This window comes from Pseudorhodobacter aquimaris, assembly GCF_001202025.1.
GTDB lineage: Bacteria > Pseudomonadota > Alphaproteobacteria > Rhodobacterales > Rhodobacteraceae > Pseudorhodobacter > Pseudorhodobacter aquimaris.
Genome location: NZ_LGHS01000076.1, coordinates 114004 through 171674, shown reverse-complemented (window position 1 = coordinate 171674; position 57671 = coordinate 114004). Strand labels below are relative to the sequence as shown.

Annotated in this window: 48 protein-coding genes, 1 tRNA gene, 1 pseudogene and 1 riboswitch (1 of these 51 running past the window's edge); of the genes and pseudogenes, 31 read left to right on the top strand and 19 right to left on the bottom strand. The window is 59.0% G+C overall.

Features of this window, described 5'->3' with window-relative positions; translation table 11 throughout:
* Positions 1 to 326: 326 nt before the first annotated feature.
* Positions 327 to 2699 carry an ATP-dependent helicase gene (locus AKU94_RS17655; RefSeq protein WP_050528561.1) on the bottom strand — a complete coding sequence of 791 codons (2373 nt, stop codon included), beginning with the start codon at positions 2697 to 2699 and terminating at the stop codon, positions 327 to 329.
* 216 nt (positions 2700 to 2915) lie between these two features.
* On the opposite strand from AKU94_RS17655, the gene AKU94_RS17650 reads away from it, so the two are divergent.
* Positions 2916 to 6377 carry a pyruvate carboxylase gene (locus tag AKU94_RS17650; RefSeq protein WP_050528560.1) on the top strand — a complete coding sequence of 1154 codons (3462 nt, stop codon included), beginning with the start codon at positions 2916 to 2918 and terminating at the stop codon, positions 6375 to 6377.
* Between the two features lie 47 nt (positions 6378 to 6424).
* Here the strand turns inward: AKU94_RS17650 and AKU94_RS17645 are convergent, their stop codons facing one another.
* Positions 6425 to 6655 (bottom strand): EF-hand domain-containing protein, encoded by a 231-nt coding sequence (locus AKU94_RS17645; protein WP_050528559.1) that lies wholly within the window; start codon positions 6653 to 6655, stop codon positions 6425 to 6427.
* Between the two features lie 87 nt (positions 6656 to 6742).
* Positions 6743 to 7264 carry an alkylphosphonate utilization protein gene (locus AKU94_RS17640; RefSeq protein WP_050528558.1) on the bottom strand — a complete coding sequence of 174 codons (522 nt, stop codon included), beginning with the start codon at positions 7262 to 7264 and terminating at the stop codon, positions 6743 to 6745.
* Positions 7265 to 7481: 217 nt separating this feature from the next.
* Between AKU94_RS17640 and AKU94_RS17635 the strand changes: the two genes are divergently transcribed.
* Positions 7482 to 7556: transfer RNA gene (locus AKU94_RS17635), tRNA-Gly, on the top strand.
* A gap of 1706 nt (positions 7557 to 9262) precedes the next feature.
* Here the strand turns inward: AKU94_RS17635 and AKU94_RS20960 are convergent.
* A complete protein-coding gene (locus AKU94_RS20960; protein WP_408633712.1) occupies positions 9263 to 9484 on the bottom strand; it encodes a DarT ssDNA thymidine ADP-ribosyltransferase family protein in 222 nt (73 codons plus the stop codon).
* A gap of 644 nt (positions 9485 to 10128) precedes the next feature.
* Here AKU94_RS20960 and AKU94_RS17625 point away from each other — a divergent pair.
* From AKU94_RS17625 to AKU94_RS17595, 7 genes are all read left to right on the top strand, one after another.
* Positions 10129 to 11088, top strand: a complete 960-nt coding sequence (locus tag AKU94_RS17625; protein ID WP_050528556.1) for a DNA cytosine methyltransferase — start codon at positions 10129 to 10131, stop codon at positions 11086 to 11088.
* Positions 11089 to 11100: 12 nt separating this feature from the next.
* Positions 11101 to 11988, top strand: coding sequence for a NaeI family type II restriction endonuclease (locus AKU94_RS17620; RefSeq protein WP_050528555.1), 888 nt, complete (start codon positions 11101 to 11103; stop codon positions 11986 to 11988).
* Positions 11989 to 12097: 109 nt separating this feature from the next.
* A riboswitch (cobalamin riboswitch) is annotated at positions 12098 to 12297 on the top strand.
* Between the two features lie 102 nt (positions 12298 to 12399).
* Positions 12400 to 12621 (top strand): glutaredoxin-like protein NrdH, encoded by a 222-nt coding sequence (gene nrdH / locus AKU94_RS17615; protein ID WP_050528554.1) that lies wholly within the window; start codon positions 12400 to 12402, stop codon positions 12619 to 12621.
* 4 nt (positions 12622 to 12625) lie between these two features.
* The gene (nrdI, locus tag AKU94_RS17610) at positions 12626 to 13039 is read left to right on the top strand and encodes a class Ib ribonucleoside-diphosphate reductase assembly flavoprotein NrdI (RefSeq protein ID WP_050528736.1); all 414 of its coding nucleotides are present in this window, start codon (positions 12626 to 12628) and stop codon (positions 13037 to 13039) included.
* A complete protein-coding gene (gene nrdE, locus AKU94_RS17605; RefSeq protein ID WP_050528553.1) occupies positions 13024 to 15147 on the top strand; it encodes a class 1b ribonucleoside-diphosphate reductase subunit alpha in 2124 nt (707 codons plus the stop codon). Before nrdI ends, nrdE begins: the two co-directional genes overlap by 16 nt.
* Before the next feature lie 18 nt (positions 15148 to 15165).
* Positions 15166 to 16131 (top strand): class 1b ribonucleoside-diphosphate reductase subunit beta, encoded by a 966-nt coding sequence (gene nrdF / locus AKU94_RS17600; RefSeq protein WP_050528552.1) that lies wholly within the window; start codon positions 15166 to 15168, stop codon positions 16129 to 16131.
* Between the two features lie 74 nt (positions 16132 to 16205).
* Positions 16206 to 16550 carry an MmcQ/YjbR family DNA-binding protein gene (locus tag AKU94_RS17595; protein ID WP_050528551.1) on the top strand — a complete coding sequence of 115 codons (345 nt, stop codon included), beginning with the start codon at positions 16206 to 16208 and terminating at the stop codon, positions 16548 to 16550.
* Here the strand turns inward: AKU94_RS17595 and rpoH are convergent.
* Positions 16547 to 17443 carry an RNA polymerase sigma factor RpoH gene (gene rpoH, locus AKU94_RS17590; protein ID WP_050528550.1) on the bottom strand — a complete coding sequence of 299 codons (897 nt, stop codon included), beginning with the start codon at positions 17441 to 17443 and terminating at the stop codon, positions 16547 to 16549. The genes AKU94_RS17595 and rpoH overlap by 4 nt on opposite strands.
* Before the next feature lie 157 nt (positions 17444 to 17600).
* Positions 17601 to 18644 (bottom strand): RluA family pseudouridine synthase, encoded by a 1044-nt coding sequence (locus tag AKU94_RS17585; protein WP_050528549.1) that lies wholly within the window; start codon positions 18642 to 18644, stop codon positions 17601 to 17603.
* Here AKU94_RS17585 and AKU94_RS17580 point away from each other — a divergent pair.
* The 6 genes from AKU94_RS17580 (at position 18643) to AKU94_RS17555 (ending at position 24696) form a co-directional block, all read left to right on the top strand.
* Positions 18643 to 18963, top strand: coding sequence for a DUF6476 family protein (locus tag AKU94_RS17580; RefSeq protein WP_050528548.1), 321 nt, complete (start codon positions 18643 to 18645; stop codon positions 18961 to 18963). The genes AKU94_RS17585 and AKU94_RS17580 overlap by 2 nt on opposite strands.
* 51 nt (positions 18964 to 19014) lie before the next feature.
* Positions 19015 to 20760 carry a response regulator gene (locus AKU94_RS17575; protein WP_050528547.1) on the top strand — a complete coding sequence of 582 codons (1746 nt, stop codon included), beginning with the start codon at positions 19015 to 19017 and terminating at the stop codon, positions 20758 to 20760.
* A 118-nt stretch (positions 20761 to 20878) separates the two neighbouring features.
* On the top strand, positions 20879 to 21943 hold the full coding sequence (locus AKU94_RS17570; protein ID WP_050528546.1) for an ABC transporter ATP-binding protein: 1065 nt from the start codon (positions 20879 to 20881) through the stop codon (positions 21941 to 21943).
* Position 21944: 1 nt separating this feature from the next.
* Positions 21945 to 22853, top strand: a complete 909-nt coding sequence (locus tag AKU94_RS17565) for an ABC transporter permease (protein ID WP_050528545.1) — start codon at positions 21945 to 21947, stop codon at positions 22851 to 22853.
* Positions 22846 to 23652 carry an ABC transporter permease gene (locus AKU94_RS17560; RefSeq protein ID WP_050528544.1) on the top strand — a complete coding sequence of 269 codons (807 nt, stop codon included), beginning with the start codon at positions 22846 to 22848 and terminating at the stop codon, positions 23650 to 23652. The genes AKU94_RS17565 and AKU94_RS17560 overlap by 8 nt, the downstream gene beginning before the upstream one ends.
* Before the next feature lie 18 nt (positions 23653 to 23670).
* The gene (locus tag AKU94_RS17555) at positions 23671 to 24696 is read left to right on the top strand and encodes an extracellular solute-binding protein (protein WP_050528543.1); all 1026 of its coding nucleotides are present in this window, start codon (positions 23671 to 23673) and stop codon (positions 24694 to 24696) included.
* 84 nt (positions 24697 to 24780) lie between these two features.
* Here AKU94_RS17555 and AKU94_RS17550 read toward each other — a convergent pair whose 3' ends face one another.
* The gene (locus AKU94_RS17550) at positions 24781 to 25104 is read right to left on the bottom strand and encodes a 2Fe-2S iron-sulfur cluster-binding protein (RefSeq protein WP_050528542.1); all 324 of its coding nucleotides are present in this window, start codon (positions 25102 to 25104) and stop codon (positions 24781 to 24783) included.
* 184 nt (positions 25105 to 25288) lie between these two features.
* Here AKU94_RS17550 and AKU94_RS17545 point away from each other — a divergent pair, with 184 nt between their 5' ends.
* Positions 25289 to 25816 carry a peptidoglycan-binding domain-containing protein gene (locus AKU94_RS17545; RefSeq protein ID WP_050528541.1) on the top strand — a complete coding sequence of 176 codons (528 nt, stop codon included), beginning with the start codon at positions 25289 to 25291 and terminating at the stop codon, positions 25814 to 25816.
* A 125-nt stretch (positions 25817 to 25941) separates the two neighbouring features.
* Here AKU94_RS17545 and AKU94_RS17540 read toward each other — a convergent pair whose 3' ends face one another.
* The 5 genes from AKU94_RS17540 to rpiA all read right to left on the bottom strand — a co-directional run bounded on the left by AKU94_RS17540 (position 25942) and on the right by rpiA (position 31954).
* Positions 25942 to 27363, bottom strand: a complete 1422-nt coding sequence (locus AKU94_RS17540; protein ID WP_198144947.1) for a Do family serine endopeptidase — start codon at positions 27361 to 27363, stop codon at positions 25942 to 25944.
* Positions 27364 to 27652: 289 nt separating this feature from the next.
* Entirely contained in the window at positions 27653 to 28534 is an 882-nt protein-coding gene (hflC, locus tag AKU94_RS17535; protein ID WP_050528539.1) for a protease modulator HflC, read from the bottom strand.
* Positions 28534 to 29700 carry an FtsH protease activity modulator HflK gene (gene hflK, locus AKU94_RS17530; protein WP_050528538.1) on the bottom strand — a complete coding sequence of 389 codons (1167 nt, stop codon included), beginning with the start codon at positions 29698 to 29700 and terminating at the stop codon, positions 28534 to 28536. Before hflK ends, hflC begins: the two co-directional genes overlap by 1 nt.
* Positions 29701 to 29760: 60 nt before the next feature.
* Positions 29761 to 31119, bottom strand: a complete 1359-nt coding sequence (gene gor, locus AKU94_RS17525; protein ID WP_050528537.1) for a glutathione-disulfide reductase — start codon at positions 31117 to 31119, stop codon at positions 29761 to 29763.
* A gap of 46 nt (positions 31120 to 31165) precedes the next feature.
* On the bottom strand, positions 31166 to 31954 hold the full coding sequence (gene rpiA / locus AKU94_RS17520) for a ribose-5-phosphate isomerase RpiA (RefSeq protein ID WP_050528536.1): 789 nt from the start codon (positions 31952 to 31954) through the stop codon (positions 31166 to 31168).
* Between the two features lie 228 nt (positions 31955 to 32182).
* Between rpiA and AKU94_RS17515 the strand changes: the two genes are divergently transcribed.
* Positions 32183 to 33562 (top strand): L-serine ammonia-lyase, encoded by a 1380-nt coding sequence (locus AKU94_RS17515; protein WP_050528535.1) that lies wholly within the window; start codon positions 32183 to 32185, stop codon positions 33560 to 33562.
* Here the strand turns inward: AKU94_RS17515 and AKU94_RS17510 are convergent.
* Both AKU94_RS17510 and AKU94_RS17505 read right to left on the bottom strand, forming a co-directional pair.
* On the bottom strand, positions 33543 to 34202 hold the full coding sequence (locus AKU94_RS17510; RefSeq protein WP_157056600.1) for a hypothetical protein: 660 nt from the start codon (positions 34200 to 34202) through the stop codon (positions 33543 to 33545). The genes AKU94_RS17515 and AKU94_RS17510 overlap by 20 nt on opposite strands.
* Complete coding sequence (locus AKU94_RS17505; protein ID WP_232295805.1) at positions 34190 to 34867, bottom strand: thiamine diphosphokinase; 678 nt, start codon at positions 34865 to 34867, stop codon at positions 34190 to 34192. The genes AKU94_RS17510 and AKU94_RS17505 overlap by 13 nt, the downstream gene beginning before the upstream one ends.
* Before the next feature lie 138 nt (positions 34868 to 35005).
* Between AKU94_RS17505 and AKU94_RS17500 the strand changes: the two genes are divergently transcribed.
* Positions 35006 to 36964, top strand: coding sequence for a hypothetical protein (locus AKU94_RS17500; protein ID WP_050528533.1), 1959 nt, complete (start codon positions 35006 to 35008; stop codon positions 36962 to 36964).
* A 127-nt stretch (positions 36965 to 37091) separates the two neighbouring features.
* Here the strand turns inward: AKU94_RS17500 and AKU94_RS17495 are convergent, their stop codons facing one another.
* Genes AKU94_RS17495 through AKU94_RS17485 form a run of 3 tightly spaced genes read right to left on the bottom strand, consistent with a single transcriptional unit; the run spans position 37092 to position 39141 of the window.
* Complete coding sequence (locus tag AKU94_RS17495; protein WP_050528734.1) at positions 37092 to 37889, bottom strand: iron chelate uptake ABC transporter family permease subunit; 798 nt, start codon at positions 37887 to 37889, stop codon at positions 37092 to 37094.
* Complete coding sequence (locus tag AKU94_RS17490) at positions 37889 to 38632, bottom strand: ATP-binding cassette domain-containing protein (protein ID WP_050528532.1); 744 nt, start codon at positions 38630 to 38632, stop codon at positions 37889 to 37891. The genes AKU94_RS17495 and AKU94_RS17490 overlap by 1 nt, the downstream gene beginning before the upstream one ends.
* Complete coding sequence (locus tag AKU94_RS17485; protein WP_050528531.1) at positions 38629 to 39141, bottom strand: transcriptional repressor; 513 nt, start codon at positions 39139 to 39141, stop codon at positions 38629 to 38631. Before AKU94_RS17485 ends, AKU94_RS17490 begins: the two co-directional genes overlap by 4 nt.
* A gap of 55 nt (positions 39142 to 39196) precedes the next feature.
* Between AKU94_RS17485 and AKU94_RS17480 the strand changes: the two genes are divergently transcribed.
* Together AKU94_RS17480 and AKU94_RS17475 are read left to right on the top strand one after the other, a co-directional pair.
* Positions 39197 to 40162 carry a zinc ABC transporter substrate-binding protein gene (locus AKU94_RS17480; protein ID WP_050528530.1) on the top strand — a complete coding sequence of 322 codons (966 nt, stop codon included), beginning with the start codon at positions 39197 to 39199 and terminating at the stop codon, positions 40160 to 40162.
* A 264-nt stretch (positions 40163 to 40426) separates the two neighbouring features.
* Positions 40427 to 41494: a glycerophosphodiester phosphodiesterase family protein gene (locus AKU94_RS17475; RefSeq protein WP_050528529.1), complete on the top strand. Its 1068-nt coding sequence runs from the start codon at positions 40427 to 40429 to the stop codon at positions 41492 to 41494.
* A gap of 837 nt (positions 41495 to 42331) precedes the next feature.
* On the opposite strand, the gene AKU94_RS17465 is transcribed toward AKU94_RS17475, so the two are convergent.
* Positions 42332 to 43990, bottom strand: a complete 1659-nt coding sequence (locus tag AKU94_RS17465) for an NAD+ synthase (RefSeq protein WP_050528733.1) — start codon at positions 43988 to 43990, stop codon at positions 42332 to 42334.
* 186 nt (positions 43991 to 44176) lie between these two features.
* Between AKU94_RS17465 and AKU94_RS17460 the strand changes: the two genes are divergently transcribed.
* The 9 genes and pseudogenes from AKU94_RS17460 (at position 44177) to AKU94_RS17420 (ending at position 55586) form a co-directional block, all read left to right on the top strand.
* Complete coding sequence (locus AKU94_RS17460) at positions 44177 to 45592, top strand: MORN repeat-containing protein (RefSeq protein WP_232295804.1); 1416 nt, start codon at positions 44177 to 44179, stop codon at positions 45590 to 45592.
* Between the two features lie 236 nt (positions 45593 to 45828).
* Positions 45829 to 47405 (top strand): annotated as a pseudogene (locus tag AKU94_RS17455) (2-isopropylmalate synthase).
* Positions 47406 to 47663: 258 nt separating this feature from the next.
* Positions 47664 to 48701, top strand: a complete 1038-nt coding sequence (locus AKU94_RS17450) for a rod shape-determining protein (RefSeq protein WP_050528526.1) — start codon at positions 47664 to 47666, stop codon at positions 48699 to 48701.
* 43 nt (positions 48702 to 48744) lie between these two features.
* Positions 48745 to 49656 (top strand): rod shape-determining protein MreC, encoded by a 912-nt coding sequence (mreC, locus tag AKU94_RS17445; protein ID WP_050528732.1) that lies wholly within the window; start codon positions 48745 to 48747, stop codon positions 49654 to 49656.
* A 1-nt stretch (position 49657) separates the two neighbouring features.
* On the top strand, positions 49658 to 50197 hold the full coding sequence (locus AKU94_RS17440; protein ID WP_050528525.1) for a hypothetical protein: 540 nt from the start codon (positions 49658 to 49660) through the stop codon (positions 50195 to 50197).
* A complete protein-coding gene (gene mrdA, locus AKU94_RS17435; protein ID WP_050528524.1) occupies positions 50194 to 52134 on the top strand; it encodes a penicillin-binding protein 2 in 1941 nt (646 codons plus the stop codon). The genes AKU94_RS17440 and mrdA overlap by 4 nt, the downstream gene beginning before the upstream one ends.
* Entirely contained in the window at positions 52131 to 53270 is a 1140-nt protein-coding gene (gene rodA, locus AKU94_RS17430; RefSeq protein ID WP_050528523.1) for a rod shape-determining protein RodA, read from the top strand. The genes mrdA and rodA overlap by 4 nt, the downstream gene beginning before the upstream one ends.
* A gap of 18 nt (positions 53271 to 53288) precedes the next feature.
* A complete protein-coding gene (locus AKU94_RS17425; RefSeq protein ID WP_050528522.1) occupies positions 53289 to 54221 on the top strand; it encodes a 2-hydroxyacid dehydrogenase in 933 nt (310 codons plus the stop codon).
* 129 nt (positions 54222 to 54350) lie between these two features.
* On the top strand, positions 54351 to 55586 hold the full coding sequence (locus AKU94_RS17420; RefSeq protein WP_050528521.1) for an NAD(P)/FAD-dependent oxidoreductase: 1236 nt from the start codon (positions 54351 to 54353) through the stop codon (positions 55584 to 55586).
* Positions 55587 to 55686: 100 nt separating this feature from the next.
* Here AKU94_RS17420 and AKU94_RS17415 read toward each other — a convergent pair whose 3' ends face one another.
* A complete protein-coding gene (locus AKU94_RS17415; protein WP_050528520.1) occupies positions 55687 to 56673 on the bottom strand; it encodes a 2-hydroxyacid dehydrogenase in 987 nt (328 codons plus the stop codon).
* Between the two features lie 200 nt (positions 56674 to 56873).
* Between AKU94_RS17415 and AKU94_RS17410 the strand changes: the two genes are divergently transcribed.
* A complete protein-coding gene (locus AKU94_RS17410; protein WP_232295817.1) occupies positions 56874 to 57332 on the top strand; it encodes an SH3 domain-containing protein in 459 nt (152 codons plus the stop codon).
* Between the two features lie 41 nt (positions 57333 to 57373).
* Positions 57374 to 57671, top strand: partial view of a cation diffusion facilitator family transporter gene (locus AKU94_RS17405; protein ID WP_050528518.1) — the 5' portion only. The gene runs 584 nt beyond the window's last position; only the first 298 of its 882 coding nucleotides appear in the window; it begins with the start codon at positions 57374 to 57376; the stop codon falls past the right edge of the window.

The window sequence follows — 57671 nt, the reverse complement described above, 5'->3', positions numbered from 1 at the left end:
TTCAGGGTGTAGGTCCATGCGACCTCCCCGATGCAGATGCCCGGCCTCTCCTCCTCCCTGGCCGGACGTAAGCGTGGCGGTCCCTATCCTCCTCCCGGGGGCCGCTACGAAACCTTTGGGTCGCGCGTTGCATGACCCTACTGCCATTGTCCGTCCCTTCCTCCTCCCTCGAGGGTACGGACAAGATGGAACGGCGGCGCGCTCCTCCTCCCTGCGCGCCGCCTGTTTCCCTCCCCTCCCAGACTTTATCTTGGACACCATTTTTACGCCGATGAACCATGTTCACAGGCGCAAAATGCAGTTCGGATTTTGAAAAACCTTATGCCTTAAAACGGCAGGTCATGCGCCTGATCAGCAGCCACGACGAATCCCGCGACGACATGCTTGTTTCCGGCCTTGTCAAAGGCCACGCTCAGCTTGTCACCCTCGATCGCCTTAATGGTGCCATAGCCGAATTTCTGGTGGAACACGCGGTCACCTTGGGTAAAGGACGATACCGCCGCAAGGTCAATCACGCTGCCTTTCGCCTCTCGGGGCTGGCTGGTGCCGCGTTGCGCAGAGCGTTCCTGCATCCGCCGCCACCCCGGAGAGTTATAGACATCGGCACTGGCCGCACGTTCCTCGATCTTGGGCGCAGGGGCCGCGGCACCGTACCCCCCGCCATAAAGGCCGGGCGGGGTGAGGATGTCGACATGATCCGCCGGAAGCTCATCAATGAACCGGCTGGGAAGCTGGCTTTGCCATTGCCCGTAAACTCTGCGATTGGCGGCAAAAGAAATGGTGCAAAGCGCCTCGGCCCGGGTGATGCCGACATAGGCCAGACGGCGCTCTTCTTCCAAGCCTTTGGCACCGCTTTCGTCCATGCTGCGCTGTGAGGGGAACAGACCATCCTCCCACCCCGGCAAGAACACCACCGGAAATTCCAGACCTTTGGCGGCGTGGAGCGTCATGATGCTGACCTTGGCACCCTGCTCTTCGGTCTCATTTTCCATGATCAGGCTGACGTGTTCCAAAAACCCTTGCAGGTTCTCAAAGTTATCCAGCGCCTTGACCAGCTCTTTGAGGTTCTCCAACCGGCCCGGCGCCTCGGGGGATTTGTCGTTTTGCCACATGGCGGTATAGCCGGATTCCTCCAGCATCGCCTCGGCCAGCTCGATATGGTCGTAATTGGGCACCAGCGTGGCGTCATGCCAACGCGCCATCCCATCAGTAAAGGCGCGCAGCTGCCCTGCCCCTTTGCCGGAAATCCCGCCCTCGGCCAACAAGGCCCGTGCGCCCTCCAAAAGCGTCAACCCGCCTTCGCGCGCGCGCCGTTGGATGTTTTGGCGCGCCTTATCGCCCAGCCCGCGTTTGGGGGTATTGATTACCCGCTCAAAGGCCAGATCATCCTCGGGGGAAACAGCCAGGCGGAAATAGGCCATCGCGTCGCGAATCTCCAACCGCTCATAGAATCGCGGACCGCCGATCACGCGGTACGGCAGGCCAATGGTCAGGAAACGATCCTCAAACGCGCGCATCTGATGCGAGGCGCGGACCAGAATAGCCATATTATCAAGGCTCTGCGCCTCCATTGCCCGGGTGCCACGTTGCAGGCTTTCGACCTCATCCCCGATCCAGCGGGCTTCTTCCTCACCGTCCCAATGACCGATCAGCCGCAGCTTCTCGCCCTCTTCGCGGTCGGTCCATAGGGTCTTGCCCAAGCGCCCCGAGTTGGCCGCAATCACCGCCGAGGCCGCCGCAAGAATATGCGGGGTGGAGCGGTAGTTTTGTTCCAGCCGGACCACCTCGGCGCCGGGGAAATCGGTTTCAAACCGCAGGATATTGCCGACCTCGGCCCCGCGCCAGCCATAGATCGACTGATCGTCATCGCCCACACAGCAGATATTTTTATGCGCTTGCGCCAACAGCCGCAGCCAGAGGTATTGGGCGACGTTGGTATCCTGATATTCGTCCACGAGGATATATTTGAACCAGCGCTGATACTGCGCCAGAATATCGGGATGCGCCTGAAACAGGGTAACGGTGTGCAAGAGCAAGTCACCGAAGTCTGTGGCGTTCAGGCTGCGCAAACGGTCCTGATATTGTTCATAAAGCTCGGTCCCGCGGCCGTTATAGGCCGATGCCTCGGAAGACGGCACCTTTTGCGGCGTCCAGGCCCGGTTTTTCCAGCTGTCGATCACGCCGGCCAACATGCGGGCAGGCCAGCGTTTTTCGTCAATATTGCTGGCGGCGATAAGCTGTTTCAAAAGCCTGAGCTGGTCATCACTATCCAGAATCGTGAAATTTGATTTCAGCCCGACCAATTCGGCATGACGGCGCAGGATTTTGACCGAGATGGAATGGAACGTCCCCATCCACTTCATGCCATCCGCCGATTGCCCCATCAGCCGCCCCACGCGCAGCTTCATCTCGCGCGCGGCCTTATTGGTAAAGGTCACGGCCAAAATCTCATGCGGGTTGGCACGGGCGGTATTGAGCAGATGCACAATCCGCGTGGTCAGCGCCTTGGTTTTGCCCGTTCCCGCCCCCGCAAGCATCAATACAGGGCCGTCCAGCGCCTCTACCGCGGCGCGCTGCGCGGGGTTGAGGTCGTCCAGATAGGGTGCCGGCCGCGCGGCCATTGCACGCTGCGACAAGGGCACCTGCGGGGCGGGTGCGGCGGCAGCCTCAAAGGCATCATTTTCATCAAATCCGTTCATTCGGCCAGCTTAGCCAGTTTGCGCGGCCACGAAAAGCCCTGTTCGCACAATGTTCTGCAAGACACACAGGCCTGACGCATACGTTTGAAAGCATATGGCGCTCATTCATTATGCCAATTATTGCAGAAATGTTTCAAAAAAAGGCAAATAGTCTATTGCGCTGCGGTGCGGCGTGCATAAACTGCGGCCAAATTCACCAACATATTGGATCCCGCCATGGCTGAGTTTCGCAAAATCCTGATCGCAAACCGAGGGGAAATTGCCATCCGCATCATGCGGGCCGCCAATGAGATGGGCAAGAAAACCGTGGCGGTTTACGCCGAGGAAGACAAGCTTGGCCTCCACCGTTTCAAGGCGGATGAGGCCTACCGCATCGGTGAGGGACTGTCGCCAGTCGGCGCCTATCTCAGCATCCCCGAGATCATTCGTGTGGCCAAGATGTCGGGCGCCGATGCGATCCATCCCGGCTACGGGCTGCTCTCGGAAAATCCTGATTTCGTTGATGCCTGTGACAAGGCGGGTATCACCTTTATCGGGCCGAAAGCCGCAACGATGCGGGCCTTGGGCGACAAGGCATCTGCCCGCCGTGTCGCGATTGAGGCCGACGTACCGGTGATCCCCGCAACCGAAGTTCTGGGCGATGATTTTGACGCGATCAAGGCCGAGGCGGCCACGGTCGGCTATCCCTTGATGCTCAAGGCGTCATGGGGCGGCGGCGGTCGCGGCATGCGCCCGATCCTGTCCGAGGATGAGCTGATCGACAAGATCAAGGAAGGCCGCCGTGAAGCCGAGGCCGCCTTTGGCAATGGCGAAGGCTATCTCGAAAAGATGATCCAGCGCGCCCGCCATGTCGAGGTACAGATCCTTGGCGACAAACACGGGCAGATTTACCATTTGTACGAACGTGATTGCTCCGTACAGCGCCGCAACCAAAAGGTGGTGGAACGTGCGCCGGCCCCCTATCTGACCGATGCCCAACGTGCCGAGGTTTGCGAGCTGGGCCGCAAGATTTGCGCCCATGTCGGCTATGAATGTGCGGGCACCGTCGAATTCCTGATGGATATGGATGACGGGAAATTCTATTTCATCGAGGTAAACCCCCGCGTTCAGGTCGAACATACCGTGACCGAAGAGGTCACCGGTATCGACATCGTGCAGGCCCAGATCCGCATCGCCGAAGGCAAGACCCTCGCCGAGGCGACGGGCGCGGCAAGCCAGGGCGATATCACGCTCTCGGGGCACGCGCTGCAATGCCGTGTCACGACCGAGGACCCGCAAAACAACTTCATCCCCGATTACGGGCGCATCACGGCCTACCGTTCGGCCACCGGCATGGGGATCCGTCTGGATGGTGGCACCGCCTATGCCGGCGGGGTGATTACGCGGTATTACGACAGCCTTTTGGTCAAGGTGACCGCTTGGGCCCAAACCCCCGAAGCCGCGATCAAACGGATGGACCGCGCCCTGCGCGAGTTTCGGATCAGGGGGGTCTCCACCAATATCGCCTTTGTCGAGAACCTGCTGAAACATCCGACATTTCTGGATAATACCTATACGACCAAATTCATCGACACCACGCCGGAACTGATGGATTTCAAGAAACGCCGGGACCGGGCCACGAAAATCCTGACCTATATCGCGGATATCACCGTCAACGGGCATCCCGAAACCGCGGGACGCCCCATCCCGATGACCGAGATCCGCGAGCCCAAGCCGCCCGCCCTGCGCAACGCCCCGCCAATGGGCACCCGCAACCTGCTGGAACAAAAAGGCCCCCAAGCGGTCGCCGACTGGATGCGCGCGCAGACCAAGCTTTTGATTACCGACACCACAATGCGCGACGGGCACCAGTCGCTTTTGGCCACCCGGATGCGGTCCATCGATATGATCCGCGTGGCGCCAACCTATGCGGCCAATCTGGGTGGGCTGTTCAGTGTGGAATGTTGGGGGGGTGCGACTTTTGACGTGGCCTATCGTTTCTTGCAGGAATGCCCATGGCAACGGCTGCGCGATATTCGTGCGGCGATGCCCAATGTGATGACGCAAATGCTGCTGCGTGCCTCTAACGGGGTTGGATATACCAATTACCCCGACAATGTGGTGCAGGGATTTGTGACCCAGGCAGCCGAAACCGGCGTCGATGTGTTCCGCGTGTTTGACAGCCTGAACTGGGTCGAAAACATGCGTGTGGCGATGGATGCGGTGGTTGCGGCCGATAAGGTCTGTGAGGGCACGATCTGCTATACCGGCGATATGCTGAACCCGGATCGGGCCAAATATGACCTGAAATATTATGTCACCATGGGGCAGGAGCTGAAGGCCGCCGGCGCGCATGTGCTGGGGTTGAAGGATATGGCGGGCCTGTTGAAACCTGCCGCCGCCCGTGTGTTGATCAAGGCGCTGAAAGAAGAGGTCGGCCTGCCGATCCATTTCCACACCCATGATACCGCAGGCATTGCCTGTGCGACCATCCTTGCCGCCGCCGATGCGGGCGTCGATGCGGTGGATTGCGCGATGGATGCGCTCTCGGGGAACACCAGTCAGGCCACTTTGGGCACGATCGTCGAGGCGCTGGCCCATACCGACCGCGACACCGGCCTTGATATCGGGGCGATCCGCGAGATTTCGAACTATTGGGAAGGGGTGCGCGCGCATTACGCGGCCTTCGAATCCGGTCTGCAAGCGCCTGCGTCGGAGGTTTACCTGCACGAGATGCCCGGCGGCCAGTTCACCAACCTCAAGGCCCAAGCGCGGTCATTGGGGCTGGAGGAGCGCTGGCATGAGGTGGCGCAGACCTATGCCGATGTGAACCAGATGTTCGGCGATATCGTCAAGGTTACGCCCTCATCCAAGGTCGTGGGCGATATGGCCCTGATGATGGTTGCCCAAGGACTTAACCGCGCGCAGGTTGAGGATCCGGCGGTCGAGGTGGTGTTCCCTGACTCGGTCGTCGATATGCTGCGCGGCAATCTGGGCCAGCCGCATGGTGGCTGGCCGGAAGCGATCGTGCAAAAGGTGCTGAAAGGAGAGGCCCCATCGACCGAGCGCCCCGGCGCGAACCTGCCGCCCGTCGACATGGATGCGACCCGCGCCAAGCTGGCCGCCGAACTGGCCGCAGGGGCCGAGGAACCCGATGAGGAAACCGTCGATGACGAGGATCTGAACGGCTATCTGATGTACCCCAAGGTGTTCATGGATTACCGCACCCGCCACCGCCTGTACGGGCCGGTGCGCAGCCTGCCCACCCGCACCTTCTTTTACGGGATGGACGCAGGCGAGGAAATCTCGGCCGAGATCGCCGAGGGTAAAACGCTTGAAATCCGCCTGCAAGCGGTCAGCGAAACCGGCGACGACGGCGAGGTAAAGGTGTTCTTTGAATTGAACGGCCAGCCGCGTGTGATCCGCGTGCCGAACCGCGCAATCAAGGCCAAGACCGCCGCCAAACCCAAAGCCGAAGAGGGCAACGCAAACCACATCGGCGCACCGATGCCCGGCTCTATTGCCAGCCTCGGGGTCAGTGTCGGGCAAAAGGTGAATGCGGGCGATCTGTTGCTGACGATCGAGGCGATGAAGATGGAAACGGGCCTGCATGCCGAGCGCGCCGCAACCGTCAAGGCCATCCATATCGCCCCCGGCGCACAAATCGACGCCAAAGACCTGTTGATAGAGCTGGAGTGATCCAGCCCTATCAAGGGAACTGCAGGGGCAACCGCTGCCCCTGCCTTTTATTCGGAAATGGTTCCGGCCGAAACGGCCTTGGCCAGTTCACCCATATCAACCGTGCCATCGGTGTTGCGATCAGCCGAAGCAAATTGCGTCGCGGTCATCGCCGGATAGGCTGCTGACAGTTCTGACATAGAAAAGGCGCCGTCGCCGTCAAGGTCCTCGACAACGGTTTGCGCATGCGCCACCGCAAAAACCGAAACGGCAGCCAAGGCCAGAATGAAACTCTTCATCGGAAATCTCCATCGAACTGCCCAGGGATCACGGAACAGCAAATTACAAGCGTAGGATATAGTTTCCTGCCCCCAAGATGAAAACACTTATTTCTTCTTCACGAACTCCGTCAGAATGACGATACGCTGGCCATCAACGCGCCCCTCGATATGGGCGGCATTGTCAGCCACAAGCGAAATTCCCCGCACGGCTGTGCCTCGCTTGGCGGTGAAACCACCGCCCTTGACCGGCAGATCCTTGATCAAGACCACCGTATCCCCGGTTGCCAGCAAGGTGCCGTTGCTGTCGCGGTGCTCTACGGCCTCGGGCGCGTCAACCACCGCCTGCACCTCCGGCAACAAGATCATACCGTCCAAAAGCTCGGCGGCCCAATCCTCTTCCAGCGCGCGCAAACGGCGCCAGACCGCATATTGCACCGCAGGCACGCCTGACCATGCGGCCCCTTCAAGGCAACGCCAGTGCCCGGGCGTATCCGGACGCTCCCCGCGACACACAGCGCAAAGCACCACGGGCCCGACAGGGTCCACCTCGACCCCCTCAAGGCGGGTCTCATCGCCACAAAACTCGCAAACGCCACCGCTGCGCGCCAACAATTCATCAAGTGTCATCAGACAGATCCTTTACTGGTTCCCTTTGGCATAGGCAGCGCCGCAGATAATTGCAATCCCGCCCCCCTAACGCCCTGTAAAACAAGTCAAAGCATCACTGCCCGCCCCGCCGCTCAGAAGAAATTTGGAAAAAAATGCAAAAAAGTTACCGGCGATGCGTTTTCCCTCTTGCAGCCGCCGCGCCTGCTTTGTAAACCCTGCCTCACCGAAAGGGAGTGCGGGCGTAGCTCAGGGGTAGAGCATAACCTTGCCAAGGTTAGGGTCGGGCGTTCGAATCGCCTCGCCCGCTCCAATTTCGGTGGTCTTTAACAAGACCTACAAAAAGCCGCCCTTGGGCGGCTTTTTTGTTGCGTCTACGGGTATCACATAGGCATCACGCGGAACCAAGCGACCGCAACGAAAAGTCCGACCGTTGCTTCGCGGCCAGTTCAACGCCAGAATACGAACTAAACGCGAACTTAGAAGGGGGTTACAAATGTCGCATACATTTACGCTAGGCGACCTGAAACACCACTTGGCTGCTTGCAGTTCTATCGCGTGAAGACACGCGGCGACAATTGGCAAGTTTGGATGTGGACCGGATAGACATGGGATGAAGCGGGTGAAGCCGACGCAAAAGACCCGCCGCCTTGGTGTCACAGGATGTCAGAAGCGCCCCATCCCGACGACGTGCCTTCGCAATTAATAAAACCGGCACTTAGCAGCAACCGGGGCAGTCGGTCCAAGTTGGCCCTTGGATTTCAGAAACAGGCTTCGGGACTGCCCACAATCAAGCGGTCAGCGTCGGGGTTAAGGCCCGCAGAAGCAACCGCTTGGCGCAGGGTTTGTCCTTGCCTGACCCGAACCACCCGACGGACCGGGCGGCAAATCGTCCAGCCCGCAGGTCACAAGCTGCCCATAGGGGCCGTAAACGATCCTGTAGCCCATAGGTGGCTTTTCGCCAGCGCTTGACGCGGCAAGCCAAGCCGACCGTTTTTTCAATTGGGTTTCGGCAATTGTGGGCATGGTCATTCCCCCAGCGAAAGCGGCATGATGCACTTTTGCAAGTTTCGTTGCAGCTGTCGCGTCGTATTTCTTCCAATCGCCCATTAGGGCTTTGCACCCCGCGTCCGTTGCAAGGGATTGCATGGTTTGTTGCGCGTGAGGGGTGTTAACAAAGACCATTTAGTCAGTTCCTTTTGATTTTGATTTCGGTGCCGTCGGCAAGGTGAACAAAGTTACGTTGTTTCTGCCTCGGCTTTAGCGGCGCGGGGTTGTTGGCTACGGTGGCCAAAATAGCGGGGATGTCTTGCGGCTGTGGGGCGTCGTCGGCGAACAAGCACAACAATTCCGATTGAAGTTCGCTTTGTTGCCTTGCCGTCATATTCGGCAATGGTGAAGCCGGTAAGAAAGCCCGAAGTTACGGCGCATTCATTAACCGCGCCATACACCGAACCGGGCACACTTTCGGCAAGTATCGACAACGCCGGGGAAAGCAGTTCGACAATGTCCTTGTCAATGTCGGCATACGCCGCAGCGCCAAGCGTAGCGCCCCGCTTCGACTTTTCATAAACTGCACGATCATTTTTCGAAGCGTTCGCATGTTCATGTTTAGCTTGTCGAACAACAGCCCAAGCAGTTCACCAAACTCATTAATGATCGACGAGAACGAAATCTGCTTTGCCAATTTGCGGTGCAGCGCGGGGGCCGATGAAAAGTCGGATGCCCCCATGAACCCCTTCGCCAAGGGTGCTGGTAATCACATAAACCGACATGCTTGATCATGAACTTTCATAATGGGTGGCCAACCACGCCACGCCACACCGAAAATATTTAACACGGATCAGGCAGGGCAATTCACCAGTGGCGACCGGAGTGATCCACTAACCGACGCAAAGTTCAGAGGCCAATGCCGGCATCGGCAGGTCGCTGGCCTCTTAGAACGGCGAATGCCTGCAGCCGACGCATGAAATATTAACCCCTGACGAGGCTGACGCCAGCAAACCAGAACCAATGCGATTAGCAGCCCGAAATGAAATTCTGATCCATCTTAACAAGCCCGCCAACTGGTCGAAAAGCTAGGATCGTCCCTGACATCGGGATGCCATGACAATGGAGAGTGCGATCTGTGATTGTGGACACACCGACAGTTGTGCCCTTCGCCCCCATTTGTCTCGCCTCAGCGTCAGACCACAAACAACCATCCGCCATGATAGACTGAAGGCGATCAACGTGAAAAATATGGTAGGGTCGTAGCTTATCAGGCGGCTATGTCATCACACCCCCTCATGCAAAATATTTCATCTTTGCGCCCGGTTGTAAGACGCTCGAACTCTTCCACCGAGCAGATGACCGACTGTGCTTGTCAAGGGGATCGGGGGCTTGCAGTGCTGTATCAAGAAGCATTCCCAACTGGTTCTTGGCATCTTCATCCGACATGCTCATCATGTATTCTTGTTGAGCAATTATGATCACTTTATTTACTACCTTCCCGCCAATTCGTTGCCAAATTTGCCAAACCTTCAGGAAAATTACCCCAATTCACACCCGTTTAAGGCACATTTTTGCCAAGCCTCTTTACTCACCAATAACAATTTGAAACACTTACGAGACACCAATCAAATCGAAGGATTGCCAAGGTTAGGGTCGGACACAAGTATCACCTCGCCCGCTCTAATTTCAGGACGACCAAGATGCAGCATTCAAAAAGTCACCCACTGGCGGCCTTTTTGCGTTCAGCGCCACGGCGTTTTCCTCGTCTAATCATACTTGCCCACATGCGGCGGAACCGGTAAGAACGAATTGAGAACAACTATCTGACATCAGTTCGACTGTTGACCTTGTCAACCACAACAGCTTGTATGTGCGAAAAGAGGGCGAGCAATATGCTGACATCTGTAGAACTCTGCGCTGGAGCTGGCGGCCAGGCCCTTGGGCTGGAGCAAGCCGGGTTCGCCCACACCGCGCTGGTCGAGATCGACAAACATTGCTGTGCCACCCTGCGCCATAACCGTCCTGAATGGAATGTGCTGGAAGAAGATATGCGTATCTTCAAGGAACGGGCGGCGGATTTCAGGGGGATGGATCTTTTGGCCGGCGGTCTGCCTTGCCCGCCGTTTTCCGTAGCGGGCAAACAGCTTGGCGAATTGGACGAGCGTAACCTCTTTAACGATGCCATTGATATTATCGATGCCGCCCGCCCCCGCGCCGTGATGATCGAGAACGTGCGCGGCTTTTTGGGCGCGGTTTTCCATGACTACCGCGAACGCCTGAAAACGCAGCTTGATAAGCTGGGCTACAAGACGGACTGGCGGCTGTTGAATGCCTCGGATTACGGGGTGCCACAACTGCGGCCCCGCGTTGTGATCGTCGCGATTCCCAAAGAGCGCGCCGAATTCTTTGACTGGCCGGAACCCAATCCGCATAACCCGCCCACCGTTGGCGAAACCCTGCGTGATTTGATGGCGGCGGGCGGCTGGCGCGGGGCTGATGACTGGGCTGCAAAGGCGGATGAGATTGCGCCGACCATCGTTGGCGGCTCCAAAAAGCACGGCGGCCCCGATCTTGGCCCGACCCGCGCGCGCGCCGCATGGGCCACCTTGGGCGTCGAGGGGCGCACCGTCGCCCCTGAGGCCCCCGATCCCTTTCACAGCGGCATGCCGCGGCTGACCGTGCCCATGGTCGCCCGCATTCAGGGCTTTCCCGATGACTGGCATTTCACCGGCTCCAAGACCAGCGCCTACCGGCAGGTCGGCAACGCCTTTCCGCCGCCGGTCGCACAGGCGGTATCAACGCAAATCAGCAAAACACTGCGCAAGCGCGTTCTGCGCGCCGTTAATGGCTGAGCTGCTGCGGTTTTGAAAACGACTATTCCCCCAAGCATCATCACCCCAAGCCATCCCGATCATGGCCTGCTGACGGCCATTGCCGATGAGATATCGGACCGCGCCGGTGGCGAAACGGCCTTGGCTGCGGAATTTCCGGCGATGCTGCGCCAATGCATCGATGATGTGATCATGACGCCCAAAACCGGGCGGCGATCTTATGACGAGCTGGAAAAGACCGAAAAGACCTATATCGGCACGCGGGTAGAGATAGAGCTGCGCGCCATGCTGCGCCTGCCCAAGGGCAAGCTGGATACGGTGATTCTGGGGTATGATGTCGATATCAAGAACACCATGGGCAGCAATTGGATGATCCCGACCGAGGCCCAAGGCCACCCCTGTATTCTGGTCGCCGCGGATGAGGCGCGGGCGTTGTGCTATCTGGGGCTGATCGTGACGCGCCCCGACTATCTGACGCTTGGCCAGAACAAGGACGCCAAGAAAAGCATCTCAGCCCCCGGCTTTGCCAATATCCTCTGGCTGCTGCAGGACCATCCCTATCCGCCGAATTTCTGGCGCACCGTCGCGCCCGAGGTGGTCGAGCGCATCTTTGCCGGGCAATCGGGCAACCAGCGTATGGCCAACCTGTTCCGCGAGGTGCAAGGCACCCCCATCACCCGCGATGTGGTTGAGGCCGTCGCCAAACAACAGGATTTCATGCGCCGCATCCGCTCCGACAATGGTCGGGGCACGCGGGACCATCTGGCGCGCGAGGGGATCTTGCTGTTGTCAGGCCATTATGACGCACCACTGATTTCAGCATTGAACCTACCCTTATGCTCAGCCAGTGAATTCATCTCTTATAGGCCCGTCTTACAGGCAGAAATAGACTTGGCTGCCCGTCATGGAATTGCCCTGTAAACGGTGCCGCACAGCGGGCGACACTGCGATCCGCAGCGCATTTCGGCAACAGTCCTAATTTTGACACCATTTAGCACCACAATATATTGACAAAGAGCCCCCTCTCATCCACCACTGCTGGTGTCATGGTCCTCGGGGCGACTCGGGGTGAAAAAGGGAAGCTAGTGTCGTCAGATAACCTAATCCAGCGCTGCCCCCGCAACTGTAAGTGGTTCGCAAGGCTAATATGTCACTGAGGGGCGATCCTTGGGAAGGCAGCCGCGCGATGAACCACGAAGCCAGGAAACCTGCCCTGACATCATAGGCGAAACCGCGCGGCGGGCGCGAATACGTGTATTGGAAGCGGGCGTAAAACCTGCTTTAATCACGTGTCTCATCCTCGCGCTAAAAACACTGATAAGGATCACAGGCATGACCATCACCGTTTACTCCAAACCCGCTTGCGTGCAATGCACCGCCACCACCCGCGCTTTGGATGCGAAGGGGATCACCTACACTGTGGTAGACCTGACCGAAGACGCAGACGCGATGGACCGCGTTACCTCGTTGGGATACCGCCAAGCCCCCGTTGTGATCGCCGGTGATGCGCATTGGGCGGGCTTTCGCCCTGATATGATTGGCCAATTGGCCTGATGATGTGACCCGGCTTGTCTATTACTCGTCGACCTCTGGAAATACGGCGCGTTTCATTGCACAATTGGGTCTAGCTGCTGCGCGAATCCCTATTCGCCCGAACGATCCTATGCCGGATCTTGTTACACCCTATGTGTTGATCTGCCCGACCTTCGCCGATGGCGCGGGGCGTGGGGCAGTGCCAAAACAAGTGATCCGCTTTTTGAATGATCCATCTCGCCGCGCGGGCTTGCGTGGCGTTATTGGCGCCGGAAATCGTAACTTCGGCACAACCTATGCTTGTGCTGCCGACGTGATCTCCGCAAAATGTAATATCCCCGTGCTCTACCGGTTTGAGCTGGCGGGAACCGAAACCGATATCACCCGTGTTCGAACGGGCCTTGCCGAATTCTGGGGGACTGAATGCTCGACGTCGTAAAGCCTGCGCTGGACTACCACGCATTGAATGCCATGCTGAACCTCTATGATAATGAGGGGAAAATTCGCTTTGATGCTGACCGCAAGGCCGCACGCGAGTATTTCTTGCAGCATGTCAATCAAAATACCGTTTTCTTTCATAGCCTTGACGAAAAACTCGGCTATCTGGTCGAGGAAGGCTATTATGAGGCCGAAGTTCTGGATCAATATTCCAAGAACTTCCAGCGCAAGATCTGGGAGGCTGCATTTGGTGCCAAGTTCCGCTTTCCGACCTTCCTTGGGGCGTTCAAATATTACACAAGCTATACGCTGAAGACCCGTGACGGGCAGCGCTATTTGGAGCGTTATGAGGATCGTGTGGTCATGGTCGCGCTTGCACTGGCCCGCGGTGATGAAACCCAGGCCATGCGCTTTATGGAAGAGATCATCGCAGGCCGTTTCCAGCCCGCCACGCCAACATTTCTGAACGCGGGCAAAGCGTCGCGCGGAGAGCTGATTTCCTGTTTCCTGCTGCGCCTCGAAGACAATATGGAAAGTATTGGACGCGGCATCAACTCGGCGCTGCAACTGTCGAAACGTGGCGGCGGCGTGGCCTTGATGCTGACCAACCTGCGTGAGGCGGGCGCGCCGATCAAAGGGATCGAGAATCAATCCTCGGGCGTTATTCCGGTAATGAAACTACTGGAAGACAGCTTTAGCTATGCCAACCAATTGGGCGCGCGTCAGGGGGCGGGGGCGGTTTACCTCAATGCCCACCACCCCGATATTTATCAGTTCCTTGATACCAAGCGCGAAAATGCCGATGAAAAGATCCGCATCAAGACACTCTCGCTTGGCGTGGTGATCCCCGATATCACCTTTGAACTGGCCAAAAAGAATGAGGATATGTACCTCTTTTCGCCGCATGACGTGGCCAAAGTTTACGGCGTTCCCTTCTCGGAAATCTCGGTCACCGAGAAATACGCCGAGATGGTGGACGACAAGCGGATCCGCAAGAAAAAGATCAACGCGCGTGAGTTTTTCCAGACAATCGCCGAGATCCAGTTCGAATCCGGCTATCCTTATGTGATGTTTGAGGACACGGTGAACCGCGCCAACCCGATTGCGGGGCGGATCAGCATGTCGAACCTGTGTTCGGAAATTTTGCAGGTCAACCGCGCGTCCGAATTCAACGATGACCTCAGCTATGCCAAAATGGGCACCGATATTTCGTGCAACCTTGGCAGCCTGAACATTGCGCGCACAATGGACGGTCCCGATTTCGGCGCCACGATCGAGGCCGCAGTACGCGCCCTGACAGCCGTATCCGAAATGTCTGCGATCGATTCCGTGCCTTCGGTGCGGCATGGGAATGACGAGGCCCACGCCATCGGCCTTGGCCAGATGAACCTGCACGGCTTCCTTGCGCGCGAACATATCCACTACGGCAGCCCGGAAGGCATTGAATTCACCTCCGTGTACTTTGCCGCCGTGGCCTTTCATGCAATCCGTGCCTCCAACCTTCTGGCGCAGGAACGCGGCAAGACCTTTGTGGGGTTTGAGGATTCCACCTATGCGGATGGGTCGTTCTTTGACAAATATACCACCCGCGACTGGCTGCCCACTTCCCAAGATGTGACCCGTGTGTTCACCAACATCACCCTGCCGAACCGCGCCGATTGGCAGGCGCTCAAGGCTGACGTCATGGCCCACGGGCTTTACAATCGTAACCTGCAAGCGGTGCCGCCGACCGGTTCGATCAGCTATATCAACAACTCCACCTCCTCGATCCATCCGATTGTCTCCAAGATCGAGGTGCGCAAGGAAGGCAAGATCGGCCGCGTCTATTACCCGGCGGCCTACATGAACAACGAGAACCTCGAATATTACCGCGATGCCTATGAAATCGGGCCGGATGCGATCATCGACACCTATGCCGCCGCGACCGAACATGTGGATCAAGGCCTGTCGCTGACGCTGTTCTTCCCCGCCGAGGCCACGACGCGCGATATCAACCGCGCCCAGATCTATGCCTGGAAAAAGGGCATTAAAACCATTTATTACATTCGCTTGCGCCAAACCGTCCTTGAGGGGACAGAGGTTGAAGGCTGCGTCTCTTGCTCGCTGTAAGGAAAGTCTGTGAAAGATATGAACACCACCACCGCCGTGCCGCGCGCCATTAACTGGAACAGGCTGGAAGACGACAAGGACCTTGAGGTCTGGAACCGGCTTACCGTCAACTTCTGGCTGCCCGAAAAGGTACCGCTGTCCAATGACGTGCAGTCCTGGGCCACCCTGCGCCCCGAAGAGCGCGAGCTGACGATCCGGGTTTTCACCGGCTTGACGCTGCTCGATACGGTGCAAAACACCCTCGGCGCGCCGTCCTTGCTACCTGATGCCCAGACCCCGCATGAAGAAGCGGTGTTGACCAATATCGCCTTTATGGAGGCGGTTCACGCGCGCAGCTATTCCTCGATTTTCAGCACTCTTTGTACCACCAAAGAGGTGGATGAGGCCTTTCGCTGGTCCGAGGACAACCCGCACCTGCAGGCCAAAGCACGGCTGATTTGTGAAAAATACGCCGCCGGTGCCGACCCGATGAAGCGCAAGATCGCGTCTGTGTTTCTGGAAAGCTTCCTGTTCTATTCCGGTTTCTATTTGCCGATGTATTGGTCCAGCCGTGGCAAGCTGACCAATACCGCCGACCTGATCCGGCTGATCATCCGCGATGAGGCGGTGCACGGCTATTACATCGGCTATAAATTCCAGCGCGCGCTGGAACGCGAAACCCCTGCGCGCCGCGAAGAGCTGAAGGATTACGCCTTTGCCCTGATGTTCGACCTTTATGAGATCGAGGCGAAATACACCGCCGAACTTTATGACGGCATCGGGCTAACCGAAGATGTAAAGGCGTTCTTGCATTACAACGCCAATAAGGCGCTGCAAAATCTCGGCTATGAGGCACTGTTCCCGCCTGCCGCCTGTGAGGTAAACCCCGCGATCATGGCGGCCCTGTCGCCTGACAGCGAGAACCACGACTTCTTTTCGGGCTCCGGCTCCTCTTATGTCATCGGCAAGGCGGTTGCGACCGAGGACGAAGACTGGAATTTCTAAGTGCAGGCAAACAGGCTATCTTATGCCCCCTACCGTGTGTAAAGTCGCGGTAGGGGCTTTTTATTGGGGAACAGATGCAGCGCGACCAGATCAATGCCTTTTGCTGCGCCCTTCCGGCCACGACCCATGTCGTGCAATGGGCCGCGGCGGACGTGTGGAAGATCGGCGGCAAGGTCTTTGCCATCGTCAGCAATGACGGGGTATCGTTCAAGACCTCGGACCTGCTGTTCGAAGTGCTTGGCCAAGAAGAGGGCATTCGCCCTGCCCCCTATCTGGCCTCACGCGGGTTCAAATGGTTGCAGCACTATGGCCCGCCCGGCGGATTATCCGACGCCGAGCTGGGCCAAGCAATTGAGGCGTCCTATGCAATGATCCGCGACGCCTTGCCGCGCAAGAAACGCACCGAATTGCGGATCTAGGCGGGGATCGCCATCCCCTTTTGGCGCGCAAGCTCCCGCATCTTGTCTTGCAGCTTTTCAAACGCCCGCACCTCAATCTGCCGGATACGTTCACGCGAAACGCTATAGGTCTCCGAAAGCTCTTCCAATGTGACAGGCACCTCGTTCAAACGGCGCTGCACCAGAATGTCCTTTTCGCGATCATTCAGGACGGACATCGCCTCGATCATCATCTCGCGGCGGGTGTCCATCTCGTCCTTTTCAGCATAATCATTGGCCTGATCGCTGTCTTCATCCTCAAGCCAGTCCTGCCATTGCGTCGACCCTTCACCATCAGATCCGACCGTGACATTCAGTGAGGCATCCCCCCCCGACATACGCCGGTTCATTGAGATGACCTCTGCCTCAGTCACGTTCAATTCTGTGGCAATCCGGGCGACGTTTTCGGGGCGCAAATCACCCTCTTCCAGCGCGCCGAGTTTCGCCTTGGCCTTACGCAGGTTGAAAAACAGCTTTTTCTGGGCCGAGGTCGTGCCCAGTTTCACCAAGGACCATGACCGCAGGATATATTCCTGAATGCTGGCACGGATCCACCACATGGCATAGGTCGCCAAGCGGAAACCTTTTTCGGGGTCAAAGCGTTTAACCGCCTGCATCAGGCCTACATTCGCCTCCGAGATCACCTCGGCCTGCGGCAAGCCATAACCGCGATACCCCATTGCGATTTTCGCCGCCAAACGCAAATGAGAGGTCACCATCTTATGCGCCGCCGTGCTGTCTTGGTGGTCCACCCAGCGTTTGGCAAGCATGTATTCCTCTTCAGGCTCCAACAGGGGAAACTTGCGGATTTCCTGCATATAGCGGTTCAGGCCCTGTTCCGGACTTGGGGCTGGCAGATTTGCATAGGTACTCATTCAATGTCCTCCGTCCCGCATTTGGTCTGTGCCGTGCCCGGGCTTGGCAAAATTAAGCAACGCACAAGGGCGGTTGCGCCCTGTTACCTGCGTTAAACTCAAGATGTGTCAGGTTCCGTCGCTTTTCCAGAGATGTGTCCGTCAGATCACGTATATGTCAGATAACATGACCAAGCGCGGTTAACAAATTCTTCATATCTTCGGGCAGTTCCGAGGAAAACTCCAGCATCTCACCGGTCACGGGATGCGCAAAGCCCAAGGTCGCGGCATGTAGTGCCTGACGGCCAAAGCCCTCGACCGCCGCAACAGCCGACGCGCCAAGCGCCTTTTCACTCACCTTGCGTTTGCCGCCATAGGTCGGATCCCCGATCAACCCGTGACCTGCATAGGCCATATGAACGCGGATCTGATGGGTGCGGCCGGTTTCCAGCCAACACTCCACAAGAGCGGCCACAGGTGGCGTACCAAAGGTTTCAAGCGTGCGCGACCGGGTCACGGCATGGCGCCCCACCCCGTCGAAATAAACCGCCTGTTTTTGGCGGTCGGTGCGGTGGCGCGCCAGATTGGTTGCGATACGCAGGATATTCCCCGGCTCGAAACTGGCCCCCTTGATCCCCCGCAGGCGCGGATCGGCGGCATCAGGCGCCCCGTTCACCACCGCCAGATAGCGGCGGTTGACGCTATGCGCCTCAAACTGTGCGGCCAGGCCGTGATGCGCGCGATCCGATTTGGCGACGACCAACAGGCCGCTGGTTTCCTTGTCGATCCGGTGGACGATACCGGGACGTTTTTCACCGCCCACACCCGAAAGGTTGCCGCCAAAATGATGCAAGAGCGCATTCACCAACGTGCCGGTCCATGACCCCGGTGCCGGATGCACCACCATGCCCGCCGGTTTATCGACCACGATCAGATCGGCATCCTCCCAGACCACGTTCAGGGGGATATCCTCGGCCAATGTATCCACATCCACCGCCGCCTCCAGCGTCAGCGCATAGACCTGCCCCTCCTCGACCCGCGCCTTGGGGTTGGTGACGGGCGCGCCCTCCAGCGCCACCAACCCCTGCCCGATCATCTTTACCAATCGCGACCGCGACAGCGACGCTTCTTCTGGCACATCACGCGCAAGCGCCTTATCAAGACGGTCAGGCGGGGCCTCCCCGATGGTGACATGCAAAACAGGCAAGGATGAATTGGCCATGGAACAGGCTCCGGCACCGGAAGGGCTTCCGCCCAGCCTCAGGTTTCTAAAAGGATTGGTGATCGCACTGATGATCACCATGATTGTCGCGGTCATAACCGTGACGGCGGTGATTGTCACCCGCATGCCGCAAAGCTTTACATCACAACCTGCCAGCTTGCCTCAATTGCCGGACGCCATCACCCTGCCCGAGGGGGTCAACGCGCAGGCCGCAACCTTTGGCGAGGGCTGGATTGCCGTTGTCACCGATGACAACCGCATTTTGATCTACTCACCTCAAGGTAGTTTGCAACAAGAGATCGCTTTACTTATGCGCTAGTTGCGGGCTTTACTGACCGCACCCCCCTCCTGTCCAACGCCCCAAGCGCCGATGATTGCCCAAAGGAACGAACCCCTGCAAAACGCGTCGCAAGCCTATAGCACAACAGATGAGATCAAGCGCCAGCTTGACCATTTGTGGCGTGAGCGATGGGTCAGGATGGCGCTGCCGGTCATGGCGCTGTTGTTGACGATCATCTATTTGCCGGCCTGGTTTTCCATTCTGGCGATTGTTATCAACCTTGGCGCAGAGTTCCTGTCAATGTCCTTTATGCGCGGACTGGATCCTGCGCGCCAACCCAGACGCTATGCCTTTGTCATAGGCTGTATGTTCTTGGTACATTTCAGCTTTTGCCTGCCAAGCGCCCTGATCTGGCAACAAAATGTCCATAATGCCAAGGCTTTTTCCGTGGGGCTGGTCATGGCCACGCTGATGCAGCTTATCTCGGCGCGCACTGTGCATCTGCCTTTTGGCTACACCGGTTTGTGGGCTGTTGTGCTGTCAACCGTCTTTGGCAATACCTATTACTGGCTCCAGCTGCGGGATTTCTATGGGCTGGGCCTAACCTCGCTGGCGATTTTTTGTGGCGGCGCTTATACCTTATTTGCGATGCATACCAGCCACCGCCTACACCGGGATTCCGCGCTGGACCGTCAGGCAGCACTAGACAGCAATAGCGCCAAAAGCCGTTTTCTGGCACAGGTCAGCCATGAGTTGCGCACCCCGCTGAATGCGATCTTGGGCATGGGCCATGCAGAGCTGCGCCGCAACCGTGACGCTCTTGGCAAGACCCGGCTCTCGGTGCTAATCGCCTCGGCCGAGGGGCTTTCGACACTGCTTGACGACATTCTGGATATGTCCGCGATCGAGGCGGGCAGCCTGCCCATCCGCCCCGAAACCGTTTGCCCAAGTCAAGAGATCACCTCGACCCTTGCTCTCTATCAACCTGCCATTTCCGAGGCGGGTCTGACGCTGGGTCAGAGCATCGATAAAAGCTTGGATAAGTTCTGGCAGCTGGACCCGCAGCGACTGCGCCAATGTCTGTCTAACCTTTTGTCCAATGCGCTCAAAAGCACCAAACAGGGCGGTATCCAGATCTTCGCCGTAACCGAAACAGATGCAGACGGCATGGCCGTGTTGCGCATCGATATATACGACAGCGGCCCGGGCATACCGCCACACCTGCACGATAAGGTGTTCGAGCCCTTTTGCACAAACCACCCGTCCCCGGCGGGGGTCTCGGGCAGCGGGCTTGGCCTGTCCATCACCCGCACGCTGGCACGGCAAATGGGTGGTGATCTGGTGATCGTGCCCAATAGAGCGGAACAGCGCGGCGCCCATCTTGCCCTCACACTCAGGATGACCCACGCAGAGGTACAACCCGCCGCCCCCGCCCCGCTTCCGGCCACCACCGCCGGTCTGACCGTTCTGGTGGTTGACGACGTCACCACCAACCGGCTGGTTGCCGCCACCTATCTGCGCATGCTGGGGGCCAAAATGCTGGAGGCGGCAAGCGGCGCCGAGGCCTTGGAAATTTTGGAACGAAGCAACCCCGACCTTGTGCTTTTGGACATGAATATGCCGGATATGAGCGGATTGGAAACGCTGGCCAAGATCAGGACCCTGCCCGGTGACATTGCCTCTTTGCCCGTCATCGCCATGACCGCCGACGCGATGGCAGAGCATCGTGCATATTATCTTGCCAGCGGGCTTGACGGCTATTTGGCCAAACCCATCACCCCCACGCGGATCGAGGCAGAAGTTGCCGCAGTTTTGGGCAAAACCATCCCTGTGTAAGCAACAGGCGCCGCCGCCTGCAAAACGCCACCCCTGTGATGTTCCCGCTAACAATCTTTCTTGCCATATCCGAAACCTGCGGCTTAGGGTGGTGGGATAATTCAAGCCGGAGCAGCCAATGACCACAATCCCAACCGCCGTTGAGGCCAAGAGTATCGTCAAGGCCTTTGGGCAGGGTGCCGTGGCGATCAAGGCATTGGACAACGTTTCAATAGAGATAAAGCAGGGTGAGTTCTTTACCCTGCTGGGGCCTTCGGGATGTGGCAAGACCACGCTTTTACGGCTGATTGCGGGGTTTGATACGCCCACCTCGGGCAAGATCCTGCTGAATGGTGACGACATCACCCATCTGCCGCCGAACAAACGCCCCGTGAACACGGTGTTTCAAAGCTATGCGCTGTTTCCACATCTGACAGTTGCCGAAAACATCGGCTTCGGGTTGCAAATGCAGGGCCGTCCCAAGGCCGAGGTGACCGAGAGCGTGGCCCGCATGCTGGCCCTCGTTCAGTTGGAACCGATGGCCAACCGCAAGACCAGCCAGCTTTCGGGCGGTCAGCAACAGCGCGTGGCACTGGCCCGTGCCTTGGCCCCCACCCCCAAGGTCTTGTTGCTGGATGAACCCCTGTCGGCGCTGGATTTGAAACTGCGCAAGGAAATGCAGATCGAGTTGAAACGGCTGCAACAGGAAACCGGCATCACCTTTGTCTTTGTCACCCATGACCAGGAAGAGGCCCTGACCATGTCCGACCGCATCGCCGTGATGAGCGCGGGCCATGTCCAGCAGATCGGCACCCCGCGCGATATCTACACCCGTCCCGCCAACCGTTTTGTGGCCAGCTTTATCGGGGAAACCAATTTCCTGAGCGGGCAAAGTGACGGCACCAGCGTCACCCTCGCCAATGGCGCCAGACTGCCGATGAGCGCCCCGCAGGGGCGGGTTAACCTTACCATCCGGCCAGAACAGCTGCGGGTGGTCCCGCTTGGAACAGAAGGGGCGATGCCCGCGCATGTGGCCTCTACCGTCTATTTCGGGACCGACACCCATCTGCATCTGCATCTTGAAGGGGGCATAGATATCGTCGCCCGTCAGCAAAGCCCGGCACAGGGCGGTGAGGCCATGAAAGAGGGCACCCCTGTCGGTGTCCTCTTTGCCGAAGGCGCCCTTCTCGCTCTGGAGGATTGATATGTCAGCCGAAACCGACGCCGAAACCCGCAAGACCCGCAACGCATGGCTTTTGTCCACGCCTGCGCTGGTGCTGTTGCTTTTTGCCGCCTCGGGGCCCTTGTTGATCGTGCTGACCTATTCCTTCCTTGCACCGGGGGAATATGGCAATGTGGTCTGGGATTTCGACCTGCGCGGCTGGATTTCGATCCTCTATACCAAGGATATATTTGACGGCACCTACCATCTGGCCGATGCGCATCTGTCGATCTTTTGGCGATCTGTCAAACTGTCCTTGATGACCACCGCCGTCACCTTTGCCATCGGCTTTCCGACGGCATGGTTCATCGCGACACGCCCGCCCGCACAGCGCGCCTTCTGGCTGTTTCTGATCACCATTCCGTTCTGGACCAACCTCTTGATCCGCACAGTGGCGATCAATGAGGTGATCCGCAACGAGGGGCTGCTGAACACCTTCCTGATCTGGCTGGGCGTGATCGCAGAGCCGATCCGCATCATCTATACCGATACCGCCGTGCTGATCGGCATGGCCTATGTCTATCTGCCCTTGATGGTCTTGCCGCTTTACGCCGCCATTGACCGCTTTGACATGCGACTGTTGGAGGCGGGGTATGATCTTTATGCCAGCCGGGGCCAAGTGCTGCGCCGGGTGATCTTGCCGATTGTAAAGCCGGGGATTGTTGCGGGTTCTATTCTTGTGTTCGTGCCCTCGCTCGGGGCCTATGTTACGCCGCGCGTCTTGGGCGGCGGCAAGAATATGATGATCGGCAACTTCATCGAGCTGCAATTCGGACAGGGGCGCAACTGGCCCTTGGGGGCTGCGCTTTCGATGACATTGCTTTGTGTGGTGATGGTGGCGCTGCTGATATATGTGCGCGCGGCAAATAAGGGGGATAATCAAAATGGCTAATCGCGCCTTTGAGGTTGCCCGCCTGCCCGGCTTTCGCACCATCGCACTGACGGCTTTTGTGCTGCTCTATCTGCCGATCATTACACTGGTGATTTACAGCTTCAACGCAGGCCAGTCGGTTGCCGTCTGGGAGGGTTTCTCGCTCGACTGGTACGCCAAGGCTTGGGAAAATGAGGCGGTGAAGGGGGCGACCTACCGATCCCTGATTATCGCCGCGACGGCCTCGGCAATTGCGACCACGGTGGCGACCATGGCCGCCCTTGGCACCACGCGCCGCAAGGCATTCAAGGGTCAGACGGCGATATATGTGATGATCAACCAGCCGCTGATGGTCCCCGAGATCGTCACCGCCGTGGCGCTTTTGATCTTCTTTGCCTCGATCAAGGTTGCGACCGGCTATACCGGGCTTTGGTATCTGATCATCGCCCATGCCGCCTTTTGCGTTCCCTTTGCCTATCTGCCGATCCGCGCGCGGCTGGAGGGGATGGACCTGACGTTGGAGACCGCCGCCGGTGATCTTTATGCAAGCCATTGGCAGACCTTTCGCTATGTCACCCTGCCCTTGATGCTGCCGGGGATCATCGCGGGGGCGATGCTGGCCTTTGTCATCAGCCTTGATGATGTGGTGATCACCGAGTTCGTCAAATCCGGCGGGCAAGACACCTTGCCCACCTATATGCTGGGCCAGATGCGCCGCGCCATCACGCCAGAGGTCAATGCGATCTCGACGGTGCTGCTGGCGCTGACGGTGGCGCTGCTGACCGCGTTTTTCCTGCTGACACGCAAAAATGACAAGTAACAACCAACGGAGAGAGCCATGAAAACAATAATAACGGCAACCGCAGTTTTACTGGCAAGCACATCGCTTGCCGCGGCCGAGGGCGAGTTGCAGCTTTATAATTGGGGGAATTATACCTCACCCGAGTTGATCAAGAAATTCGAGGCCGATACCGGCATCAAGGTCACCGTGACCGATTACGACAGCAACACCGCCGCCCTCGCCAAGGTAGAGGCGGGCGGATCAGGCTTTGACCTTGTGGTGCCCTCGGCCAATTATATCCCGATCTGGGTCAGCAAGGGCCTTATCCAAGAACTGGATGACAGCAAGCTGCCGAACAAAGGCAATATTGCCCCCGAATGGGTGAATGTCCCTTGGGATGAAGGGCGTAAATATTCGGTTCCGTGGCAATGGGGATCGGTTGGCGTTGCGGTCAATACCTCGGTCTATGACGGGGATATCAACACATCCGACATCTTCTTGCGCGTTCCTGATGAGCTGAAGGGCAAGATCAACGTCGTGCCGGAAATGACCGATGTGCTGAATATGGCGATCTTCAACGTCGGCGGTGAGGCCTGTACCGAAGATGTCGAGGTGCTGAAGAAGGTGCGCGATCTGGTGCTGGCGGCCAAAGAGGACTGGCTGTCGATGGATTACGGCGCGACCGAGAAGCTGTCGAATAACGACTGGGCGGCCTCGGTAAACTGGAACGGATCCAGCATGCGGGCGCGGGTTGCGAACCCGGATGTGGCCTTCGGCTATCCCAGAGAGGGCTATCCGTTATTCATGGATTCAGTGGCGCTGTTGTCGGATGCCAAGAATGTGGACAATGCCTATACGTTCATCAACTATATCATGGAGCCGGAACATGCGGCCATGATTTCCGCCTTTGCACGCTATGCCAATGGGATTGCAGGATCAGAGGCATTTATGCCCGAAGATATGAAAACCGCGCCAGAAGTGGTTGCCCCTGCGGAACACGCCAAAGCGGGACGGTTTTTGCCAACCTGCGGGGCGAAATCGCAAGAATATCTGACTGCGATCTGGACCGAATTGCAAAAGTAAGATGAACGGTTTGGCAGGGACATCGAGCCCCTGCCAAACCGTGGGCGACAGTCGAAACCGGCAGCGTGAAACTTTTGACCGGTATCAGATCTGTTTCTCGGGCATCTGGACGCGTAGGCCGTCCAATGCATCCGTTACCTTGATCTGGCATGTCAGACGTGAGAGCGCTGGATCAGCCTCAAAAGCGAAATCGAGCATATCTTCTTCCATACCGTCCCTGGGGGGAAGTTTATCCACCCAGGCAGGATCGACGTAGACATGGCATGTGGAACAGGCACAAGCGCCACCACAATCCGCCTCAATCCCGGGAATGCCGTTGTCGCGCGCACCTTCCATAACGGTCAGGCCGGTTTTGACCTCAACCACATGTTCCTTGCCGCCGAATTCCACATAGGTAATCTTTGCCATGCTTGTCCCTTATCCCATACTATGGCCCGCTTGAGGCCCTATTGTGCAGTTTTACGGCAATACGTAAGGATTTGCCAGACGGTCATAGGGCACAAAATGCCGCGCAACCCGAACAGAGCTGCGCTTCACATTGCGGCAATTTTGTCTATGCTTGTGGCTAGGGTCAACAATCAAAAGCACCACCATGCATCGCACCGCTACTTTCACGTTACTGGCGATTGTCATGTTGGGCTGTCAGCCCCTGCCGACCGCGGTCGAGGCCGTTAACCTGACAAATGAGCTGGTTACCAAGACCGCGGCAACGCCCCCGAGCAAGGGTGCCGGTATATGCTGGGCCGATGATGTGACCCCTGCCATCATCGAAACCGTGACCGAGCAGGTTCAAATCCGTCCCGAGGTACTGGATGCGCAGGGCAATGTGACCCAAACAGCGGTTTTTGAAACAAAAACTGCACAGCATATCATACAGGACCGGCGCGAGATTTGGTTTCGCACGCCTTGCACTGACGAGATGACGGTGGACTTCTTGTCCAGTTTACAACGTGCCTTCAAGGCGCGCGGTTATTACACGGGCGGCCTTACCGGGCGGCTTGATGCGCAAACCCGACGCGCGATCCGCCTCTATCAAGAGCCCTTGGGCCTTGGCTCGGACAAGCTGTCGCTTGCCGCAGCTCGTCGGCTTGGCATCACAGTCGGCGAGTTCGAACGCTAAATCCGCCAGGACCAGTTTGGTTTGACTGAACCGGCGAAAGGCGGCTCAATTGGCAATTAAGCCAAAGCGAAAAAGGCCCGGATTTCACCCCGGGCCTTTCGTAGCAGAAACCAAATATACCTTGGCTATTTTTCAATATTGATCGCGACAAAGCGAGGATCACCGGCGCGACGCACCAATAGCAGCAAGGATTTACGCCCCGCATCACGCGCCTCGGCCACGCGGTCCTGCAGATCTTGAACCCGCACAACCTTTTGCTGCCCAGCCTCGGTGATCACGTCGCCTACGCGCAACCCCTTGGTATAGGCTTCGGATGTTTCATCCACCGCAACCACGGCCAAACCCGAAGCATCCGCAGACAGACCCAATTCGCCCGCGACATCCGGCGTCAACGGTTTCACACTAAGTCCCATGACATCGGCGCTGCTCGGCTCGGCATCCGGCCCGCTTGTCGCAGGTTCCGCTTCGGCTGTTTCGCGGCGTCCCAAGGTGACGGATAACGTTTGGGTTTTACCATCGCGCAGGACGACCACGCGCACGGCCTCGCCCACAGGGGCATCGGCAACACGACGCACCAGCTCCCGTGTATCGGCCACATTGGCCCCGTCAAAAGAGGTGATGATATCACCTGCAAGCACCCCTGCCTCACGCGCCGGGCCTTCGGGCACATCGGTGATCAGCGCGCCTTTGGCCTCTTTCAGGCCCATCGCCTCAGCCACATCCGGCGTTACATCCTGAATGCGTACCCCAAGCCAGCCGCGACGTGTCTCGCCAAACTCTTTGAGCTGTTTGACGACTTTATCGACGACATTGGACGCCATCGAAAACCCGATTCCGATAGAGCCGCCAGTCGGGGACAAAATGGCGGTATTCACGCCCACGACCTGCCCGTCCATATTGAACAAAGGCCCGCCCGAGTTGCCGCGGTTGATTGCAGCATCAGTTTGCAAATAATCATCATAGGTGCCCGAAAGCGCACGACCGCGGGCCGATATGATCCCTGCCGAAACCGAAAATCCCTGTCCCAAGGGGTTGCCCATCGCCATCACCCAGTCACCAACACGCGCCAGATCGGAATTACCGAACGGGACAAAAGGCAGCGGGGTGTCGCTTTCCACTTTCAACAGGGCGATATCGGTTTTCGGATCGGTCCCGATCAATGTGGCCTCAAGCCGCTGGCCCGAGAAAAACTCGATCTCGATCTCATCGGCTTTATCAATCACATGGTTATTGGTGACGATATAGCCGTCCTCGGAAATCACGAACCCCGAGCCGAGTGCCTCAGACCTGCGCGGGGCATTGCGGCCATTGCCGTTGCGGTCCAGAAAATCCTGAAAGAAGTCCTGAAAGGGCGATCCGGGCGGCACTTGCGGGATACCATCGGCGCGCGCCGCAACTGTGGTCGAGGTTGTGATGTTGACGACCGACGGGCTGACGCTTTGCGCAAGATCGGCAAAACTCTCTGGCGCGCCGCGCGCCTCCACCCATGTCACCTGTGATAGAACCAATGCGGCGCCCAAAACCAACGCGGTCAAGCCGCGCACCATCGCCGATCGCTGCGGCGCTTCTGCAGACCGGACGGTTGAAATGCTTCTCGATTGCACTCGATGCTCCTTTTTCACGGTTATCAGTTCTGCGCCCTGCCACGTTAAGCTGCACGGCGGCCATTGCAAGGGTATCATCTACTTAGTCGCGGTGCGGCGCAATTCAAACTGAATCCCAAAGCCGTCAACAGGACGTGAACACCCAATGCCAAAAAAGCAAAGGCGCGACCTTCGGCAAGGGGCATCCTTATACCCCCGACCAAACGCCGCGCCCTTTTGTCGTCCAGAAACCTTACTCAGCGGTTTCGGGACCCGCATCACTGCGCAGATAGTCGAAGAACTGGCTATCCGGCTGCATCACGATCGAGGAGTTTTCCCCCTTCAACGCCCGCTGGTAGCTGGTCAGAGAGCGGGTGAAGGCAAAGAATTCGGGATCACGGCCGAAGGCATCGGCATAGATCGCGTTACGGGCGGCGTCAGCCTCACCACGGATCACCTCGGATTCCTTGCGGGCCTGCGATGTCAGCTCCACCACGGTCCGGTCGGCCGAGGCACGAACGCGTTGTGCGGCCTCATTACCACGGGCGATCTCATCGGCGGCCTCACGTTCACGTTCGGCACGCATCCGTGCAAAGGTGGCGGCAAGGTTCTGTTCGGGCAAGTCGGTGCGGGTCAAACGCACGTCAACCACATCCACCCCAAGGCTAAGCGCCTGACGGCGGGCCTGATCACGGATCAGGTTCATCAGGCTGGTCCGGTCCTCGGACAGCACGCGCTGCGATGGCACGGAGCCCAGAACCTCACGGATGGCGGCGTTCAGGATACGCTCGATACGGACCTGTGCGGCGCGGACGCCCTCGGTGCCCACCGATTCCCGGAAGTTCACCAGATCGACGATACGCCAGCGCGCGAAAGCATCAACCACAAGGCGGCGGTCATCCAGAGGCGTCACCTCCAACGGTTGGGTCAACAGGCCCAGAATCCGGCCATCGTAACGCACGACGTTCTGAATAAGCGGCACTTTGAACCCAAGTCCCGGCTCTTCCTTGACGGCTTTGACCTGACCAAATTGCAGGACCAATGCTTTTTCCCGTTCATCCACGATAAAGACCGAGGACAGGACACCCGCGACGACAAGCACCAAGGCGGGTAGGATCATTGCAGATTTATTCATCAGTTGCTCCCTCCGCCGGTCGTATTGCTGGCAGGCGTCAGATTGTTAAGCGGCAGATATGGCACAACGCCCTGTGCTGCGCCCTCTCCCGAAACACCGTCGAGGATGACCTTGTTCATACCGCCAAGCACACCTTCCATGGTTTCCAGATACATCCGGCGGCGGGTAACTTCCGGCGCTTTGACATATTCGGAATAGACCGAAAGGAAGCGGCTTGCCTCACCTTCCGCGTCATTGACCACCCTGGCACGGTAACCTTCGGCCTCTTCGGTCAACTGGGCAGAGGCACCACGTGCCGCCGCAGTGACGCGGTTGGCATAGGCATCGGCCTCTTTTTCCAGACGGTCACGTTGTTGCTGTGCGGCCTGCACCTCACGGAAGCTGTCGATAACTTCGCGCGGCGGGTCGGCCTTGTCAAAGTTCACTCGCACCACGTTGATGCCTGCCTCATAGCTGTCCAGCGTGCTTTGCACGGCGGTCCGAAGATCCGAGGCAATAACTCCGCGGTCCCGGTTCAGGACCGGAGCCAGTTCCGACCGGGCGATAATATCGCGCATCGCGGATTCAGAAACCGCGCGCAAAGTGTCGGCAGGATCGGCCAGATTGAACAGGTAGTTCGCCGGATTGGAAACATTCCAGACGATCTGGAATTCGATATCGACGATATTCTGGTCGCGCGTCAGCATCAAGCCGCCATCAAGCACACCTGTCCGGCCCGTGCCGATGTCGGTCTGACGTTCACCCGTCACCTGCACAATTTCAGCCGTCACAAAGGGCCAAGGCGCAAAATTCAGGCCCGGATTGCCGATGGATGAAAATTCGCCCAGAAACAGCTCTACCGAGCGTTCCTCGGGCTTTACGGTATAGAAAGACGCGAAGGCCCAAAGGCCAAGCGCCACGATCCCGCCAAGCGCCAGCCCCTGTTTGGAAAACAAAGGCCCTGCCCCGCCGCCGCTGCCGCCGGAACCGCCGCCCCGATTGCCGCCACGACCCCCCATCAGGACGCGAAGCTGTTCCTGCCCTTTTTTCATGATCTCGTCAATTTCGGGAATTTGCGGCCCGTCATTGCCGGGGCGTCGCCCGCCATTGGGACGTCCGCCCTCGTCCTTGCCATCATCGCCCCGGTTGCCGCCACCGCCGCCCCAAGGTCCTCCGCTTCCTGCCATTATCTTTCCCTATCTTCTTACATTCCGTTTAAACTGGTGTTTATTACCAGAAATTCAAGCCTAGCCGGTCCGAACCGGGCTGCGCATCGTAACCAGCTCCTCGGACATTGTCGGGTGAACCGCGATTGTCGCGTCAAATTGCTCTTTGGTGACACCCATTGTCATCGCAATGCCCACGAGCTGGATCATTTCACCGGCGCCGGGTGCGACGATATGACAGCCCAGAACCTTGCGGCTTTCCTGTGACACGATCAATTTCATCAACACGCGGTCCTGCTCACCGGCAAAAGCCGATTGCATAGGCCGGAAAGCGGTTGCATAAACTTCGATCGGTTCTTGCGCGCGGGCGGCCTCTTCGGTCATGCCGATGGTGCCCATTTCGGGCTGGGTAAACACAGCCGAAGCAAAAAGACTGTGGTCGACGCAGCGCCGCTGGCCGCCAAAAACCGTATCGGCAAAGGCGTGACCCTCGCGGATGGCGACCGGCGTCAGGTTAATGCGGTCGGTCACATCGCCCACGGCAAAAATGGAAGGCACCGCTGTCTGGCTATAGTCATCAACCTCGATCTGCCCACCACGGCCCAGCTTGACGCCAAGATCCTCAAGACCCAACCCTTTGGAATTGGGGATACGGCCCGTCGCATAAAGCACCGCATCGAAAACGTTTTCCGACCCATCGGTTGCCACCGCGCGGATACCGTCATCGGCTTTTTCCAGCCGCATCACAGTGGTGCCGCAATGGATATCCACACCGTTTTCGCGCATGGCCTCGGCCACATGGCCGCGGGCCTCCTCATCAAATCCGCGCAGGATTTGCGCCCCGCGGTAATACTGCGCAACCTCACAGCCCAAACCATTGAGGATACAAGCAAATTCGGACGCGATATAGCCGCCGCCGACGATCAAAACGCGTTTGGGCAAGACCTTGACGTTGAAAATCTCGTCAGAGGTGATCGCCATCTCACGGCCCGGGAAATCTGGCACGAAAGGCGTACCCCCCGTGGCCACAAGAATGTGTTTGGCGCTGACGGTTTTGCCGTCGGCCAGTTTGACGGTATGCGCATCAACCAGCACAGCGCGGCTGTCAAAGACCGTCACCCCTGCGTTGGTCAATCCGGAACGATATGCCGTCTCCAGCCGCGTCAGCTCTGTCTCCAACTTGGTGCGAAAATCGGACCACTCAAACCGGCCAATGCTTGCCTCCCAACCGTAGGCCCGCGCCTCATCCACCATCCCCGGATAGCTGGAGGCATAGACCATCAGCTTTTTGGGCACACAGCCGCGAATGACGCAGGTGCCGCCCATGCGGAATTCCTCGGCCAGCGCCACTTTGGCACCATGGGTTCCGGCAGCGATCCGCGCGGCACGCACCCCGCCAGAGCCACCGCCAATGACGAAAAGATCGTAGTCAAAACTCATGTTTCATGGCTCCTTGAAAATAGAAAAAAGGGGTTGGGGTTTCTGATCAATCCTCGGGGTTGGCAAAGACGTTGTCGCTTGGCTCGAACTCTACCCGCTCACCCTTGATTTCGCCCGAATTGATGTCGCGCACGACCACACGGCCATCGCCGTGACCGATAATCACCATGTCACAGATATCAATAAACAGCCCGTTTTCTACCACGCCGGGGATCTGGTTCAGCGCCATCGACAGTTGCCGCGGCTCGTTAATCCGTTTCAGATGCAGGTCGATGATGTAATTTGCCTCATCCGTCAACAAAGGCGCGCCGTCCTTCATCCGCAAGGCACATTCGCATGACAGCACATTCATGCTGCCCAACAATTCCTCGATCAGGGCCTGTGTGGATTTCCAGCCAAAGGGGATCACCTCCACCGGCAAGGGGAAGGCGCCCAGCTGACGCACCTCTTTGGCGGCATCGGTGATCACGATCATCTGGTCGCTGGCGGTGGCGACAATTTTCTCTTGCAAAAGCGCGGCACCGCCACCTTTGATCAGGTTCAACTCGGGGTCGAATTCATCCGCCCCGTCGATTGTCAGATCAAGCCAGCGCACCTCATCCAGCGTGGTGATCGGCACGCCAAGGCTGCGCGCCAGTTCCGCCGTGCGGGTAGAGGTGGGAACGCCGCGCACCTGCAACCCCTCTTCGCGGATACGGTCGGCCAGACAGCGCACCATCCATGCCGCGGTGGACCCGGTACCAAGCCCCAGCTTCATACCATCTTCGATACAATCAACCGCCCGTTTGGCGGCGACGAATTTGGCCTTTTCGATCGGGGAAAGCTCTACCGCCATAATGTCCTCATTCACTGTTGTTGGGCACTTATAGGCGAGGCAGCCGCGCGGTGCGAGGGGGCAATTGCGCCTTTTGCCCCTGTGGAGCGGCAGGACTGCCGAAAATCGGATACATCCGGGCCGCGTGGCGCGAAGCCGTTGGAAATGTCGTTTTCAAGATATAGTATGGCACGCAGGGGCGTTAGAGGTTGAAGCCTGCCGTCCGCGCAGATGAAATGAAGGGTGCTTATGTTTCTTTCTGTCCTCGATATGTTCAAATTGGGCATCGGCCCGTCCTCTTCGCACACGATGGGCCCGATGGTCGCGGCGGGGCGGTTTCTGGACACCCTGCGCCACAGCCCCTTTGCCGCCCATGGGCTAAAGGCCACGCTTCATGGCAGCCTTGCCTTTACCGGCGTCGGCCATGCCACCGACCGGGCGACCATCCTTGGACTGGCAGGGTTTGCGCCGCAATCCTATGACGCGGCCCGTGCCGAATCCGCCCTTACCGCGATCAAGGACACCAAAACCATCGACGCGCCCGGCCTTGGCGTGTTGCAGTTTGACCTAACCAAGGATTTGCTGTTTGATTACGGCCCAAGCCTGCCCGGCCATGCCAACGGTATGGTGATCCAAGCCACGGATGCGCAGGGCGATGTGATCCTCTCCGAGACCTATTATTCCATCGGGGGCGGTTTTGTTCTGACGGCTGATGAACATGCCGCCGCTGGCACCACCAAGACCGACAGCCGGTCAGATGTGCCCTACCCCTTTCAAAACGCGGCCGAGATGCTGGAGATGGCGCAATCCTCGGGGCTGACCATCGCCCAGATGAAACGCAAGAACGAGCTGCGTTTTCGCACTCCACAAGACCTGGACAAAGGTCTTGCGCGGGTATGGGAGGTGATGAATGATTGCATCAACCGCGGCATGGAAGGCACGGGGATCCTGCCCGGCGGCCTCAAGGTGCGGCGGCGCGCCAAGGCGATACATGAGGCGCTTCTGGCCGAGCGCGGCCTGAATATGACCGCGCCGCATGTGATCAACGACTGGATGTCGCTATATGCCATGGCGGTGAATGAGGAAAATGCCGCCGGTGGGCAGGTTGTGACCGCGCCGACCAACGGGGCGGCGGGCGTGGTGCCTGCGGTGATCCGCTATTATCTGGATCATGTGCCGGGGGCGAGCGCCTCCAGGGTGCCGGACTTCCTGCTGACAGCGGCGGCAATCGGCGGGCTGTGCAAACATAACGCCAGCATCTCGGGCGCGGAATCAGGCTGTCAGGCCGAGGTTGGCAGTGCCGCGGCCATGGCGGCGGCGGGGCTTTGTGCTGTATTGGGTGGCAGCCCCGAGCAAATCGAAAATGCCGCCGAAATCGCGCTGGAGCATCACCTCGGCATGACCTGCGATCCGGTCAAAGGGTTGGTGCAGGTGCCCTGTATCGAGCGCAACGGTCTGGGCGCGATCAAGGCGGTCTCGGCGGCCTCATTGGCGCTGCGCGGTGACGGGGTGCATCTGGTCAGCCTTGATGCCTGTATCGAAACCATGCGCCAGACAGGGCAGGACATGCATGAGAAATACAAGGAAACCTCATTGGGCGGGTTGGCCGTCAATGTGCCCAACTGCTAAATTTCGCCCCTGAACCGGGGCGCATCAGATGGCCCGCCGCCGCAACGGCACCATACATGGCCAGTTCCGCGCTGTTATCTGTGGTAAACCGCTCCAGCACCTCGGCGCTTATGGTATAATCCGCCCTCACCCTTTTCGGGGTCTTATTTCTTTCCGGCAGGGTCAGAGCATCGCCTGTCAGCGCGGAAAAGAATTGCTCCAACAGGCTAAGCTGCGCATAGTCGAACAGATGGTCCACCCGCGCATGCACGCCATCCCAGCCGACAAAACGGTCTTGACGGCCGACATTCGCCATTTCCGGCCGCCCCCCCTCCAGATAGGCCAGCATGAATCCCTCAAAGCTGACGCCAAGGGTGCTGGCAGGCAGACCTTTTAGCTGCGGGCGGCGGCGATAACGATACCAGCTTTGCATCCGCTCCAACGGCGCGCGGACCACGGCCACGGTTTGTGGCAGCCTGCCAAACCCCATGACCAGATCGGGCGCGAAATTACGGCGAAACGCGTCATGGCCAATGTGGCGCGGTGCCTTGTCCGATTGTGGCACGGTATAGGGGGCAAGCATCGCGCGCAGGGCCAGGGAGCCGGTCTTGGGCGTTTCCAGCACCACTGTTTGATGCACCGGCAGGATCAGCATTTCCATGGCTCCGCCACCAGCCGCGCCTCCAGCGCCTCGCGCAACCGCGCGCGCGGGACGATCACCAGCATCCCCGGCGCGTCCATTTCCAACCGCACCGGACCAAGCGCCATATTCGACGTGCCGCCTCGCCCGCTTGGCGAAAAACCGATACCCTCAATCGGCCACTGCAACCCCTCGCTGCGCCCCGTGACCGGCGCGAAGGGAAACAGGCTGAACCGGTCGCCCGCGCGCATCGCAATAGTCAACAGCGGCGGGGCCGCAAAGATCACATCCTGCGGCCCGATCAGCAAACAGGCAGCGGCAGCCCTGCGCGCCAGAACGGCAAGCGCCGACAACTCATGATCCACACGCCCGCCAAGCAGCCCGAGGCCCAGCACAAAAGGCGCGTTGATATTGCGCAGGGCCTTGTCAAAATCGGTGCTGTCTTGTTCCGCAATGTGGTGCACGGCGGTGCCCAACTCTGTACGAGCAGCTTGCGTTATGCTGTCAAGATCGCCGATCACCGCCGCAGGGTGCGCCCCCAGCGCCAGCGCCCGGTCCGCACCACCGTCAGCGGCCACCAGACAGGGTGCAAGCCCTTGCGCCGCAATCAAATCTTTTCGTCTTACCGGCCCGCCCGCGATCAAGGTTACCCCGCCCCGAGAGTCGACAATAGCGCTTTTTGTCACAAAACTGTTTCCTCAAATAAGGCAGAATTCTGTTCTTTGAACACATTTATTCCATAATGTTACCCCAATTAATTCACGAAATTGAACATCCTTTGCTGTTAACTATGCTGGGAATTGGCAAAAAAGGGCGAGCATCCAATGGTCGGGGCGAGCAAAATACTTACGGTTTCTTACGGAACCTTCTCTTGCACACTGGAGGGGTTCGACGAGCCTTTCAACACGATGAAGGCGATTGCGGAATATTTCCGTGATTTGGCCGCAGATGACCGTTATTTCGGGGCAGAACCACCCACGCCAGACACGGCCATGCTGCATAGAATCGCAGAACGTGAGATGCAGCGACGCGTGGAATCGCGGGTTCAGGAAAACGGTGTCGTCTTGCGCGCAGCCGATTCGCGACCCGATGCAGGTCCCGCACCAAATTATGTCGCCCCTGCCTTAGTGTCGGAACAGGTCCCGCCTGCCGCCAAGCCCGACACAATGTTGAAAGAAGCCGCCGAAAATGCGCCCGCAAACGGCACCATTTCAAACAGTGTTGTCGAAAAACTGTCTCGTATTCGCAGCGCAATGGCCGAGGGCCGCGCCTCGGGCGAGATGACCCGCCCGCCGATCAAGGCTGAGCCTGAGGCAAAGCCAGAAGCAAAGATTGCACCGACCGAGCCCACCACAGCCAAGGGCGTGGATCGTCCAGAGGCGGTGGCAGAAGCGCCAGATAGTGCCAAGGATGCGGCCGCTGACCCCCCAGCCAAAGCGGACCCCAAAGCAGAGGCCGATGATGATAATCTGCTCGCCTCTCTCAGTGCTGCACTGGCCGAAACAGAAGAGACCTCCGTCCCTCAAGAAACCGTTGCCGAGACCACACAGCCAGACAGCGCCCCTTTGACGGATGATCCCGTCGCCGCCGATATGCCCACTGAAATGACTGTGCCGACATCTTTCGGGACCAATTTTGCGACCGATTCAGGTGTGCTTGACATGCCGTCCGCGGACAGCCCGGTCCAAGCCGAACAAGATAGTGATACTGTGCCAGAGGCCGAAGCTGTCACAGAACCGCAATCCGACGATGAGCAAGAAGTCAAAGCCGAGGCCGAGGTAAACCCAACTCTAGAGCGCGCACGCGCCCGGGTTATCAAAATTCGCCGTGTCGCGGAAAACCCCGATACGTCAGAACCTTCACCCGAAACCGCAAGCGAGCCGACCCTAAGCCCCGAGGCCGAAGCAGACCTGATGCGCGAGCTGGACGCGCTGCGCGAAGAAGCCGAACCCGCAGCGACCGAAACCACCGAGGCCAAAACCGGCCCAGTGCGCCCGACACGTCCGACCTCGAACCGCCGACGCGGCGCTGAGCTGGCTGGCTCTGACGATGACGCCTCTGTCAAGCGGCTGCTGGACCAAACCAACTCTGAACTGGATGGCCCCGACAACCGCCGCCGCCTGTCCGCGATTTCCCACCTCAAAGCTGCCGTTGCGGCCACCGTTGCTGATCGCCAGTCTGGCGGCAAGACCGGCCCGACCGAAGAGATGCGCAAGAACCCCTATCGCAGCGATCTGGAGCGTGCTGTCCGCCCGCGCGATCCCAACGCGCCGGGCGCGCCTGCCAAACCGGCAAAACGGCCAGCACCTCTTATGCTCGTGTCCGAACAGCGCATCGATACGCCGCGGGTACGGCCCTCGGTTGAGCAAAGCCAGCTTTCCTCTGTCAGTGTAACCGGCAGCCATCTGGCCGCATCGCTTGACGAAAACGACCCCGCGTTCGACCCTGCGCTGGACAGCACCGACGCGCGCAATATCTTTGGCGATGTCGTCGGGTTTGCCGTCTATGTCGATCGTTTGGGCGCGCAATCCCTGCCCGCTTTGTTGGAGGCAGCGGCCGCCTATGCCACCCATGTCGAGGAGCATCCCGATGTTTCCCGCCTGCAAATGGTCGGTCATGTGCTGGTGTTGCAGCCGGAACTGGAAGACGACCGCGAGGCAATCCTGCGCAGCTTCGGCACTTTGTTGCGTGAAGGCCGGATAGAGAAAACTCGGCGCGGCCGCTACACCCTCTCGGCAAATTCGCCGATCTATGCCGAGGCGCGCAAAGCGACACGCAGCTAGATAGCCATCCAACAGCGTGATGGCACGTTGCGCTGACAGGGAAATCGCCCATGACACCGGCCGCGCCCAAGGGTGCGGCCAACTGGCAAAAAACGCCACATTGTGCAGGCCGCCCGCATGTCGACCGTCAGGCGGAAGCGCCGCGAAGCTTGGCCAAAACGCTGAGCGCGGCAAAAATCAGGGCGGCGACACAGACAATCGACGGGCCTGCAGGCGTATCCAGAACATAGGCCAGGCGCAGCCCGATAATGGTTGCAGCCCCCCCGATACAGGCCGCCACCATCGCCATTCCCTCGGGCGTGCGGCTTAGGGATCTGGCGGCCGCTGCCGGGATGATCAGCAAGGCCGCGATCAGCAACACGCCTACAACCTTTATCGCTACGGCAACTGTAACCGCCAGCGCAAGCGTCAGCACCAGCTGTTCGCGCTTGGGGTCGATCCCGCAGGCATAGGCAAGATCTTCGTTCAGCGTGGCGGTCAAAAGCGCCGACCAGCGCCACCAGATCAGCGCCACCACCAATGCGGCCCCGCCCCAGATCACCATGAGGTCTACACGCGAAACAGCCAGAATATCCCCAAACAGATAGGCCATCAGATCGATCCGTACCCCCGAAAGGAACGAGACCGCCACCAGCCCAAAGGCCAGAGCCGAATGCGCCAGCACCCCCAAAAGCGTATCCATCGCATAGCCACGCCCCGACAAGAGGTTCACCGTCAAAGCCATCATCAGCGCCACCACCAGCGCCCCTGCAAAGACAGAGATCGACAGCGCCAAGGACAAAGCCACGCCCAGAATCGCCGCATGGGCCGTTGCATCCCCAAAATAGGCCATACGCCGCCAGACCACAAAGCAGCCCAAAGGCGCCGCAGCAAAAGCCACTCCAATCCCGGCAAGGGTGGCGCGCATCATGAAATCGTCCAGCATCATTCGGCGGCCTCTGTTTTATTATGCTCACAAGCGTGATGATCGTGATCATGGTCATGCCGGTAAAGCGCCAAAGCCCCCATCGTGCCAGAGCCAAACAACGCGCGGTATTCAGGGGCCGAGGCCACAACCTCGGGCGTGCCCTCACAGCAGACATGCCCATTCAGGCAGATAACCCGATCCGACGCACTCATCACCACATGCAGCTCATGGCTGATCATCAAAACCGCACAGCCTGTCTGGCGGCGCACGGTTTCAATCTGGCGGTAAAATGCCGCCGATCCGGGCTGATCGAGGCCCTGCGTCGCCTCATCCAGAAGCAATAGCTGCGGCTTGCCGATCAGCGCCCGCGCCAGCAAAACCCGCTGGAACTGCCCGCCTGACAGCCGCGACATCTGTGCCTTTGCCAGATCCGGCACCCCTGCCTGTTTCAGGGCCGCCTCAATGTCAGCGACCGGCACCGCCTGCGGCAATGACAAAAAGCGCGCGACCGTCATCGGCAAGGTCGGGTCGATATGGAGCTTTTGCGGAACATAGCCCAAACGGACACCCGCGCTGCGCGTCACGCGCCCTTTGCTCGGCTTTACCGCCCCGATAATCGCCCGCAAGAGGCTGGTTTTTCCCGATCCGTTCGGGCCCACGATGGTCAGGATTTCCCCAGCCTCGATGCGCAGGGATACATTGGACAGCACTGTATTGGCACCATAGCGGATGCTGATGTTATCAACGTCAACAAGGCTCATGCTTCGGCCTTTTGGGCACAGCCGGGGCAGACGCCCTCAGCCTCGACAACCGTCCGTTCAACCTTAAAACCGGTTGCTTTTGCGGCTTCGGCAAGGGCGCTTCGGGCGGGTTCGGATTGCGCCTCGGCCACGGAATCGCACAGGCGGCAAATCATGAAGGCGGGGGCGTGGACCTCATCAGGATGCGCACAGGCGATGAAGGCATTCAGCCGCTCTATCTTATGGGCAAGCCCGTGGGTCACCAGAAAATCAAGCGCGCGATAGGCTACCGGCGGCTGAGAGCCGAACCCGTCATCGCGCAAACGGTCCAGCACAGCATAGGCCCCAAGTGCCCTGTGTTCTTGCAACAATATCTCCAGCACCTTACGGCGCACGGGCGTAAACCGAAGGCCTTCATCCAGACAGCGTGTTTCAGCAGCCGACAGGCCACCCTCGACACAGGCAGCATGATCGTGTTTGGCAAAGCCGATCGGGCTTTGGGCAGAAATGTCCTGCGCACCACTTGTCATGTTATTACATTTCCCTTACTGGTCCGTAATGTTATATAATCACACGAGAGCCATTATGTCCAGATCACTCCTGCCCGTTTCGCTCGCTTTTGCCCTGATCACCAGCACCGCGCTTGCCCAAGCGCCACGCGTCGCCACCGACATCGCGCCGGTGCATTCACTGGTTGCCCGCGTCATGGACGGCGTGGGCACCCCCGAGTTGATTGTTCAATCCGGCGCCAGCCCGCATGAATATGCGCTGCGCCCGTCCGAGGCGCGCGCACTGCAAGAAGCCGATCTGGTCTTTTGGGTCAGTGCAGGCCTGTCGCCCTGGCTGGAAAGCGCCATGACCACACTGGCTGCCGACGCCACGGTAACCGAGCTTTTGGAAACCGATGGGACCATCACCCTGGATTTCCGCGAAGACGCCTTGTTTGAAAAGCATTCGCATGGCGCTGAAGAACATGACGAGGCGGAACATCAAGACCACGAGGAACACGACCACGATGAACATGACGGGCATGATCACGGCAAATATGATTCCCACGCATGGCTTTCACTGCAAAACGCGTCCAACTGGCTCAATGTGATCGCAGCCCAGCTTTCGGCCGCCGATCCTGAAAACGCAGGCACCTATTTTGCCAATGCCGCCGCAGGGCGCACAGAACTGGCCGCCCTGACATCTGAAATCAACGCCATGCTCAAACCCGTTCGCGGCGGCCGTTTCATCGTTTTCCATGACGCTTACCAGTATTTTGAGAACGATTTCGACTTTGCCGCATCTGGCGCCATCTCGGTCAGCGATGCAACCGACCCCAGCCCCTCCCGCATCTCGCAGATCCGCGAGCGGATTGTCAGCGAGGGCATCGATTGCGTTCTCGCCGAGCCGCAGTTCAACCCCGGTCTTGTGGCGACGGTGCTGGAAGGTTCGGATGCCAAAACCGCCGTGATTGACCCCTTGGGTTCTGAACTGGAGACTGGCCCCGCACTCTATCCCCAGATGATCCGCAACCTTGCGTCAAACCTTGCAGGCTGCCTGTAACCACGCCCTCCCCCGCCATTAAATCCTGGCGGGGGAAACACGCCAAGGCCCCAGTCACCAACGCTTGACCGAAGCAGGCAAGGCGTGCCACGATGCCCGGAGTGTTATTTATCGCCCTCATCGCGATGTCAGTTGCCCGTCAAACCCCGAGTATGATTACCAAACTGTCACAAAGCCGTTGTCTCATTGTTACCTTCGTTGCCCAGATTAACCGTGATCCACCCGAGATTGCGGGTTGTGACGTAAACCGAAGGAGACCCACTGATGAAATCGAAGATGAAGCTGGCCGCTGTTGCTGCTATGGCCACCGCATTCTCAACCCCGATGCTTGAGGCTGCGACCGCCTATAACACCCTGACCGGCGAGGCGCCGCTTGTCGTGGCCCACCGTGGTGCCAGCGGCTATTTGCCCGAAGAAACCCTTGGCAGCTATGAGCTGGCGATGCAGATGGGTGCCGACTATATCGAGCCGGATGTCCAGATGACCGCGGATGGTCAGTTGGTTGCCATGCATGACAGCACGCTGACCCGCACCACCAATGTCGCCGATCTGTTCGAAGCGCGCGACGGTGGCTACAAGGTTTCGGATTTCACTTTGGAAGAAATCAAAACCCTGACCGTCAAGCCTACGGGCGCGCTGTCTGCTCCTGATTCCACCTATGCAGGTTTCACCCCCAGCATGGCCGACCCCTATAAGGTGCCAACGCTGGGCGAAGTGCTTGATTTGCTGACCGAGTACAACACAGCCAATGGCACCGAGATCGGCATCTACCCTGAGTCCAAGACGCCCTATAACTCGCCGCAAAACCAGGCAATCGTCGCAACCTTGAAGGACAAAGGCTATGATGAGCCTTCCGACAAGGTCATCTTGCAGTCCTTTGTGCGCGAATCCATCATCGAAATGGGTGAAGCCCTGATCGAACAAGGTGTCAGTGCAAGCCTTGCACAGCTTGGCGGTGTGCGTTTGGTTGACGGTGTTTACGGTGTGAACGGTTCGGATGGTTTCTTTAGCTTGGCCGATATTGCCGATATTGCCGATGGCGTAGGCGTCAGCGCCGGTGGCATTACCGAAGATTTCATTACAGCGGCCCATGATCTTGGTTTGATCGTACATGCCTATACCTTCCGCCCGCTGAGCGAAGAGGCGGCTTTTGCCATGATCCAGCCGATGCTCGACTGGGGGCTTGATGGCTTCTTTACCGATTACACCGATTTTGGCCGCACGGTTGTCGATGCAAATGCCCCGGCTGCTGTACCGCTTCCGGCTGGTTTGCCGCTCTTGTTTGCCGGTCTGGGTGGTCTGGCCCTGCTGCGCCGCCGCAAAGCCGCCTGATCCTTGGCGTCAAAATCAAACTTCACCACCTGTTAGGCCACTGCGGGTTACAGGACACGGGCGTTGAGTTCACTCGGCGCCCGTTAACCGTTTGGCGGGGCAAAAAATGCTGAGCGTCCGCATCACGTCACGCTGACGCGCATATCGAAGACTTTCACCTTTCCGGTCCTGTTCGTTCAGCTTTTGCATCTCAGCACCCACACCCTCCACGCGGACAGAGGCTTCTGCCGTGCGATCATAAATGTCGGGCAGCTTTGTTGGCGCCATACACCACCGATGTGCAAGGTCGCGTCCTATCCTTTTCTTTCTGTGCTTTCGCGACATTTGGACCGGTCACGCTTACGTTCCGATCTCCCAACTCACTTACGCGGTCTTTCCAGCAGGGCGTAGCGTTGGTTGTTGCTGTGCGGCACCAAAAAAGACGGGTTAACCACTGGCCTTAGTTCCGCAGCTATAGTGCGGCTTTGAAAAACCTCGCGGCCAGTATCAACCAACGCAGGCATAAGGGCCCAAACAACAGATCTGAAGGCCCGATTCGGATCGCCTAGCCAAGCAGCGCTCATTTTGTCTGTCCACAATCAAGTCCGAACCGCATTCCGCCCTTGCCGCCACAAACTATCCGCCCCTCCTATCGACAATCTCGCTTAGTACTTTGCGCTGAGATCTACTTTTTCTCGGGGGTAAGCGGGAGGCTTTGATCACATGTAGTGATCCCACTCATGGGGAATTCTGGTGGTGCGGCTGAAAACTCAAGGTTTTGTAGGTTTATGCCCAAAAGAACAGAATGGCCCCCAACTTGGTTGGCTTTTTTTGCCACATCGGCTTTGCGTTTTTTGATCAGCGCCGGTCGCGCCAACGGTTCACAATCGGATAGCGGCGGTCCAACCAGAAGGCACGGCGGGTAAGCCGCGTTCCCGGTGCGGCCTGAAAGCGTTTGTATTCTGACAAATAGATCAGCCCCTCGACCTTCTCGACCACGGCGCGGTCAAACCCCGCAGCGACCAGCTCATCAATAGAGACATCATTGTCCACCAGCCCCTCCAAAATCGCATCCAGCACCGGATAGGGAGGCAGGCTGTCATCATCGCGCTGGTCGGGGCGAAGCTCGGCCGATGGGGGCTTGTCGATGATGCGGGTCGGGATCACCTCTCCCGCCTTGCCCATCATCCAGTCGCGGTGATTGGCGTTGCGCCAGCGGCAGGTCTCGAACACGCGGGTTTTGTACAGATCCTTGATCGGGTTATAGCCCCCCGCCATATCGCCGTAGATTGTGGAATACCCCACCGCCACCTCGGATTTATTGCCCGTCGTCAGCAGCATCTCGCCAAATTTATTCGACAGCGCCATAAGCAAGACCCCGCGCAGGCGCGACTGGATGTTTTCCTCGGTCAGATCCGGCTTACGCCCCTCAAACAGCGGGGCCAGCGTGTCGGTGATCGCATCGCGCCCCTGAGAGATCGGCACAAAATCATAGTGACAGCCCAGACGCGTGGCACATTCTTTGGCATCCTCAAGGCTGTCAGCACTGGTATATTCCGAGGGCAGCATCACACAGCGCACATTCTGCGGGCCGATCGCATCGGCGGCAATCGTGGCGACGATGGCCGAATCAATCCCGCCCGACATCCCCAAAAGGACACGTTTGAATCCCGACTTGCCCAGATAATCGCGCAAGGACAGGACCATCGCATGGTAATCCGCCTCCCATGTGTCGGGCTGCTTGGCTAGATCGCCCTGCTCTGCGCGCCAGCCGTCCGGCGTTTCGACGAAATCGACATGGGTGATCGCGGTCTCGAACGCGGGCATCTGCACGGCCAGCTTGCCGCCGGGGTTAAGCACAAAGGACGCGCCGTCAAAGACCTGATCGTCCTGACCACCCACCATATTCAGATAGACCAGCGGCAGCCCCGTTTCCACCACACGCGACACCATTATATTTTGCCGCACCGCCAGCTTTTCGCGGTAATAGGGCGAACCGTTGGGCACCAGCAAAATCTCGGCGCCGGTCTCGGCGTGGGTTTCGGCGACATCATGGAACCACGCATCCTCGCAGATCGGGCTGCCGATGCGCAGGGGACCAACAACATAGGGACCGCTCACCTCGGCCGGGGAATAAAGGCGCTTTTCGTCGAAAACACTGACATTCGGCAGATGGTGTTTCAACACGCGGGTCGCGATTTTGCCGCCTTTCAAGATGAAATAAGCGTTATAAAGGCGCCCTGCATCAAACCACGGCCCCCCGACCCCCAGCGCAGGCCCATCGGCCAGATCACGGGCCAAGGCCTCAACCGCGTTTTGCGCATCCTCGATAAAACGCGGGCGCTGCACCAGATCCTGCACCTGATAGCCGGTGATGAACATTTCCGGCAGGGCGACCATATCGGCATCGGCTGCCTTGCCTGCGGCCCAGGCCTCGCGGGCGGCATCCGCATTGGCGGCGATCGCGCCCACCGTCGGGTTCAGCTGTGCCAAAGTCAGGCGAAAACGGTTGGCCATATGCGGCATCCTTTCCTTGTTCGCGCCCAGCATTAGCAGACTGACGCGCAAGGGAAAGGGCTGTGCGTTTTGCAAACTTGTCATGACAGGTCTCGGCGGGTAGGATTCGCAAAAAGCGGCGGGCCGGTATGACCTGCGAAGCGATAAGGGAATATGATGGTGAGCAAAGCACTTTCGGGATGGGCCATGGCCGCAACATTAACCGCGGGCCTGCTGGCAAGCCCCGCTTGGGCGCAGGATGGCGTGATCGCCAAACAATATGACGACGGCTCGCTTTATGAGGGGACGTTCAAGGACGGGCGCCAGCATGGCACCGGCACCTACACCCTGCCAAATGGCTACATGTATGAAGGGGACTGGGAAGACGGCGAGATCAAGGGCGAGGGTGTCGCGCGGTTCCCCAACGGCTCTGTTTATGAGGGCAGCTTTGAGGCCGGCAAACCCGAAGGGCGCGGCAAGATCACCTATCCCGATGGCGGCACCTATGAGGGCCAGTGGTTCGCGGGCAAGATGGCGGGCGAAGGCGTGGCCACCTATGCCGATGGATCGGTCTATACTGGTGAGTTTTCCGAGGCGGTCCACCACGGCAAGGGCGTGCTGGAGGATCCGACCGGCTACCGCTATGACGGTGATTGGATAGAGGGTGAAAAACAGGGCCGCGCCACGATCACTTATCCAGATGGCACGGTCTATGAAGGGGAATTGGTTCAGGGTCAGCGCGAGGGGGTCGGCACGCTGACCATGCCAGACGGTCTGATCTATGCGGGCGAATGGTCCGGCGGGCAGATCAATGGCACCGGCAAGTTGACGCAACCCAATGGCGATATCTATGAGGGGGAGCTGCGCGACGGGCAGCGCCTTGGCAAGGGCCGCGTCACCTATGCCAATGGCGACAGCTATGAGGGCGATTTCCTCGCCGATATGCGCCACGGCAAAGGCATTTTTCACGGCCCCGACAGTTACGTTTATGAGGGGGATTGGGTCGAAGGCCGGATTGAGGGCAATGGCACGGTTACCTATCCCGATGGGTCCACCTATACCGGCGCTTTCTTAAATGACAAACCAGAAGGCGTGGGCAAGATCACCTATGCAGATGGTGCCACCTATAACGGCGCATGGGTCGGTGGTGTGATTGAAGGCAACGGCCGCGCGACCTATGCCAATGGCCAGATCTATGAGGGCGGCTTTGTCGGCGGGCAACATCATGGAAAAGGTGTTGTGACCTATCCCAACGGCTACCGCTATGAAGGGGATTGGGCCACGGGCCAACGGGAGGGCGAAGGTATCGCCACCTATCCCGACGGCTCAACCTATACCGGTAGCTTTGCGGCGGGCGAACGCCACGGCAAGGGCACAGTAGAAATGGCCGATGGCTTTACCTACACAGGTGACTGGAATGCCGGTGAGATTGAAGGACAGGGCATTGCCACCTATGCCAATGGCGACATCTATGAGGGCGCCTTTGTCGACGGCACGCGTCAGGGCCAAGGGGTCTTGCGCTATTCCACCGGAGAGGTGGTGGCCGGAGGCTGGACCAATGGCATCCTGACCAGCCCCGCAGAACCGGAGCCCGAAACCGTCCCAGAAGAGGTCGCGAACTAATCCGTTCCGGCACAAACGCCGCGCCATTTTTAGGGTTTTCATTCGCAACAGCATGGCTATAGTCACCCTATGGCAATGGGACCCATCATATCACGTGACCCGGCAGCGCGCGGCGCTGCCCTTTCCCTTGCGCTGCTTCTTCTTAGCCTCCGCTGAGCGTGCCCTCGGGTGCGACCGCTCAGATGGAACAGCACCCGAACCAGCTAGGCTAACAGCACAAATTTGAGAGATTTCTGATGAACGACACAAGCTCGCAACCCCGCGTATTGATTTTTGACACCACATTGCGCGATGGCGAACAAAGCCCCGGCGCGACCATGACCCATGACGAAAAGCTGGAGATCGCGGCGTCACTGGACGAGATGGGCGTCGATATTATCGAGGCGGGTTTCCCCATCGCCTCCGAAGGCGATTTCGCTGCCGTGTCCGAGATCGCCAAACTGGCGCAAACCTCGCAGATTTGCGGGCTGGCACGGGCCAACTACAAGGATATCGACCGCTGCTGGGAGGCGGTAAAACACGCCCGCGCCCCGCGCATCCACACATTTATCGGCACCTCGCCCCTGCACGCGCCATCCCCGATCTGACCATGGACCAGATGGCCGAGCGGATTTTCGAGACCGTCAGCCATGCCCGCAACCTGTGCGACAATGTGCAATGGTCCCCGATGGATGCCACCCGCACCGAGCATGATTATCTGTGCCGTGTGGTGGAAATCGCGATCAAGGCCGGTGCGACCACGATCAATATCCCCGACACCGTGGGCTATACCGCGCCGCGCGAAAGTGCCGATCTGATCCGCATGCTCTTGGAACGTGTGCCGGGGGCCGACAGCGTTATTTTCGCCACCCATTGCCACAACGACCTTGGCATGGCGACAGCCAACTCCTTGGCGGCGGTTGAAGCGGGCGCGCGTCAGGTGGAATGCACCATCAATGGTCTGGGCGAACGGGCCGGCAATACCGCCTTGGAAGAGGTGGTGATGGCGCTCAAGGTGCGCAATGACATCATGCCGTATCAGACCGGGATCGACACCACCAAGATCATGGCGATCAGCCGCCGGGTTGCCACGGTTTCCGGCTTTGCCGTACAGTTCAATAAGGCCATCGTTGGCAAAAACGCCTTTGCCCACGAATCCGGTATCCATCAGGACGGCATGCTGAAAAACCGCGAAACCTTTGAGGTGATGCGCCCAGAGGACGTGGGGCTGGCGGGCACCTCCCTGCCTTTGGGCAAACATTCTGGGCGCGCGGCCTTGCGGGCCAAGCTCAGGGATCTCGGTTTCGATATGGCCGACAACGAGTTGAGCGATACCTTTGTACGGTTCAAGGCGCTGGCCGACCGCAAGAAGGAAGTCTTTGACGATGACCTGATCGCCTTGGTCCAAGACAGCGTCGCCACGGCCGCCAATGAAAGCCTGCAGGTCAAACGCCTGCGCGTCGTCTGCGGCACCGATGGCCCGCAAGAGGCAGAGCTGACCCTGACCATCGACGGCAAGGATCACAGCACCGATGCCACCGGCGACGGTCCCGTCGATGCCGCTTTCAACGCGATCAAGATGCTCTACCCGCATAAGGCCCATCTGGAGCTGTATCAGGTTCAGGCTGTGACCGAAGGCACCGACGCACAGGCCACAGTCTTTGTCCGGCTGGAAGAAAACGGCATGATCGCAACCGGCCAATCAGCTGATACCGATACGATTGTAGCCTCGGTACGGGCCTATGTGACCGCACTCAACCGCCTGATCCTGCGCCGTGAAAAGACGGATCCGGGCTATGATACCAAGGGCGTAAGCTACAAGGATCAGTCCTGATTTTCAGATTTATTGCGACTCCGGTAAACTGACAGAAATCAAACATCGGCGGCATATGCGTGCCGCCGAATTGCCTCAAACTATTCACAAACGAACCTGTCCACAGAGTTACCCCCAGCCGACAAAGCCTCGGGGTGGCAGGAAGACGCCCATTGCGTAAACCATGGCCCTTTCCCTTGCGCGCCCCCCTCCCTATAAGAAAACGCCTGCCTCGGGTATCTGAGTCGCACAGATTTTACGTATAAGGATTGCTTCAGCATGTGGTTACTTTCGGGTCTTTTCTCATCCGACATGGCAATTGACCTTGGCACCGCAAACACGCTTGTTTACGTGCGCGGCAAAGGTATCGTGCTGAACGAACCCTCGGTGGTGGCCTATCACGTCAAGGACGGCAAGAAGCAGGTTCTTGCCGTGGGTGAGGATGCCAAGCTGATGCTGGGCCGGACCCCCGGCAGCATAGAGGCGATCCGCCCGATGCGTGACGGTGTTATCGCCGATTTCGATTCAGCCGAGGAAATGATCAAACATTTCATCCGCAAGGTTCATAAACGCACGACATTCTCCAAGCCCAAGATCATCGTCTGTGTCCCGCATGGGGCCACCCCGGTCGAAAAGCGTGCGATCCGCCAGTCGGTTTTGTCGGCGGGTGCGCGCCGTGCGGGGCTGATTGCCGAACCCATCGCCGCCGCCATTGGTGCTGGCATGCCAATCACGGACCCCACCGGCAATATGGTGGTCGATATCGGGGGCGGCACGACCGAAGTGGCGGTGCTGTCCTTGGGCGATATCGTTTACGCCCGCTCGGTGCGCGTCGGGGGCGACCGGATGGATGATGCGATCGTCAACTACTTGCGCCGTCACCAGAATATGCTGATCGGCGAATCCACCGCCGAGCGGATCAAGACCAGCATCGGCACTGCGCGGATGCCTGATGACGGGCGCGGATCATCCATGTCCATCCGCGGGCGCGATTTGCTGAACGGTGTGCCCAAAGAGGCCGAGATCAATCAGGCCCAAGTGGCAGAGGCCCTGGCGGAACCCGTGCAGCAAATCTGTGATGCCGTGATGCAGGCGCTTGAGACCACCCCGCCAGACCTTGCCGCCGATATCGTTGACCGTGGCGTGATGCTGACGGGGGGGGGCGCGCTCTTGGGCGATCTGGATCTGGCGCTGCGCGAACAGACCGGGCTTTCGGTTTCGGTCGCTAACGAATCCTTGAACTGTGTCGCACTTGGCACCGGCAAGGCGCTGGAATATGAAAAACAGCTTCAGCATGTGATCGACTACGATAGCTGATCTTCGGGCCAAGGCGCGGCCCGCCCTTTGAGACGAGGCTTTGGTGGCAAAGAAACGCAGCTCCCCCGATGAATACACCCGCCCCCTGCGCCGGATACTGCTCGGGTTGCTGGTGGGTGCGCTGGTGGCCTTGTTCATGGTCTGGCGCATTGACAGCCCGCGGGTGGAACGCTTTCGCACCGCGCTGGTGGACCGTATGGTGCCCAGCTTTGAATGGGCCTTGGTGCCTGTTACCAAAACCTTTGATATGATTGACAGCTTTCAATCCTATGCCAGCCTGTATGACCAGAACCAAGAGCTGCGCCGGGAATTGCAGCAGATGAAAGCCTGGAAAGAGGCGGCCTTGCAGTTGGAGCAAAAGAATGCCCGGCTGATGGATTTGAACCAAGTGCGGATGGACCCGAAACTGACCCATGTCACCGGCGTTGTGATGGCCGATAGCGGCAGCCCGTTCCGCCAGTCGGTGCTGCTGAATGTGGGCGCACGCGATGGGGTGCAGGATGGCTGGGCCACGATGGATGGCATCGGCCTTGTCGGGCGGATTTCCGGCGTGGGGCAGCGCACCGCAAGGGTGATCCTGCTGACCGATAGCAACAGCCGCGTTCCCGTGACCGCCCAGCCTTCGGGGCAGCGGGGGCTTTTGTCGGGCGATAACACGGTGCGCCCGCCGTTGGAATTTGTGGAAAAGCCCGATCTGGTACGCCCCGGCGATCAGGTTGTCACCTCGGGCGATGGCGGGGTATTTCCCGCGGGACTTTTGGTGGGCAGCGTCGTGCAAGGCGCGGACCGGCGTTTGCGCGTCGCGCTTTCGGCCGATTATGAACGGCTGGAGTTTTTGCGTGTTCTGCGCAGCCATGCCCAAGAAAAAATCACCGATCCCGGCAGCCTGATCGCCATTCCCGCATCCGAGGCCCCCGAGGTGCAAACCGAAGCACCGGAATCCGTGGGGCAATAACATGCGCGAGACCCAAAAATACAACGTCTGGATTTATCGCGCCTGCTTTGTTCTGATTGCGGTTTCCTTGCTGTTTTTCCGTCTGCTGCCATTGGGGAGCGTGGCGGGAGACTGGCCCGGGCCGGATTTCATGCTCTGCCTGATGCTGGCATGGGTGACGCAACGTCCCGACCATCTGCCTCCTGCGCTGATCGCACTGGTGGTTCTGGCCGAGGATATGATCCTGATGCGTCCGCCCGGCCTTTGGGCGGCACTGGTCGTGTTGGCCACCGAATTCCTGCGCGCGCGGGCCGCCTTGACGCGGGATCTGGGCTTTGCCGCGGAATGGCTCTTGATCAGCCTTGTGATGATTGCGATGCTTCTGGCCTACCGCACGGTTTTTGCCGTAGCCTTCATAACGCAGCCGGGTTTCGGATTTGCCTTTGCGCAAACCGTCGGCTCTATTCTAATGTATCCTGTGGTCGTGTGGTTGTTGCGGGTGGTGATCCACCTGCGCAAACCGCTGGCCGGAGAAGTTGACGCAAAAGGACGCCGGATATGAGACGCTCTGCCCGCGATACCGAGGAAAGTGCCCGCAAGATTACGCGGCGCGGCCTGTTTCTGGGCGGTTCCATGGTGGCAGTGGTCGCCGTTCTGGGCGCGCGGATGCGGCACATGCAGGTGGATCAGGCCGATGAGTTCCGCCTGCTGGCCGAGGACAACCGCATCTCTATCCGGCTGATCCCGCCTGCGCGCGGTTTGATCCATGACCGCAACGGCAAGCTGATTGCCGGGAACGAACAAAACTACCGCGTCGTGATCAGCCGGGATGATGCAGGTAATATCGACGATGTTCTGAACCGCCTGTCCGGTATTCTGCCCATCGCCCCCGAAGATTTCGAACGCGCCCTCAAAGAGGCCCGCCGCCGCAGTCCCCTGCCCATTATCGTCGCCGACCGCCTGAAATGGGAGGATGTTTCCAAGGTGGCGATCAACGCCCCCGCCCTGCCCGGCGTCACGCCCGAATTCGGGCTGAGCCGCATTTACCCGCGCGACACCGATTTCGCCCATGTCATAGGCTATGTCGGCCCCGTCAGTGAAAACGATCTGGCCAAGCTAGAGGAGCCGGACCCCTTGCTGCAAACTCCGAAGTTCCAGATCGGCAAGATCGGCGTCGAAACCTGGATGGAGGAGAATCTGCGCGGCAAGGCCGGGAACCGCCGCGTTGAGGTCAACGCCGTTGGCCGCGTGATGCGAGAGCTTGGCCGTCAGGAAGGCGTCGCCGGATCGGACGTCCAGCTGACCATTGACGCTGATGTGCAAAACTATGTGCAGGCGCGCCTGGGCGAGGAATCTGCCGCAGCCGTGGTGATGGATGTGCAAAACGGTGATCTTCTGGCGGCGGTTTCATCGCCCTCCTTTGATCCCAACCTGTTTGTGCGCGGCATTTCCCACACAGATTACAATGCGCTTACCGGCAATGACCACCGCCCGCTGGCAAATAAATCTGTGCAAGGCGCCTATCCTCCCGGATCGACGTTCAAGATGGTAACGGCGCTGGCGGCCCTTGAGGCAGGCACCGCCACCGCCGCCACCTCAGTCTATTGCCCCGGCCACTATGAGGTGGGAGGCCGCCGGTTTCACTGCTGGCGGCGCGGCGGACACGGGCATGTGAACTTGGAACAGGCGCTCACGCAAAGCTGTGACGTGTATTTCTATGAAGTGGCGATGAAGGTCGGGATCGACAAGATTGCCGAGATGGGCCGCAGGCTTGGCCTGGGGATGCGCCATGACATTCCGATGTCGGCCATCACCGAAGGCTTGATGCCGGACAAGGCCTGGAAACGGGAACGTTACGCCAAGGAATGGGTGATCGGCGATACGGTCAACGCCTCTATCGGGCAGGGTTATGTGCTGACCTCGCCCTTGCAACTGGCGGTGATGACCGCACGGATCGCCACCGGAACCGCCGTTTCCCCGCGCCTGATCCAAAGCGTGGGCGGCCTTCCCGTCCCAAGCCCCCCGGCCGAGAGCCTCGGGTTGAACCAGGCCCATCTGGCGGCGGTGCAAAACGGGATGTATTCGGTCAACAACACGCGGCGCGGTACGGCCTATTCGTCACGCGTGGATGACAAAGCCCTCAGGATGGCGGGGAAAACCGGCACAAGTCAGGTCCGCAACATCAGCGCGGCAGAGCGCGCGCGCGGCGTGATCAACAACGCAGACCTGCCATGGGAGCGCCGCGACCATGCGCTGTTTGTCGGCTTTGCGCCCTTTGATGCGCCGCGCTATGCGGTATCGGTGGTGGTTGAACATGGCGGCGGCGGGTCCAGTGTTGCGGCCCCAATCGCGCGGGATCTGTTGTTGCGCGCTCTAAGCGATGGCATCCCCCCCGCCTCAGCCTATCCCGCATCTCAGCGCAACCGTATTGACACCATGCACCGCAAGCTCTTGCTGCGCGATCCCGATGGTACCCTACCCGAAAGCAGCCGCGCATGAGCTTTCTTGAATATCAGCTCAAGACCGTCCCCACGGGTGCCTCCAAGATACTGCATGTAAATTGGGCGCTTGTGGTTTTGTTGATCGCCGTCGCCTCTACCGGGTTCCTGATGCTCTATTCTGTCGCAGGCGGCCGGATGGAGGTTTGGGCTGAACCGCAGATGAAACGGTTCGTTCTGGGCATGGCGGTGATGTTGGCGGTGGGTTTTGTGCCGATCTGGTTCTGGCGCAATATGGCCGGGCTGGCCTATGCGCTTTCGATTGTCCTGCTGTTGGCGGTGGAGTTTTTCGGCTCTGTCGGCATGGGCGCGCAACGCTGGATAGAGTTGGGACCATTGCGCTTGCAACCCTCGGAACTGGCCAAGGTGACTTTGGTCATGTTGCTTGCGGCCTATTACGACTGGCTCGATATCCGCAAAACCTCCCGTCCGATTTGGGTGCTGATCCCCGTGGCGCTTATCATGCTGCCAACGGTGCTGGTCCTGGGGCAACCCGACCTTGGCACCGCGCTTTTGCTGATGACCGGCGGGGCGGTGGTGATGTTCTGCGCTGGTGTCAGCCTCTATTACTTTGGTGCAGTTGCAAGCTTGCTGGGCGGGGCGGTGACGGCGGTTTTCTATTCCCGTGGCACGGAATGGCAATTGCTCAAGGATTACCAATACCGACGGATCGATACCTTCCTTGACCCCTCAAGCGACCCTTTGGGGGCCGGCTATCACATCACACAGGCCAAAATCGCGCTGGGATCAGGCGGTTGGGCCGGGCGCGGGTTCATGCAAGGCACGCAAAGCCGGTTGAACTTTCTGCCCGAAAAACACACCGATTTCATCTTTACCACCCTAGCCGAGGAATTCGGCTTTGTCGGTGCGTTTTCCTTGCTGGTCCTTTACACGCTGGTGCTGGCGTTTTGCATCTCCAGCGCCTTGCAAAACAAGGACCGTTTCGCCAGTCTGGTCACGCTTGGCATCGCCGCGACCTTCTTTTTCTACTTTTCTGTCAATATGTTGATGGTGATGGGGTTGGCCCCTGTGGTGGGCGTGCCATTGCCGCTTGTATCTTATGGCGGATCGTCGATGCTGGTGCTGCTGGCCGCCTTCGGGCTGGTGCAAAGCGCGCATATCCACCGCCCCCGCTAACCTCGCAAAGGACGCCTTATGATCACCCTTTATTTTGCCGCAGGTACGCAACGCTGGACCCAGTTCGAGGCCCCCTTGCGCTGCGCCCTGCAAGAAGTCGGGATTGAGGCTGATCTTTCACCCCATTGCGCCGACCCCTCGCTGGTGGATTACATCATCTATGCTCCCGATAGCGCGGTTCAGGATTTTACCCCCTTCACCCGCTGCAAGGCGGTTTTGAACCTTTGGGCGGGCGTGGAACGGATCGTGGGCAATCCCACGCTGACGCAGCCGCTGTGCCGGATGGTGGACCCTGCCTTGACAGCGGGAATGGTGGAATGGGTGCTGGGCCACACCTTACGCCACCATCTGGGGATGGACCGCCACATCGTGAACCCCGATCATATCTGGGAGCCTTCCCCTCCCCCCTTAGCGACAGAGCGCGCCGTCACCATTCTGGGTCTTGGCGCTTTGGGGCAGGCTTGCGCGCGGGCGCTGCAAGGCGTGGGTTTTCCCGTGAAAGGGTGGAGCAGGACCCAAAAGAGCCTGCCCGATATTACCAGCCACCACGGCGACGAGGGGTTGAAAACCGCGCTGTCCGGGGCAGAGATTGTGGTGCTTTTGCTTCCCAAAACAGCCGCTACGGAAAATATCGTGAATGCTGAAAGACTGACTCTCTTGGCTCCGGGCGCGGTCATCCTCAACCCTGGCCGCGGGCATCTGATTGATGATACCGCGCTCTTGGCCGCATTGGACAGCGGAGCATTGGGCCATGCCACGCTGGATGTGTTCCGGATAGAACCCCTGCCCAAGGATCACCCCTTCTGGGCCCACCCCCAAGTTACCGTCACCCCTCATATCGCCGCCGAGACCCGCCCCAAAACTGCGGCAAGGGTAGTGGTTGAAAACATCCGCCGCGGACAGGCAGGGCTACCCTTTCTGCATCGGGTTGACACAACCCACGGGTATTAAGGGCGACAGAAGCCTTAGAGAGTGGTTTGAGAAACGGCAAATAAGAGTTGAAGCTTTTTGTCAGCAACTAGTCACAACACTTTGTTTAAATTTAATTATACACCCATCTAAAAGCATAAGGGACCGCCCATGCAGAGCACTGAAATCGCCGTTATCGGGGCGGGCGTTATCGGCCTTGCCATTGCCCACCGTCTTACGCATGACGGGCATGAGGTTGTGGTGATCGACCCGGCCGAACCCGGCCTCGGTGCCTCGTATGGCAATGCCGGAACGATTGCCGATTACGCGATCCAGCCCGTCGGCACGCCTGATGTTCTGCGCTCTCTGCCCTCGCTTTTGTTTGATCGCAACTCACCGCTCTCCATCCGCCATGCCGCCTTGCCCAGCCTCGCGCCGTGGCTGTTGCGGTTTACGCGCCAGTGCCTGCCAGATGCCGCAAAATGCAATGCAATCGCGATTGCAGCACTGATGGCAAAGGCGCTACCGCAATGGGATACGCTCTCGGCCCAGATTGGCGGTGAGGATCTGATGCAGCGCCGCGGCTGCCTGTATATTTATGAAACAAAATCCGGCTTTCAGGCCGCGCAGAATGATCTGGCCTTTCGTAAAGAGTTGGGCGTGTCGATAGAGATGCTGACCCCGCAGGAATTATCGGTGATGGAGCCGGGCCTGCCCGAGATGTCCGGCGGGGCCGCCTATTTCCCGAATGCGGTGTTCATGGCCGATCCGGGTGAAATGGTCCAACGCCTGTACCGCGCTACGAAATCTGCGGGGGTGACTTTCCTGTCGACGCGGGCAGAGGGGATCAAACGCGAAAACGGCGGCGTTCAAATCACCGGGCCGAATCTGGACCTGACGGCACGCCATGTCGTGATCGCGGCGGGGGCACATTCCCGTGCCTTGGCGCGCTCCGCCGGCGACCCTGTGCCACTGGATACCGAGCGCGGCTATCATGTCGAATGGGACATGGCCCAGCCCCGCCTGTCGCGTCCCAGTTGCCCGGCCTCGCGGGGGTTCTACCTTTGCCCGATGTCGGGCCGCCTGCGCGTCGCAGGCACGGTGGAACTCGGCGGCCTTACCGCGCCGCCCTCCCCCCACCGCATCGCAAAGCTGGTTGAGGGCGCGCGCGCCTTCTTTCCCGACCTCGGCCCACCTGATCGCGAATGGATGGGGTTCCGCCCCTCCATGCCCGACAGCCTGCCCGTGATTGGTCCAAGCCGCAAAGGGCCAGAGGTCATCCACGCCTATGGCCACGGCCATGTCGGCCTGACGCTGGCCCCCGGCACCGCAGAGCTTGTCGCGGCTCTGATCGCCGGACGCACACCCGGCCCCGAAATCACCGCCTGCCTGCCAACACGCTTCTGAAACGGCGCGCCCACCGCGAAACAGCCCGTCAGGGCGCCTTTCGCGGCCCGGCCCAACATTGAGGCGACGCGTCAGCGTCAACGAATGGCGGGAGTGCCCCCTAAAGCATTCCGGGCACGACCTGATCCGGTGGGCGGTGCCCGTCGGCAAAGGTCTTGATGTTGATGATGACTTTCTCGCCCATCTCGGCGCGGCCCTCCACCGTGGCCGAGCCCATATGCGGCAGCATCACCACATTGGTCAGTTCCCGCAGGCGGGGGTTGATCTCATGCCCATGCTCAAACACATCAAGGCCCGCGCCGGCAATCTCACCCGCCCGCAAGCCGCGCGTCAGCGCGTTCTCGTCAATCACCTCCCCGCGCGAGGTATTCACGATCACCGCCGTCGGTTTCAAAAGCTTCAAACGCCGCGCATTCATCAGATGAAAGGTTGATGGCGTATGCGGACAATTGATAGAGACCACATCCATCCGGCTCACCATCTGGTCCAGACTTTCCCAATAGGTCGCATCCAGATCGGCCTCGATCTCGGGGCGCAGACGTTTGCGGTTGTGATAATGGATCTGCATCCCAAAGGCCGAGGCACGCCGCGCAACCGCCTGCCCGATCCGTCCCATACCCAAAATACCCAGCCGCCGACCGCCGATACGCCCGCCCAGATGGGCCATGGGCGACCAGCCCTCCCAGCGACCAGCCTGCATTTCGGCCAGACCTTCGGGGATCTTGCGGGTCACGGCCAGAATAAGCGCCAATGTCATATCGGCGGTATCATCGGTCACAACCCCCGGCGTGTTAGAGACCAAAATTCCGCGCTGACGGGCGCTGGTCACATCAATATGGTCAATCCCCGCACCGTAATTGGCGATCAGCTTCAGCTTCTCGCCGGCCTGTGCCAACAGGTTGGCGTCGATCTGGTCGGTCACACAGGGCACCAGCACATCCGAACGCCGCATTGCCGCCCCCAATTCCTCGCGGGTCATCCGGGTATCGGGGTCACGCAACTCGACATCGAACAGCTCCTTCATACGGGTTTCAACCGTTTCCGGCAGACGACGCGTTACAACAACACTCAGACGTGGTGCAGTCATGAAAAACCCCCGATTCACTTTCAAATCATCTCTATTCCTGTCAAAGTGACGCCAAGCGGGGCAAGGCACAAGCCCCCCATAGACAACTTGAGGCAACAAAGAAGGCGACGGGCATCGGTTTGCGGCGTGGCGGGCAAAACAGGCGGATAAAAATGCGGGTGATAGCAAGGATTTTGGCAACAGCTTTGAGCATTGCCCTTATGGCACCTGTCGGATTGGCACAGGAACAGGAACGCGGTGCAGTGACCAATCTGCCGCTGCCGCGTTATGTGTCGTTGAAATCCAACGAGGGGAACGCAAGACGCGGGCCGGGGCTGACACATCGCATCGATTGGGTTTTCAGCCGCGCAGGCATGCCGCTGCGCGTTACGGCGGAATATGAAAACTGGCGCCGTGTCGAGGATTCCGAAGGCGTCGGCGGCTGGGTTCATTACGCGTTGATCTCTGGCACACGCACCGCCTTGATCACAGAGCCGCTGCTGGACCTGCGCGCCACCCCCCGCATAGATGCGACAGTTGTGCTGCGTGCCGAGGCCGGCGTGGTTGCGCGCCTGCTGGAATGCCGTCTTGAATGGTGCCGGCTTAACATTGATGGCACCGCTGGCTGGGCGATGAAGACCGCCCTTTGGGGCGTGGACCCTAATGAGAGCTTTGACTAGGCGGCCATGGGGCTGACCCCGACCGAGGGAAGGACGCAACGATGACCGTGCCAGGTGCAACCAGGATGAACCTTTCGGCGGGAGCGGCCTCGGTCATCGTGGCCGGGCTTTTGGTTGCGCTCAAGCTTTGGGCCTTGGGGGAAACCGGCGCGCTTTCGGTAGCGGCCTCTTTGGCCGATAGTGCAATGGACCTGATGGTCAGCCTTGGCGCGATTGCCGCGATTTTCTATGCCGCCCGACCGCCGGATGAGGACCATGTTTTCGGCCACAGCTCTGCCGAGGATCTGGCCGCCCTCGGGCAATCGCTGTTTATCCTGATCTCGGCCGGTGTGATCACAT

What these genes read in the sequence shown, in the direction of transcription:
- AKU94_RS17655 (WP_050528561.1), bottom strand. Translation starts at nt 2,699, where the DNA reads ATGAACGGATTTGATGAAAATGATGCCTTTGAGGCTGCCGCCGCACCC.
- AKU94_RS17650 (WP_050528560.1), top strand. Translation starts at nt 2,916, where the DNA reads ATGGCTGAGTTTCGCAAAATCCTGATCGCAAACCGAGGGGAAATTGCC.
- AKU94_RS17645 (WP_050528559.1), bottom strand. Translation starts at nt 6,655, where the DNA reads ATGAAGAGTTTCATTCTGGCCTTGGCTGCCGTTTCGGTTTTTGCGGTG.
- AKU94_RS17640 (WP_050528558.1), bottom strand. Translation starts at nt 7,264, where the DNA reads ATGACACTTGATGAATTGTTGGCGCGCAGCGGTGGCGTTTGCGAGTTT.
- AKU94_RS17625 (WP_050528556.1), top strand. Translation starts at nt 10,129, where the DNA reads ATGCTGACATCTGTAGAACTCTGCGCTGGAGCTGGCGGCCAGGCCCTT.
- nrdH (WP_050528554.1), top strand. Translation starts at nt 12,400, where the DNA reads ATGACCATCACCGTTTACTCCAAACCCGCTTGCGTGCAATGCACCGCC.
- nrdE (WP_050528553.1), top strand. Translation starts at nt 13,024, where the DNA reads ATGCTCGACGTCGTAAAGCCTGCGCTGGACTACCACGCATTGAATGCC.
- nrdF (WP_050528552.1), top strand. Translation starts at nt 15,166, where the DNA reads ATGAACACCACCACCGCCGTGCCGCGCGCCATTAACTGGAACAGGCTG.
- AKU94_RS17595 (WP_050528551.1), top strand. Translation starts at nt 16,206, where the DNA reads ATGCAGCGCGACCAGATCAATGCCTTTTGCTGCGCCCTTCCGGCCACG.
- rpoH (WP_050528550.1), bottom strand. Translation starts at nt 17,443, where the DNA reads ATGAGTACCTATGCAAATCTGCCAGCCCCAAGTCCGGAACAGGGCCTG.
- AKU94_RS17580 (WP_050528548.1), top strand. Translation starts at nt 18,643, where the DNA reads ATGGAACAGGCTCCGGCACCGGAAGGGCTTCCGCCCAGCCTCAGGTTT.
- AKU94_RS17585 (WP_050528549.1), bottom strand. Translation starts at nt 18,644, where the DNA reads ATGGCCAATTCATCCTTGCCTGTTTTGCATGTCACCATCGGGGAGGCC.
- AKU94_RS17575 (WP_050528547.1), top strand. Translation starts at nt 19,015, where the DNA reads ATGATTGCCCAAAGGAACGAACCCCTGCAAAACGCGTCGCAAGCCTAT.
- AKU94_RS17570 (WP_050528546.1), top strand. Translation starts at nt 20,879, where the DNA reads ATGACCACAATCCCAACCGCCGTTGAGGCCAAGAGTATCGTCAAGGCC.
- AKU94_RS17565 (WP_050528545.1), top strand. Translation starts at nt 21,945, where the DNA reads ATGTCAGCCGAAACCGACGCCGAAACCCGCAAGACCCGCAACGCATGG.
- AKU94_RS17560 (WP_050528544.1), top strand. Translation starts at nt 22,846, where the DNA reads ATGGCTAATCGCGCCTTTGAGGTTGCCCGCCTGCCCGGCTTTCGCACC.
- AKU94_RS17555 (WP_050528543.1), top strand. Translation starts at nt 23,671, where the DNA reads ATGAAAACAATAATAACGGCAACCGCAGTTTTACTGGCAAGCACATCG.
- AKU94_RS17550 (WP_050528542.1), bottom strand. Translation starts at nt 25,104, where the DNA reads ATGGCAAAGATTACCTATGTGGAATTCGGCGGCAAGGAACATGTGGTT.
- AKU94_RS17545 (WP_050528541.1), top strand. Translation starts at nt 25,289, where the DNA reads ATGCATCGCACCGCTACTTTCACGTTACTGGCGATTGTCATGTTGGGC.
- AKU94_RS17540 (WP_198144947.1), bottom strand. Translation starts at nt 27,363, where the DNA reads ATGGTGCGCGGCTTGACCGCGTTGGTTTTGGGCGCCGCATTGGTTCTA.
- hflC (WP_050528539.1), bottom strand. Translation starts at nt 28,534, where the DNA reads ATGAATAAATCTGCAATGATCCTACCCGCCTTGGTGCTTGTCGTCGCG.
- hflK (WP_050528538.1), bottom strand. Translation starts at nt 29,700, where the DNA reads ATGGCAGGAAGCGGAGGACCTTGGGGCGGCGGTGGCGGCAACCGGGGC.
- gor (WP_050528537.1), bottom strand. Translation starts at nt 31,119, where the DNA reads ATGAGTTTTGACTACGATCTTTTCGTCATTGGCGGTGGCTCTGGCGGG.
- rpiA (WP_050528536.1), bottom strand. Translation starts at nt 31,954, where the DNA reads ATGGCGGTAGAGCTTTCCCCGATCGAAAAGGCCAAATTCGTCGCCGCC.
- AKU94_RS17515 (WP_050528535.1), top strand. Translation starts at nt 32,183, where the DNA reads ATGTTTCTTTCTGTCCTCGATATGTTCAAATTGGGCATCGGCCCGTCC.
- AKU94_RS17510 (WP_157056600.1), bottom strand. Translation starts at nt 34,202, where the DNA reads ATGGAAATGCTGATCCTGCCGGTGCATCAAACAGTGGTGCTGGAAACG.
- AKU94_RS17500 (WP_050528533.1), top strand. Translation starts at nt 35,006, where the DNA reads ATGGTCGGGGCGAGCAAAATACTTACGGTTTCTTACGGAACCTTCTCT.
- AKU94_RS17495 (WP_050528734.1), bottom strand. Translation starts at nt 37,889, where the DNA reads ATGCTGGACGATTTCATGATGCGCGCCACCCTTGCCGGGATTGGAGTG.
- AKU94_RS17490 (WP_050528532.1), bottom strand. Translation starts at nt 38,632, where the DNA reads ATGAGCCTTGTTGACGTTGATAACATCAGCATCCGCTATGGTGCCAAT.
- AKU94_RS17485 (WP_050528531.1), bottom strand. Translation starts at nt 39,141, where the DNA reads ATGACAAGTGGTGCGCAGGACATTTCTGCCCAAAGCCCGATCGGCTTT.
- AKU94_RS17480 (WP_050528530.1), top strand. Translation starts at nt 39,197, where the DNA reads ATGTCCAGATCACTCCTGCCCGTTTCGCTCGCTTTTGCCCTGATCACC.
- AKU94_RS17475 (WP_050528529.1), top strand. Translation starts at nt 40,427, where the DNA reads ATGAAATCGAAGATGAAGCTGGCCGCTGTTGCTGCTATGGCCACCGCA.
- AKU94_RS17465 (WP_050528733.1), bottom strand. Translation starts at nt 43,990, where the DNA reads ATGGCCAACCGTTTTCGCCTGACTTTGGCACAGCTGAACCCGACGGTG.
- AKU94_RS17460 (WP_232295804.1), top strand. Translation starts at nt 44,177, where the DNA reads ATGGCCGCAACATTAACCGCGGGCCTGCTGGCAAGCCCCGCTTGGGCG.
- AKU94_RS17450 (WP_050528526.1), top strand. Translation starts at nt 47,664, where the DNA reads ATGTGGTTACTTTCGGGTCTTTTCTCATCCGACATGGCAATTGACCTT.
- AKU94_RS17440 (WP_050528525.1), top strand. Translation starts at nt 49,658, where the DNA reads ATGCGCGAGACCCAAAAATACAACGTCTGGATTTATCGCGCCTGCTTT.
- mrdA (WP_050528524.1), top strand. Translation starts at nt 50,194, where the DNA reads ATGAGACGCTCTGCCCGCGATACCGAGGAAAGTGCCCGCAAGATTACG.
- rodA (WP_050528523.1), top strand. Translation starts at nt 52,131, where the DNA reads ATGAGCTTTCTTGAATATCAGCTCAAGACCGTCCCCACGGGTGCCTCC.
- AKU94_RS17425 (WP_050528522.1), top strand. Translation starts at nt 53,289, where the DNA reads ATGATCACCCTTTATTTTGCCGCAGGTACGCAACGCTGGACCCAGTTC.
- AKU94_RS17420 (WP_050528521.1), top strand. Translation starts at nt 54,351, where the DNA reads ATGCAGAGCACTGAAATCGCCGTTATCGGGGCGGGCGTTATCGGCCTT.
- AKU94_RS17415 (WP_050528520.1), bottom strand. Translation starts at nt 56,673, where the DNA reads ATGACTGCACCACGTCTGAGTGTTGTTGTAACGCGTCGTCTGCCGGAA.
- AKU94_RS17410 (WP_232295817.1), top strand. Translation starts at nt 56,874, where the DNA reads ATGGCACCTGTCGGATTGGCACAGGAACAGGAACGCGGTGCAGTGACC.